Origin of the sequence: Pseudomonas sp. AKS31, assembly GCF_023634765.1 — a bacterium.
Classification (GTDB): domain Bacteria; phylum Pseudomonadota; class Gammaproteobacteria; order Pseudomonadales; family Pseudomonadaceae; genus Aquipseudomonas.
The window spans coordinates 1,125,447-1,169,303 of the sequence record NZ_JAMLFX010000001.1 but is presented as its reverse complement, the minus strand read 5'-3'; the positions used below and the strand labels follow the sequence as shown (position 1 = coordinate 1,169,303).

Annotated in this window: 33 protein-coding genes; 15 read left to right on the top strand and 18 right to left on the bottom strand. The window is 59.6% G+C overall.

What is annotated here, in order from left to right; genetic code table 11:
- The first annotated feature begins 395 nt into the window (after positions 1-395).
- From nirB to cobA, 4 genes are read left to right on the top strand one after another with little or no spacing between them, the layout of a single operon-like run.
- Positions 396-2,849: a nitrite reductase large subunit NirB gene (gene nirB / locus M9827_RS05280; RefSeq protein ID WP_250603978.1), complete on the top strand. Its 2,454-nt coding sequence runs from the start codon at positions 396-398 to the stop codon at positions 2,847-2,849.
- Positions 2,846-3,163, top strand: coding sequence for a nitrite reductase small subunit NirD (gene nirD, locus M9827_RS05275; protein WP_250603976.1), 318 nt, complete (start codon positions 2,846-2,848; stop codon positions 3,161-3,163). Before nirB ends, nirD begins: the two co-directional genes overlap by 4 nt.
- Entirely contained in the window at positions 3,163-5,877 is a 2,715-nt protein-coding gene (locus M9827_RS05270; RefSeq protein WP_250603974.1) for a nitrate reductase, read from the top strand. The genes nirD and M9827_RS05270 overlap by 1 nt, the downstream gene beginning before the upstream one ends.
- 13 nt (positions 5,878-5,890) lie before the next feature.
- Entirely contained in the window at positions 5,891-6,646 is a 756-nt protein-coding gene (cobA, locus tag M9827_RS05265; RefSeq protein ID WP_250603972.1) for a uroporphyrinogen-III C-methyltransferase, read from the top strand.
- A gap of 70 nt (positions 6,647-6,716) precedes the next feature.
- Here the strand turns inward: cobA and M9827_RS05260 are convergent, their stop codons facing one another.
- The 8 genes from M9827_RS05260 to ppsA form a co-directional block, all read right to left on the bottom strand.
- Entirely contained in the window at positions 6,717-7,751 is a 1,035-nt protein-coding gene (locus M9827_RS05260) for an OmpA family protein (RefSeq protein ID WP_034152869.1), read from the bottom strand.
- A 107-nt stretch (positions 7,752-7,858) separates the two neighbouring features.
- Positions 7,859-8,449 carry an RNA polymerase sigma factor SigX gene (sigX, locus tag M9827_RS05255; RefSeq protein WP_011333251.1) on the bottom strand — a complete coding sequence of 197 codons (591 nt, stop codon included), beginning with the start codon at positions 8,447-8,449 and terminating at the stop codon, positions 7,859-7,861.
- 90 nt (positions 8,450-8,539) lie between these two features.
- Positions 8,540-9,364, bottom strand: coding sequence for a mechanosensitive ion channel family protein (locus tag M9827_RS05250; RefSeq protein WP_007916401.1), 825 nt, complete (start codon positions 9,362-9,364; stop codon positions 8,540-8,542).
- Positions 9,365-9,366: 2 nt separating this feature from the next.
- A complete protein-coding gene (locus M9827_RS05245; protein WP_250603970.1) occupies positions 9,367-9,615 on the bottom strand; it encodes a CrfX protein in 249 nt (82 codons plus the stop codon).
- A gap of 63 nt (positions 9,616-9,678) precedes the next feature.
- On the bottom strand, positions 9,679-10,674 hold the full coding sequence (cmaX, locus tag M9827_RS05240; RefSeq protein ID WP_250603968.1) for a divalent cation transporter CmaX: 996 nt from the start codon (positions 10,672-10,674) through the stop codon (positions 9,679-9,681).
- A gap of 22 nt (positions 10,675-10,696) precedes the next feature.
- A complete protein-coding gene (gene rraA / locus M9827_RS05235; protein ID WP_250603966.1) occupies positions 10,697-11,188 on the bottom strand; it encodes a ribonuclease E activity regulator RraA in 492 nt (163 codons plus the stop codon).
- A 226-nt stretch (positions 11,189-11,414) separates the two neighbouring features.
- The gene (locus M9827_RS05230; RefSeq protein WP_250603964.1) at positions 11,415-12,404 is read right to left on the bottom strand and encodes an alpha/beta fold hydrolase; all 990 of its coding nucleotides are present in this window, start codon (positions 12,402-12,404) and stop codon (positions 11,415-11,417) included.
- 96 nt (positions 12,405-12,500) lie between these two features.
- Entirely contained in the window at positions 12,501-14,876 is a 2,376-nt protein-coding gene (gene ppsA, locus M9827_RS05225; protein ID WP_250603962.1) for a phosphoenolpyruvate synthase, read from the bottom strand.
- Positions 14,877-15,050: 174 nt separating this feature from the next.
- Here ppsA and ppsR point away from each other — a divergent pair, with 174 nt between their 5' ends.
- Positions 15,051-15,869, top strand: a complete 819-nt coding sequence (gene ppsR / locus M9827_RS05220) for a posphoenolpyruvate synthetase regulatory kinase/phosphorylase PpsR (protein ID WP_016773826.1) — start codon at positions 15,051-15,053, stop codon at positions 15,867-15,869.
- Between the two features lie 119 nt (positions 15,870-15,988).
- Here the strand turns inward: ppsR and M9827_RS05215 are convergent, their stop codons facing one another.
- On the bottom strand, positions 15,989-17,398 hold the full coding sequence (locus M9827_RS05215) for an aminotransferase-like domain-containing protein (protein WP_250603960.1): 1,410 nt from the start codon (positions 17,396-17,398) through the stop codon (positions 15,989-15,991).
- A gap of 114 nt (positions 17,399-17,512) precedes the next feature.
- Here M9827_RS05215 and M9827_RS05210 point away from each other — a divergent pair, with 114 nt between their 5' ends.
- Positions 17,513-18,427, top strand: coding sequence for a DMT family transporter (locus tag M9827_RS05210; RefSeq protein WP_250604219.1), 915 nt, complete (start codon positions 17,513-17,515; stop codon positions 18,425-18,427).
- Between the two features lie 88 nt (positions 18,428-18,515).
- Here the strand turns inward: M9827_RS05210 and prpD are convergent, their stop codons facing one another.
- The 6 genes from prpD to M9827_RS05180 all read right to left on the bottom strand — a co-directional run bounded on the left by prpD (position 18,516) and on the right by M9827_RS05180 (position 27,344).
- A complete protein-coding gene (gene prpD, locus M9827_RS05205) occupies positions 18,516-20,000 on the bottom strand; it encodes a 2-methylcitrate dehydratase (RefSeq protein WP_250603958.1) in 1,485 nt (494 codons plus the stop codon).
- 414 nt (positions 20,001-20,414) lie between these two features.
- Complete coding sequence (gene prpF, locus M9827_RS05200; RefSeq protein WP_250603957.1) at positions 20,415-21,605, bottom strand: 2-methylaconitate cis-trans isomerase PrpF; 1,191 nt, start codon at positions 21,603-21,605, stop codon at positions 20,415-20,417.
- Positions 21,606-21,659: 54 nt separating this feature from the next.
- Positions 21,660-24,254 (bottom strand): Fe/S-dependent 2-methylisocitrate dehydratase AcnD, encoded by a 2,595-nt coding sequence (acnD, locus tag M9827_RS05195; protein ID WP_250603956.1) that lies wholly within the window; start codon positions 24,252-24,254, stop codon positions 21,660-21,662.
- A 206-nt stretch (positions 24,255-24,460) separates the two neighbouring features.
- A complete protein-coding gene (gene prpC, locus M9827_RS05190) occupies positions 24,461-25,588 on the bottom strand; it encodes a bifunctional 2-methylcitrate synthase/citrate synthase (protein WP_134175031.1) in 1,128 nt (375 codons plus the stop codon).
- 146 nt (positions 25,589-25,734) lie between these two features.
- Positions 25,735-26,625 (bottom strand): methylisocitrate lyase, encoded by an 891-nt coding sequence (prpB, locus tag M9827_RS05185; protein ID WP_250603955.1) that lies wholly within the window; start codon positions 26,623-26,625, stop codon positions 25,735-25,737.
- Entirely contained in the window at positions 26,622-27,344 is a 723-nt protein-coding gene (locus M9827_RS05180) for a GntR family transcriptional regulator (RefSeq protein WP_250604217.1), read from the bottom strand. The genes prpB and M9827_RS05180 overlap by 4 nt, the downstream gene beginning before the upstream one ends.
- A gap of 357 nt (positions 27,345-27,701) precedes the next feature.
- On the opposite strand from M9827_RS05180, the gene rloA reads away from it, so the two are divergent.
- The 4 genes from rloA (at position 27,702) to pabB (ending at position 32,464) form a co-directional block, all read left to right on the top strand.
- Positions 27,702-28,238, top strand: a complete 537-nt coding sequence (gene rloA / locus M9827_RS05175) for a retropepsin-like aspartic peptidase RloA (RefSeq protein ID WP_053116866.1) — start codon at positions 27,702-27,704, stop codon at positions 28,236-28,238.
- A 5-nt stretch (positions 28,239-28,243) separates the two neighbouring features.
- The gene (gene rloB / locus M9827_RS05170; RefSeq protein WP_093431750.1) at positions 28,244-29,779 is read left to right on the top strand and encodes an osmotic stress tolerance membrane protein RloB; all 1,536 of its coding nucleotides are present in this window, start codon (positions 28,244-28,246) and stop codon (positions 29,777-29,779) included.
- Positions 29,779-30,765, top strand: a complete 987-nt coding sequence (locus M9827_RS05165; RefSeq protein ID WP_250603953.1) for an alpha-L-glutamate ligase-like protein — start codon at positions 29,779-29,781, stop codon at positions 30,763-30,765. The genes rloB and M9827_RS05165 overlap by 1 nt, the downstream gene beginning before the upstream one ends.
- A 355-nt stretch (positions 30,766-31,120) precedes the next feature.
- Positions 31,121-32,464, top strand: a complete 1,344-nt coding sequence (gene pabB, locus M9827_RS05160) for an aminodeoxychorismate synthase component I (protein ID WP_250603951.1) — start codon at positions 31,121-31,123, stop codon at positions 32,462-32,464.
- Between the two features lie 108 nt (positions 32,465-32,572).
- On the opposite strand, the gene thrH is transcribed toward pabB, so the two are convergent.
- Positions 32,573-33,190: a bifunctional phosphoserine phosphatase/homoserine phosphotransferase ThrH gene (gene thrH / locus M9827_RS05155; RefSeq protein ID WP_250603949.1), complete on the bottom strand. Its 618-nt coding sequence runs from the start codon at positions 33,188-33,190 to the stop codon at positions 32,573-32,575.
- Positions 33,191-33,354: 164 nt separating this feature from the next.
- Here thrH and M9827_RS05150 point away from each other — a divergent pair, with 164 nt between their 5' ends.
- The 3 genes from M9827_RS05150 to M9827_RS05140 all read left to right on the top strand — a co-directional run bounded on the left by M9827_RS05150 (position 33,355) and on the right by M9827_RS05140 (position 36,989).
- Positions 33,355-34,089, top strand: coding sequence for a phosphoadenylyl-sulfate reductase (locus M9827_RS05150; RefSeq protein ID WP_034152888.1), 735 nt, complete (start codon positions 33,355-33,357; stop codon positions 34,087-34,089).
- A gap of 578 nt (positions 34,090-34,667) precedes the next feature.
- Positions 34,668-36,206 (top strand): NCS1 family nucleobase:cation symporter-1, encoded by a 1,539-nt coding sequence (locus M9827_RS05145; RefSeq protein WP_250603947.1) that lies wholly within the window; start codon positions 34,668-34,670, stop codon positions 36,204-36,206.
- Positions 36,207-36,260: 54 nt separating this feature from the next.
- Positions 36,261-36,989, top strand: coding sequence for an aspartate/glutamate racemase family protein (locus M9827_RS05140; protein WP_250603945.1), 729 nt, complete (start codon positions 36,261-36,263; stop codon positions 36,987-36,989).
- Positions 36,990-37,109: 120 nt separating this feature from the next.
- On the opposite strand, the gene M9827_RS05135 is transcribed toward M9827_RS05140, so the two are convergent.
- The gene (locus M9827_RS05135; protein WP_250603943.1) at positions 37,110-38,036 is read right to left on the bottom strand and encodes a LysR family transcriptional regulator; all 927 of its coding nucleotides are present in this window, start codon (positions 38,034-38,036) and stop codon (positions 37,110-37,112) included.
- A 126-nt stretch (positions 38,037-38,162) separates the two neighbouring features.
- On the opposite strand from M9827_RS05135, the gene M9827_RS05130 reads away from it, so the two are divergent.
- Complete coding sequence (locus M9827_RS05130) at positions 38,163-38,909, top strand: 3-oxoacyl-ACP reductase family protein (RefSeq protein WP_250603940.1); 747 nt, start codon at positions 38,163-38,165, stop codon at positions 38,907-38,909.
- Positions 38,910-38,981: 72 nt separating this feature from the next.
- On the opposite strand, the gene M9827_RS05125 is transcribed toward M9827_RS05130, so the two are convergent.
- Positions 38,982-39,677, bottom strand: a complete 696-nt coding sequence (locus M9827_RS05125; protein ID WP_099758446.1) for an HAD-IA family hydrolase — start codon at positions 39,675-39,677, stop codon at positions 38,982-38,984.
- Between the two features lie 247 nt (positions 39,678-39,924).
- Between M9827_RS05125 and M9827_RS27805 the strand changes: the two genes are divergently transcribed.
- A partial coding sequence (locus M9827_RS27805) for a DUF6531 domain-containing protein (RefSeq protein ID WP_350310003.1) occupies positions 39,925-43,857 on the top strand: 3,933 nt, incomplete at its 3' end.

Here is a 43,857-nt window from a genome sequence, read left to right as displayed (position 1 = left end):
CTCGCTCCCACAGTGGATCGGAGTCGTTCACAAAACCCCTGTGGGAGCGAGCCTGCTCGCGAAGCGGCCAGCCCAATCACAACAATTCTGTCTGCCTGAATGCCCCACGAACGAGCGACCCGCGTCGATTCGGTGCAAAAAATCCCCGTCAATAACCGCTCCCGCCTAATAAACACGCCATTCCCCCACTTGGCACAACCACTGCATTACCCCAACCAACACACACATAAAGCCCAACCTTCAACGACGAAGGCTGCGCTTCCCGAGAGAACGGGACCAGGACAAAGGCGTCCTCGCTAGGCAACTAGCGGGACGCCTTTTTTTGTTTGCGCAAAATTTGTCGAGCAAGGCCTGACTGCCCCACAAGAGGCCAGCCGCAGCTCCCGGAGAACCTGATGAAAAAACTCAAACTGGTGATGATCGGCAATGGCATGGCCGGGGTCCGCACCCTCGAAGAACTGCTCAAGCTGAGTAACGAGCTGTACGACATCACGGTCTTCGGCGCCGAACCGCACACCAACTACAACCGCATCCTGCTCTCGCCGGTGCTGGCCGGTGAACAGACCTTCGAAGAAATCGTGCTTAACGACCTCGACTGGTACCTGGAAAACAACATCAAGCTGTTGCTCAACCGCAAGGTGGTGCAGATCGACCGGGTCAAACGCCGGGTGATCGCCGAGGATGGCACCGAAGCCGAATACGATCGCCTGCTGATCGCCACCGGTTCGACGCCGTTTATTCTGCCGATCCCCGGCAACACCCTGCACGGCGTGATCGGCTATCGCGACATCGCCGACACCCAGGCGATGATCGACACCGCGAAAACCCACAAGCACGCGGTGGTCATCGGCGGTGGCCTGCTCGGTCTCGAAGCGGCGAACGGCCTGATGCTGCGCGGCATGCACGTCACCGTGGTGCATCTCGGTGAGTGGTTACTGGAACGCCAACTCGACAAAACCAGCGGCCAACTGCTGCAAAGTGCCCTCGAATCCCGTGGCCTGCACTTCCGTCTGTGCGAACAGACCCAAGCCCTTCACGATGCGGGCAATGGCCGGGTCGGCTCGGTGCAATTCAAGAACGGCGACATCATCCCGGCTGATCTGGTGGTAATGGCGGCCGGTATCCGTCCCAACACCGAACTGGCGGAAAAGGCCGGCATCCCGTGCAATCGCGGGATTCTGGTCAACGACACCCTGCAAACCTACGACCCGCGCATCTATGCCATCGGCGAGTGCGCCAGCCACCGAGGCATTGCCTACGGTCTGGTCGCACCGTTGTTCGAACAGGCCAAGGTCTGCGCCAACCACCTCGCCCAACTGGGTTTTGCCCGTTATCAGGGTTCGGTGACCTCGACCAAATTGAAAGTCACCGGCATCGACCTGTTTTCCGCCGGCGACTTCATGGGCGGCGAAGGCACGGAAACCATCACCCTCTCCGACCCGATTGGCGGCGTGTACAAAAAACTGGTGATCAAGGATGACGTGTTGGTCGGCGCCTGTCTGTACGGCGATACGGCAGATGGCGGTTGGTATTTCCGGCAGATTCGTGAGAATCACGCCATCGGCGAGATCCGCGATCACCTGATGTTCGGAGAAAACGCACTCGGAGACGTAGGACATCAGGGCCAGGACAAAGCCATGGTCATGGCCGACAGCGCCGAAGTCTGCGGTTGCAACGGCGTGTGCAAAGGCACCATCGTCAAAGCCATTCAGGAACACGGCCTGTTCAGCGTCGACGAGGTGAAGAAACATACCAAAGCGGCCAGCTCCTGCGGTTCGTGCGCCGGGTTGGTCGAGCAGATCCTGATCAACACCGTCGGCGGCGCAGCCGACGTCAAACCGAAGAGCGAAAAAGCCATCTGCGGTTGCAGCGACCTCAACCACGGGCAGATCCGGCAGGCCATTCGCGAGCAGCACCTGCTGACCATCGCCGGGACCATGAACTACCTCAACTGGCGCACGCCGAACGGCTGCGCAACGTGCCGCCCGGCCCTCAACTATTACCTGATTTCCACCTGGCCCGGCGAAGCCAAGGACGATCCGCAATCACGCCTGATCAACGAACGCGCCCACGCCAACATCCAGAAGGACGGTACCTATTCGGTGGTGCCACGCATGTGGGGCGGTGTGACCAATCCTTCGGAACTGCGGCGGATTGCCGACGTGGCCGACAAGTACAACGTGCCGATGGTCAAGGTCACCGGCGGTCAGCGCATCGACTTGCTCGGCATCAAGAAGCAGGACTTGCCCGGCGTCTGGAAGGATCTCGACATGCCCTCCGGCCATGCCTACGGCAAATCCATCCGCACCGTGAAAACCTGCGTCGGCAGCGAGTTCTGCCGCTTCGGCACGCAGAACTCGACCCAGTTGGGCATCGAGCTTGAGCACGACCTCTTCAACATGTGGTCGCCGCACAAAGTCAAACTGGCCGTCTCCGGATGCCCACGCAACTGCTCGGAAGCGGGGATCAAAGACGTAGGAATCATCGGCGTTGACTCCGGCTGGGAGATGTACATCGGCGGCAACGGCGGGATCAAAACCGAGGTCGCCGAGTTCTTCGTCAAGCTGAAAACCGCCGAGGAAGTCCGCGAATACAACGGCGCGTTCCTGCAGCTCTACCGCGAAGAAGCGTTCTACCTCGAACGCACCGTGCACTACCTGCAACGGGTCGGCATGGAGCACATCAAGAAAGCCGTGCTGGAAGACCCCGAGCGCCGCAAAACCTTGAACGAACGCCTGCAATTCTCCCTGTCGTTCGAGCAAGACCCGTGGAAAGAGCGTCTGGCGCAGCCGCAACTAAAAAAAGAATTCGACGTGATCCCGGTTAAAAATCTGGAGGTGCCAGCATGAACTGGCTGGATATCTGTGCCCTCGACGAGATCAATGCCCTCGGTTCGCGAATCATTGCCGGGCCGAAAGGTGACATCGCGATTTTTCGTACAAGCGACGACGAAGTTTTCGCCCTCGACGACCGCTGCCCGCACAAGGGCGGGCCATTGTCGCAAGGTCTGATTTACGGCAAACGGGTCGCCTGTCCGTTGCACAACTGGCAGATCGACCTGCAAACCGGAGAAGCTCAGGCCCCGGACATTGGTTGCGCACACCATCACCTGGCGCGGGTCGAGAATGGTCGGGTGCAGTTGGCTCTGCGGGACGCCATCTGATGAACCGCCAGACGACCGCCTCGACCTGCTGCTATTGCGGGGTCGGCTGCGGCGTGCTGATCGAGCATGACGGCGAGCACATCCTCGGCGTTAGCGGTGATCCGGCGCATCCGGCCAACTACGGCAAACTGTGCAGCAAAGGCTCGACCCTGCACCTGACCGGCGACCTTGCGGCTCGCGCGCTGTATCCGGAATTGCGTCTGGGTAAAGGCCTGGCGCGCAGCCGCACCGACTGGGACACCGCGCTGGAACACGCCGCCAACGTGTTCGCCGAAACCATCGCCGAACACGGCCCGGACAGCGTGGCGTTCTATATCTCCGGACAGTTGTTGACCGAGGACTATTACGCCTTCAACAAGCTGGCACGGGCACTGGTCGGCACCAACAACATCGACAGCAACTCACGCTTGTGCATGTCGTCGGCGGTGGTCGGCTACAAGCGCAGCCTTGGCGCCGACGCTCCACCGTGCAGCTATGAGGATCTGGAACTCAGCGACTGCGTGATGATCGTCGGCAGTAACATGGCCTACGCCCATCCGGTACTTTTTCGTCGGCTGGAAGAGGCAAAATCCCGCCGCCCACAGATGAAAGTCATCGTCATTGATCCGCGGCGCACCGACACCTGCGACCTCGCCGACCTGCATCTGGCGATTCTGCCCGGCACCGATGTCGCTTTATTCCATGGGATTTTGCATCTGTTGTTGTGGGAAGACTGGATCGACCGCGACTTCATCAAGGCGCACACCGACGGTCTCCCCGACCTGAAAAACCTGGTACGCGATTACACCCCGCAAATGGTTTCGCAGCTGTGCGGAATCAGCGTCGAGCAATTGCAGCAGTGCGCCGAATGGGTGGGCACTTCGCCGAGTTTTCTGTCGCTGTGGTGCATGGGCCTGAACCAGTCCACGGCCGGCAGCGCGAAAAACAGCGCTTTGATCAATCTGCACCTGGCCACTGGGCAAATCGGTCGTCCGGGTGCAGGACCTTTCTCCCTCACCGGTCAGCCAAATGCCATGGGCGGACGGGAAACCGGCAGTTTGTCGAATCTGTTGCCAGGCCATCGAGACGCGGCCAACCCTGAACACCGCGCCGAAGTAGCGGCTTATTGGGGCGTTGATCGGTTGCCAGACAGTACCGGTCTCAGTGCCATCGAACTGTTCGAGCAAGTGCGCAGCGGCAAGATCAAGGCGTTGTGGATTGCCTGCACCAACCCAGCGCAATCGATGCCGGATCAACAGGCTGTGCGCGCAGCACTGGAGGGCTGCCCGTTTGTAGTTCTGCAAGAAGCCTTTCGCACCACAGAAACCGCAGCATTCGCCGATCTGCTGCTGCCCGCCGCCAGTTGGGGCGAGAAAGAAGGCTCGGTAACCAATTCCGAGCGACGCATTTCCCACGTGCGCAAAGCCATCCTCCCACCGGGTGAAGCGCGGCCAGACTGGGCGATCACGGTGGATTTCGCACAACGTCTGGAGAAACGTCTTCGCGCCGATGAACCGAGCCTGTTTAGGTTCAACCAACCTGCGCAGTTGTTCGATGAATTCAAGGGGCTGACGCGCGGCCGTGATCTGGATATGTCCGGGATCAGTCATGCGCTGATCGACGAGATCGGCCCGCAGCAATGGCCCTTCCCTGTCGGCGCTCGCGAAGGCACGCCGCGACTGTACGAGAACGGCATTTTCCCGACCGCCAACGGCCGCGCGCAATTCATTGCCGACCCGTATCGCGCCGCCAAGGAACAACGTGACGCTCGCTTTCCATTGACGTTGATCACCGGCCGCCTGCGCGATCAATGGCACGGTATGAGCCGCACCGGCACGGCGGCGCAGCTGTTCGGGCATGTCAGCGAAGCCGTGTTGAGCCTGCATCCAGACGAATTGCGTCGGCATCGTTTGCAGCCGGGCGACCTGGTTAATCTGAAAAGTCGGCGCGGCGCGGTGATCGTCGCAGTCGCCAGCGATGACAGCGTGCGTCCAGGGCAAGCATTTTTGCCGATGCACTGGGGTGATCGCTTTCTCAAGGGCGGCGTAAACAGCTTGACCCTGGCGGCCTTTGATCCACTGTCGAAACAACCGGAACTCAAACACAGCGGTGTGCGCCTCGAGTCGGTGAATCTGCCGTGGCAACTTTTCGCACTGATCGAAGGCGATGTTCAACGGCATTTCGAGACGCTACGACCGCTCTGTGAGGCGTTTTCCTACGTGAGTCTCAGCCTTGTCGGACGTGAACGATCGGCATTGCTGATACGAGCAGCCAGCAGCGAGGCCCCCAATGCGCAATTGCTCGGTGAAATCGACCGATGCCTGTCACTGATCGACGGCCCGGTATTGGCCTATGACGATCCGCGCCGCGCCATTGGCAAACGCGTGCGCATTGAAAATGGCCGGATCACTGCGATCCGGTTGGCCGGAGAAACCCTCGCTCAGCATTGGCTGCAAGGGTTGTGGCTGGAAGGCCGCGCGGATGAACAACTGCGGCGCTGGCTACTGGCGCCAATGAGTGCGCCGCCGGGCAGTGCCGGAGCGCAGATGGCTGTGGATAAAACCCTGTGCAACTGCAAGAACGTCAGCCTCAACGCGGTCTGCGCCGGCATTCGCCAAGGGCTGGATCTGCAAGGTTTGAAGAGCGAACTGGGCTGCGGCACGCAATGCGGCTCGTGCGTCCCGGAAATTAAACGCTTGCTGGCGGCCGACGCGCAGCCAGTCGCCGTCATCTGATGAGGAAAACACCATGAACGCAAAAGTCTGGCTGGTCGGTGCAGGACCGGGTGATCCGGAACTGCTGACCCTCAAAGCGGTGCGCGCCCTGCGCGAGGCCGATGTGGTGCTGATCGATGATCTGGTCAACGACGCGGTACTGGAGCATTGCTCTGGCGCACGCATCATTGCGGTGGGTAAACGCGGCGGTTGCCGTTCGACACCGCAAGCCTTTATCCATCGGCTGATGCTGCGCTACACCCGCCAAGGCAAGTGCGTGGTGCGGCTCAAGGGCGGCGATCCGTGCATTTTCGGCCGTGGTGGCGAAGAGGCGCAGTGGCTTCGTGAGCGTGGAGTCGAAGTGGAGTTGGTCAATGGCATCACCGCCGGACTGGCCGGGGCGACGCAGTGCGATATTCCGCTGACGTTACGCGGTGTGGCGCGCGGGGTGACACTGGTGACTGCACACACTCAGGACGACAGCCAGTTGAACTGGCAGGCACTGGCGCAGGGCGGCACGACGCTGGTGGTTTATATGGGCGTGGCCAAGCTGGGGGAGATTCGCGATCAGTTGTTGGCGGGCGGGATGGCTGCGGATACGCCAGTGGCGATGATCGAGAATGCGTCGTTGCCGGAGCAGCGGGAATGCCGGAGCGATCTGACGGCAATGAACGAAGCCGCCTACAGATTTCAATTGAAGAGCCCTGCGATACTGGTGATCGGCGCGGTGGCTGCTGTTGAAAATCAAAACATCGCAGCCTTCGGCAGGTCCTGCACAGGGACTGCGTAGTCCTGGGAAGACAAATCGCAGACAAAGAAAAGCCCGGCCTAAGCCGGGCTTTTCTCAGAGCGGCAGCTAATTACTTAGCTTGAGCTTCAACCTGCGCTTCTACGCGACGGTTTACAGCGCGGCCAGCTTCAGTTTTGTTGTCAGCAACTGGGCGGGATTCGCCGTAGCCAACAGACTGAACGCGGGACGATTCAACACCGTACTGGTTGGTCAGAACTTGCTTAACGGCGTTTGCACGACGCTCGGACAGTTTCTGGTTGTAAGCGTCAGGACCGACGGAGTCAGTGTGACCTTCAACAGTAGTGGTGGTGGATGGGTACTGCTTCATGAAGTCAGCCAGGTTCTTGATGTCGCCGTAGCTGTTAGGCTTGACTACCGACTTGTCGAAGTCGAACTTAACGTCCAGCTCAACACGAACAACTTCAGCAACTGCTGGGCAGCCGTCAGCGTCAACAGTTACGTTGGCTGGGGTGTCCGGGCACTTGTCAACGTTGTCGCAAACGCCATCGTTGTCGCTGTCGGAGCAGACTTCAGCTGGTGCTGGAACTGGAGCAGCAGCAGGCTTGGAGCCGCCACCGAAGTTCACACCGATACCAACGCTAGGAGCCCACTCGGTGTCGCCCTGGTCGATGTTGTACTGAGCTTCAACGCCGGCACGAGCGTAGAAGTTGTCGGTGAAGTACAGCTTGGCACCAGCGCCAACGTTGGCGAAGGTGGAGCGGTCACGACCACCGGAACCGTTCTGACCGATGCTCTGATCGGAGAAACCAGCCGATACGTATGGACGCAGCATGTCGCCTGGGTTGTTGAAGTGGTACAGAGCGTCCAGAGCGGTGTTAGCGCCCTTGATGTTACGACCGTCGTCGGAACGCACGTTGTGCACTTCGTCGTAGCCCAGACGCAGTTCAACGTCGTCGGTCAGGAAGTAACCGATCGAGCCGCCGAACAGGTTGCCGTTGTTCTTGAAGTTACGAGCGCTGTCGAATTGTTCTTTCTTTGCGAAGCCTTCGATTTCAACTGCGCCTTGGCCTTGTGCCAGAGCGCCGAACGAAGTGGCGGCAATCAGAGAACCAATGGCCAAGCCCAAGGTGTTTTTCAGTTTCATCCGTTAAATCCCCATCTGGTGATTGTGAAGCAGTCCCGCAAACCGGGGGACAACTCGGCGGCAAGTCTATCAGAACTTGCCTACACGTAAGAGATATTTGCGCTGAACTAAGTTTCAGCAATGCCTGCAAATTTCTCACGCAATTTATCTAGAGCACGTTTGTAACGCATTTTTGTCGCACTCAAACCCATGTGCATGATGTCTGCGATCTCCTGAAATTCCAGCTCTGCGACAAATCGAAGCACCAGAATTTCGCGGTCAATCGGGTTCACATACACCAGCCAGCGATCAAGCCCGCCCTTCTCCTCGGGTTTCGGCGCCTTTTCTTCGGACGCTTCCTCGAGGGGGTCAAGACTCAATGCGTCCATCAAGCGACGCTTTCGCCGTTCCTTCCGATACTGCGTAATACATTCGTTGTACGTGATGCTGTAGAGCCACGTTTTGAACTTCGATTTCCCCTCGAAGTTCTTCAGGCCATACAGCACCTTCAACATGACTTCCTGACAGACATCGTCTGCGTCGCGATCGTTCCCAAGATATCTCGCACAAACGTTAAATAATGTTCGCTGGTAACGCCGCATCAGTTCTTCATAGGCGCGCGTTACGTGAAAAAGCTCGGTATGCGAGCGCGCGACCAACTCCTCATCAGAGAGCTCGCGGGGGTCGTAGCGCGTGGATAGCGTTTGGGCTTTATTCAAAACAAGTCGTGCCGACAGTCAGGTCAATGTCCACCGCAACCAGCATCAGCTGGCGTTTTGCGGCGGCATACATTAGCAGGGTTTGCCGGATTAGCGGCTACTCACGTGCTGTTCCAGCAGGATCCGATTGGAAAGTGAGACTAGCTCACCTTCATCGGTCAGCAATGTGGTTTTAACCGTGCCGATCTCCTCGATCTGGCCTTCGACCTCGCCAACACGCACTTGTTGCCCAACCTGATACAACTCACGCACATAGATTCCCGCAAGAATCTGACCGGCAATTTCCCGGCTTCCCAAACCCATGGCCAGCGCAACGGCCAGACCAACGGTAATCAAAACGATGACGATCACATGGTTCAGCAGGTCAGTCTTGACCTCAAGCTGACTGATTGCGACCGAGATACTGATGATGATCACCAGCCCTTGCGCAATTCGCCCCAGCCCCGAAGCGTAGTCCAGGCCCACGCCTTCTGCCGCCCCGCGCACCAGCCCGTTGGCCAGCTGCGCGAGCAAAACACCTACCAGCAACACCAGCGCCGCGCCGAATACTTTCGGCAAATAGAGCGCCAACATATCCAGCGTAGCCGAAACTCGCTCAAGGCCAAGAGATTCTGCTGCAGAAACCAGAAAAATCAGCAGGACGAACCAGTAAACGATCTTGCCGATCAGGGTCGAGATCGGAACCTGCAACCCTGCGCGCGACATCAGTTTGGTCAACCCGGTACCGCCCATCAGGCGATCGAGGCCCAGTTTCGCGAGCAGCTTGGAGAGCAAGGTATCGAGCAGCTTGGCCACGACGAAACCCAACAGCAGCACGACCAGTGCGCCGAACAGGTTCGGGATGAAGTTGGCGACTTTGGTCCACAACGCAGTCATTGCAGTGACGAGGCTCTGAGTCCAGAGATCAAGTTCCATATTCAATCAGCCTTATCAGCAGTACGAGCGGTAGGTTTACGAAGACGGGAAACCGGCGAGACATGCGCCGATCCATTATTCAGGGCGATCATCACCGCAGGCAGCCAACGGCCCAGCAGGCTGAACAGATCACCGGCGCCAACCTGGCGGTTGGCGGTTTTGAGTACGCGGCCCAGGCACGCATCGTCGTCGCGGCTGGACGGCGAAGCGTTGAGCATGTCGCGCAAAGACTGTTCAAACGGATCGTGCATACGCACCTCTCGTGATGTCTGTGAAAGACGCGGGCAGATTTGGTCGGGTCACATGCGCCATCTTCACACCCAGCGCAAACGACGGAATAACCACCACTGACCGAAGGCCAGGGCGAGTACCGTCAGACAGGCAATCAGGAAACCATAAGGGCTGTTGGAGAACGGGATACCGCCGACGTTTATGCCCAGCAGACCGGTGATGAAACTCATCGGCAAAAAGATGCAGGTGATGATCCCGAAGCGGTACATCGTGCGATTCATGCGCTCGCTCAAACGCCGGTCTTCGGCCTCCAGCACAAGCCCCACGCGCTCTCGGGTCAATTCGAGTTCTTCGAGATAGCGGGTCAGGCTGTTGTTGAGTTCGTTCCAGTAATCGGCATCGTCATCGACAAACCACGGCAGTTTTATCCGCGTGAGTTGTCCGAAAATATCCCGCTGCGGTGCAAGAAAACGCTTTAGTCCGGCCGCCCGACGACGGATGTGCAAAATGGCGCCATGCTCGGGCGTATACCGTTCGTCGGCATCCATCTTTTCTTCTTCCTCATCGGCGATTTCCGAGAGGCAAGTGACCAGATCCTGCACCTTGTTGGTGAGGAACTGCGCCAGATAAAGGATGAGTTCTGAGGACGTTTTCGGGCCTTTGCCGTCCGCCAGTTGAGCCAGCAGCTCATCGGTGGCGCGCAATGGGCGCAAACGCAGGGAGATCACCCGCTGGGCCGAAGCAAAAATCCGCACCGAGACCATGTCTTCCGGCTCGGCGCCCGGGTTGAGATTGACCCCGCGCAGAAACAGCAGCAGCTGGGCATCCGGCAGCGGCAACAGGCGCGGTCGGGTGTTCTCTTCCAGCAGCAGATCGCAGGTGAATTCGTTGAGACCGCTGGATTTGCGCAGCCAGGTCTGGGTCTGCGGATGGCTGCGATCCCAATGCAGCCACAGGCTTTCATGGGCCTGCAGTTGTAGATCGTCGAGCTCAGTCCGGGCTATCGAACGCGCACCGCCTTTTCCGTCCAGCACCAGGGCATGCACCAGCCCCCACTGCGCGTTTTCTTCCTCGAACATCCGCATCCCTTTGTCGAAAAGCTTATTCAGGCATCTGCAGCGGGCTTGGCGAGACGATCACGCCGTTGTTGTCCGCATAAATGTAGTGGCCCGGGTAAAATGTCACGCCGGCAAACGTCACCGGGACGTTAAGGTCACCAATGCCGCGTTTTTCGGTTTTCATCGGGTGGCTGGCCAGCGCCTGCACGCCCAGATCGGTCTGGGCAATGACGTCGACGTCACGGATGCAGCCGTAGATCACCAGCCCTTCCCAACCGTTTTTAGCGGCTTTCTCGGCGATCAGGTCGCCCAGCAGCGCGCGACGCAGGGAACCGCCGCCATCGACGACCAGTACCTTGCCGTTGCCCTTGAGCTCAGCCTGTTCCTTGACCAGTGAGTTGTCTTCGAAGCATTTGATGGTCACGATTTCGCCGCCGAAGGAATCACGGCCACCGAAATTGCTGAACATCGGTTCCAGCACCTGCACCAGCTCCGGATAGGCGTCGCACAGGTCAGGCGTAAGGTAATGGTTCATCGAAAAACTCCTGTAACAAGGAAGACGATCAAGGATGACGCATTCTTTTGAGACGATCTCCGGCGGTCGCTGTTTACCTTAGTCCATCCCATGGTCGCTGAACGAACCTGAACAAACCCTGAAACGTAATAGCTAAACAGCCACCAAAAATGACCAGAACCGCACAACGCGTCATATCTTAGCCGCAAGCCAACCCGAACGAAATGCCCTTCTCAGGGCTTCCTTCTCAGACCGCAGCGGCCAGGTCCGGCTTCTCGCCCAGCAACGGCGTGTGCTGATCGTTCAACCAACGCGCCACCAATGGCCACACCTCAGTCTGCGCCGCTTTGCTCACCAGCATCTCGACATGGCCGAAATTATCGTTGAAGCCCTGCTCACGCCCCAGATTGATGAATTGCTTGTGCTCCGAACCGATCTGCTCGAACAACTTGCGACAGGCCCAGGCCGGATCCTGATGATCGCCTGCTGCACTGACCGCCAGCACTGGCACTCGCACATCGGCCAGCCCCGCCCACCAATCCTTGTCCTTGTCGCCAAAACGGCCGAACAAGCCGTACCAGCGCATGCTTTCCAGCGCCAGACCGATCGGCTCATCTTCCGGGCCACGTTTGAGACGCGAACCCGACAATTGCGCAAAGCGCTTGAGAATGAAGCGCCCGCTCCACTCCACCGGCGGGATTTTCAGCGGCCAGTAGGTGCGGCTGACCTGGGTGCCGAAAAACGCTGCCGACGCCACGGCAGGCTCGCCAAGGTATTCGCCACCGAGCGCCGCCGCCAGGGTGATGCCGCCCAGCGAATGGCCGATCCAGTGCGGCACCTGACCGCTCTGCTCACGCACGAACGCGGCAATCGCCGGGAGATCGTAGCGGGCATAGTCGGCGACACGGTTGCGTCGGTATTCTTCGTTGCGCGCCGACAAGCCGTGGCCGCGCATCTCCGGAATCCACACGTCGAACCCCAGGCGCGTCATATACGCGCCCAAGCCCAGGCCTTTGGGTGAAAACCAGAAGCGTCGATTGGAGAAACTGCCGTGCAGCAAGATCACCGGCACACCGCGAGGCGTCGAGTCATCGGCCATGCCCAAACGGGTCACAGCGATTTCCACGGACCAGTCGGGACTGTTGCCGGGTTTCAAGCGATACACGTCTTCGCTCAGATCACCACGCCGTTCGGCGCTGATCAGGGCGACAGGAAATAGGTTGCTGCTGCTTTGCATAATGCTCTTGCACAAAAAAGGGCGGCATCTACAGGAGCCCGCCCTACTTGAATCTCAAGGCCCGCCCCAAAGAGGGAACGGGCCGTTCACTATTGATCAGGCCTGCGCCTGGCCTTCTGCGAGGAAGAACCAGGTTTCCAGCACCGTGTCCGGGTTCAGCGACACGCTCTCGATGCCCTGCTCCATCAGCCACTTGGCCAGATCCGGGTGGTCCGAAGGACCCTGACCGCAGATACCGATGTACTTGCCGGCCTTGTTGCACGCGGCAATTGCGTTGGCCAACAACTTTTTGACCGCCGGATTACGCTCGTCGAACAGGTGCGCGATGATACCGGAATCGCGGTCCAGGCCCAGCGTCAGCTGAGTCAGGTCGTTGGAACCGATCGAGAAACCGTCGAAGAATTCGAGGAATTCTTCAGCAAGGATCGCGTTGGATGGCAGCTCGCACATCATGATCACGCGCAGACCGTTCTCGCCGCGCTTCAAGCCGTTTTCGGCGAGCAGATCGACCACCTGGCTGGCTTCGCCCAGGGTACGGACGAATGGCACCATGATTTCGACGTTGGTCAGGCCCATCTCGTTGCGCACACGCTTCAGCGCGCGGCACTCGAGTTCGAAGCAGTCACGGAACGATTCGCTGATGTAACGCGAAGCGCCACGGAAGCCCAGCATCGGGTTTTCTTCTTCCGGCTCGTAGAGCTTGCCGCCGATCAAGTTGGCGTATTCGTTGGACTTGAAGTCCGACAGACGCACGATGACTTTCTTCGGTGCGAACGCGGCAGCGAGGGTGCTGATGCCTTCGACCAGTTTCTCGACATAGAAACCGACCGGATCGTCGTAACCGGCGATACGCTTGTCGACGCTTTCCTTGATTTCCTGCGGCAGACCGTCGTAGTTCAACAGCGCTTTCGGGTGAACGCCGATCATGCGGTTGATGATGAATTCCAGACGGGCCAGGCCGACACCGGCGTTCGGCAGTTGCGCGAAGTCGAAAGCGCGGTCCGGGTTGCCGACGTTCATCATGATCTTGAACGGCAGCTCCGGCATGGCGTCGACGGAGTTCTTCTTGATATCGAAGCCCAGTTCGCCTTCAAAGATGTAACCGGTGTCGCCTTCGGCGCAGGACACGGTCACGCCCTGGCCATCCTTCAGCAGTTGGGTGGCGTTGCCGCAACCGACCACTGCCGGGATACCCAGCTCACGGGCGATGATTGCCGCGTGGCAGGTACGGCCACCACGGTTGGTGACGATGGCGCTGGCGCGCTTCATCACCGGTTCCCAATCCGGGTCGGTCATGTCGGAAACGAGCACGTCGCCCGGCTGGACTTTGTCCATTTCGGACACGTCTTTGATGATGCGCACTTTACCGGCGCCGATGCGCTGGCCAATCGCACGACCTTCAACCAGCACGGTGCCGGTTTCTTTCAGCAGGTAACGCTCCATGACGTTGGCCTGGGTGCGGCTTTTCACGGTTTCCGGACGCGCCTGCACGATGTACAGCTTGCCGTCGTCACCGTCCTTGGCCCATTCGATGTCCATCGGGCAGCCGTAGTGCTTCTCGATGATCATCGCTTGCTTGGCCAGTTCGCTGACTTCAGCGTCGGTCAGGCAGAAACGCGCGCGGTCAGCCTTGTCGACGTCGACAGTCTTGACCGAACGACCGGCCTTGGCTTCGTCGCCGTAGATCATCTTGATGGCTTTGCTGCCCAGATTGCGACGCAGGATCGCCGGACGACCGGCCTCCAGCGTGCCCTTGTGTACGTAGAACTCGTCCGGGTTGACCGCGCCTTGTACGACGGTTTCGCCCAGACCGTAGGCGCCGGTGATAAACACCACGTCACGGAAACCGGATTCGGTATCGAGGGTGAACATCACGCCGGCGGTGCCGGTTTCCGAACGCACCATGCGCTGCACGCCAGCCGACAGGGCGACCAGTTTGTGGTCAAAGCCCTGGTGCACGCGGTAGGAAATCGCACGGTCGTTGAACAGCGAAGCGAACACCTCTTTGGCGGCGCGGATAACGTTTTCCACGCCACGGATGTTCAGGAAGGTTTCCTGCTGACCGGCGAAGGACGCGTCCGGCAAGTCTTCGGCGGTGGCGGAAGAACGCACGGCCACGGCCACATCAGGATTACCGACCGACAGCGCGGCGAACGCGGTGCGGATCTCGGCATTCAGTTTTTCCGGGAATTCGGCTTCCATGATCCATTGGCGGATCTGGGCGCCGGTCTTGGCCAGGGCGTTGACGTCGTCAACGTCGAGTGCGTCGAGGGCCTTGTGGATCTGGTCGTTGAGGCCGCTCAGTTCGAGGAAATCACGATAGGCCTGAGCCGTCGTGGCGAAGCCGCCGGGGACCGAAACACCGGCGCCTGCCAGGTTACTGATCATCTCGCCCAGGGATGCGTTCTTGCCCCCCACATGCTCAACATCGTGTTTGCCGAGCTTATCGAGGGAAACTACGTACTCTACCAAGGTGATCTCTCCACTAACTGTGTTGGAAAAGCTCAGAAACCGGCGGCCCGGGGGAGCCTTGGCCGGTTGTATGGCCTGGACCTGGAAAATAAGTGAGAATGCGGGCCAATGGCGGCCGACAAATCGCGCCTATCATATCCAGAAATGCTCATTAGCTTAAGGCCCAAGGTGCAAATGAAACGATCTGCTTTCTTCATCTCCGATGGCACCGGCATCACTGCCGAAACCCTGGGGCAAAGCCTTCTGGCGCAGTTCGAAAACATTACCTTCAGCAAATTCACGCGACCGTACATCGACAGCGTTGAAAAAGCGCGGGCCATGGTACAACAAATCAACAAAGCCGCTGAAACCGACGGCTTTCGCCCGATCATCTTCGACACCATCGTCAATCAGGACATCCGTGAGATTCTCGCAACCTCCAATGGTTTCATGATCGACATTTTCTCTACCTTCCTCGCCCCGCTCGAGCAGGAACTGACCGAGCATTCTTCCTACACCGTCGGCAAGTCGCACTCGATCGGGCACAACTCAAATTACATGGAGCGGATCGAGGCGGTGAACTTCGCGCTCGATAACGATGACGGCGCGCGCACCCACTATTACGACAAAGCCGACCTGATACTAGTGGGCGTGTCGCGATGCGGCAAAACGCCGACGTGTCTGTACATGGCCATGCAGTTCGGCATCCGCGCGGCCAACTACCCGCTGACCGAAGACGACATGGAACGCCTGACCCTGCCGACGGCACTGCGCGCCCATCAGCACAAGCTGTTCGGCCTGACCATCGACCCCGACCGTCTCACCGCGATCCGCAACGAGCGCAAGCCCAACAGCCGTTATTCGAGCTACGCCCAGTGCGAATTCGAAGTGCGCGAAGTGGAAAACCTGTTCCGCCGCGAGAACATCCCGCACATCAATTCCACGCATTTTTCGGTGGAAGAGATTTCGGCGAAGATTCTGGTGGAGAAAGGTGTGGAGCGGCGGTTCAAGTAGTTGCGGTGTCCTGGCTGACGGCATCGCTGGCAAGCCAGCTCCCACAGGGATTTGTTGTGAATGTGAGTTTCGCAAACACCTGATAAACCTGTGGGAGCGGGCTTGCCCGCGATGAACGATCACACGGTGTCTGTTAATGCCTTGGCCAAAGCTTCAAAGCCGCCAAGCAACAACCCGTCATCCCCCACCGAATTACACACACTCACCCGAATAAATTGCGGCACCGCAGCATGCCCCACCGCAAACGCCTCAGCGGTGGCCACCAGATAGTTATTCTCTTTCAACTCCGCCGCAATCTGCGACGCCCGCCACAGCTCGGGCACTTCCACCCAGAAATGCGGACTGTAAGGGTGAGTCTTGTAGTTCAAACCCTGCAGCAAGGGTGCCACCAAGGCCTTGCGCCGAGCGATCTCGCTGATCTGCTCATCCAGCAAACGCTCGGCCATGCCGCTTTCGATCCACAGACTGGCCACTTCCATCGATAACGGATTGGCCATCCAGCACGTTGCACGAATGGCGGCACTCAAACGCCCGATCAACGCTTGCGGTGCATGCAGATAACCGACGCGCAACCCCGCCGAAACAGCCTTGCTGAGGCTGCCGATCAATACCGCGCGCTCCGGTGCGAAATAACTCAGCGGTAATGGGCGCTGGCGATCCAGCACCGCATGGGCTTCGTCTTCGATGATCAGCAGATTGTGCTGGCGGCAGATTTCGGCAATCGCCTCGCGCCGTGGGATCGACATCACGGCGGCCGTAGGATTCTGGATCGTCGGCGTGCAATACAGCGCAGAAACACGATGCTGACGGCAGATATCCTCCAGCGCCGACGGTAAAAGCCCTTCGTCATCCATCGCCGCGCCAATGAGTTTTATCCCGAGCTGGCGTGCGACGCCGATCAATCCCGGGTAGGACAGATGCTCGGTCACAACGGTGTCGCCGGCCTTGAGCAAGCCCATCAATGTGCACAACAGACCATGCTGGCCGCCGTTGACGCATAACACCTGGTCAGCGTGCGGGACATACGTCGCATGCTGCAACCAGACTGCCCCGGCCAATCGGTGCCGGGCCAGACCGCCCTCTGCGGTGTACCCGGTCAATTGCTGCAACACCCGAGGATCACTGGCCAATTCCTGCAGGCTCTGACTCATGAATGCCGCTTCCTGCGCCGGGATCGGTTGATTGCGGCTCATGTCGAAACAGGCCGACGGCTCATCGCTGACATTACGAAAGCCTTTGTCCTGCGGCCGTTCCATCCCGCGCTGACACACATAAGTGCCATCTCCGACGCGGGCGACAACCAATCCCACCCGCTCCAATTCACCGTAGGCACGGCTGATCGTACCGATGGTCACCCCGAGGCTGTCGGCCAGCAGCCGGTGCGGCGGCAACTTGCATCCCGCCTCAATCACACCCTCCTCAATGGCCTGCGAGACCGCGTCCGCCAGGCGTTTGTACTTCACGCCAACGCCATTGGCGAGGCCGTCGCGGAGAATTGACACCATGGCAATACTTACTTTGACAGTCATTCTCGCCCCGAATAGCGTGCTTAAAACAGGTTCAATCAGAAATAGACCGTTTCCGCGATCAGGTCAATTCCACCGTTCGGAGTACGCCACATGTCGACCGCCGTCAGCACACCGATGCACATCAGCAAACCCTGGCTCGCCGGATTGATCACCAGCACGCTGTTTCTGATCGTCTGTCTGAGTTGGGGCACGACGTGGCTGGGGATCAAGATTGCAGTGGAAAGCGTGCCGCCGTTGACGGCCGCCGGGTTGCGCTTTCTGATCGCTTTTCCGCTGTTTCTGAGCTTTGCGCTGTTGCGCAAGGAACCGCTATTGTTTCCGCGGCAAAGTCGCGGGTTCTTCGTGTTCGTCACGCTGTCATATTTCAGCCTGCCCTACTACCTGCTCAACTACGGTGAAGTGCACGTTTCGTCGGGCCTGACAGCGCTGCTGTTCAGTTGCATGCCGGTGTTTATCCTGTTGTTTTGCGCGCTGTTTCTGCGCGAGAAAATCTACCCGTCGCAAATACTCGGCATCGCCATCGGCTTTGGCAGTCTGTTCATGATTATTCGCAGCCAGGGTCTGCACCTGGATCAGGCCGAATGGCTTGGGGTGCTGGCGATTCTATGTGCGGCGGTAATGCACGCGCTGTGTTACGTGGTGACAAAGAAACACGGCAGCGCCATCAGCGTGATCACCTACAACACCCTGCCGATCGGTATCGCCGGGCTGATGTTATTTATTGTCGGTTTGAGCGTTGAGGCGCCGGTGTTCAGGGACGTCAGCGTACGCTCCTGGGCTGCGCTGTTTTACCTTGGGCTGGTGGCGTCGGTCGGTGGATTCATCGTTTACTTTTTGCTGCTTAAACGCTTGAGCCCGATCATTCTGTCGTTCGTGTTTATCATTTTCCCGGTGTTCGCCGTGATCATCGGCGCCTGGTACGAGGGGCAAACCCTGTCCCGGGAGCTGATGATCTATTCGGCGGTTTTGCTCAGCGGGTTTGCGCTCACCAAATTGCCTATCGAAAAGTGGCGCAAATCGTCCATTTAGGAGCTGCCGAAGGCTGCGATCTTTTGATCCTGTTTTTTACAATCAGAGTCAAAAGATCGCAGCCTGCGGCAGCTCCTACAGGTTTTCGTCAGATCACAAACAGGTCGACGAAACGGTTTACCGGGGTGGCTTCAAGCAGCGCTGGATCCTTGCACAATGCGAAGATTTCGCCGCTGCGCTGGCCGGTGAAACGTGTGGCCAGATTGGCTTTGAACTTGTCTTCGAGTAATGGGATGCCCTCGGCACGGCGGCGGCGATGGCCGATCGGGTATTCCACGACGATGTTGTCGGTGCTGCTGCCGTCCTTGAAAAACACCTGCACGGCGTTGGCGATCGAGCGCTTGTCGGCTTCAAGGTATTCGCGGGTGAAGCGCGGCTCTTCGACGATGACCATTTTCTCGCGCAGTACGTCGATGATCGGATGCGCCCGGTGAAAATCGTCTTCGTACTGCTCCGCAACCAGATTGCCGAAGGCCAGCGGCACGGCGGTCATGTACTGGATGCAGTGGTCACGGTCGGCGGCGTTGGCCAACGGCCCGACCTTGGAAATGATGCGGATCGCCGATTCGTGGGTGGTGATGACGATCTTGTCGATTTCGTGCAGGCGATTGCGCACTTGCGGATGCAACGTCACCGCCGCTTCACAAGCCGTTTGCGCGTGGAATTCGGCGGGAAAGCTGATCTTGAACAGGACATTTTCCATTACGTAACTGCCAAACGGCCGCGAAAAACTGAAAGCACGTTTATCGTCCGGTTTCAGCGCCAGATCGCTGTTGGTGTGGCTGAACAGCACGTCATAAAAGCCCCACTGCCTGGCGCTGAGAACTCCGGGGATGCCCATTTCACCGCGCAGGGCGATATCGGCCAGACGCACACCACGACTCGTCGCATCCCCCGCCGCCCAGGATTTTCGCGAACCGGCGTTCGGAGCATGACGATAGGTGCGCAACGCCTGACCATCGGCAAACGCGTGGGACAAGGCCGACAGCAGTTGCTCACGATTGGCGCCCATCAGTTTGGCGGTAACGGCGGTTGAGGCGACTTTCACCAGAATGACGTGATCAAGTCCTACGCGATTGAAGGAGTTTTCCAGAGCCATCACGCCTTGAATCTCGTGGGCCATGATCATCGCTTCGAGCACATCGCGAATCGTCAGCGGCGACTCACCGTTGGCCAGACGCTTTTGCGAGAGGTGATCGGCCACCGCAAGAATGCCGCCGAGGTTATCCGACGGGTGCCCCCACTCGGCGGCGAGCCAGGTGTCGTTGTAGTCGAGCCAGCGGACGATGCAGCCGATGTCCCATGCGGCTTTGACCGGGTCGAGGCGATAGGACGTGCCCGGGACTCGCGCGCCAAACGGCACGACGGTGCCTTCGACCATCGGGCCAAGATGCTTGGTGCATTCGGGGAAGCGCAGGGCCAGCAGGCCGCAGCCCAGCGTGTCCATCAGGCAGTTGCGGGCGGTGTCGAAAGCTTCGGCAGAGGTGACTTTGAAGGTGAGGACGTAATCGGCGATGTCCTGCAGGACACGGTCGTAGTCGGGGCGGTTGTTCAGGTCGACGTTGGCTCTCATTGCGGTTCTCCTGTGCGGGAATGATGAGTGGGTGCGGTCTTCCTCAGGGCTTGGCGGGTTTGGTCTGGTTGATTGCAGGTCTGGGGTGCCTGCTTGTTTTGGGTTTCTTCAGTGGGTGGCCCCTCACCCTAGCCCTCTCCCGAGGGAGAGGGAACCGATTGGGGGATGCAGTAGAGGTTCACCGACGTGAGCGATCTGCGCTGAATCCATAATGGATCTGGTCAATGCACAACTTCAAACACCTCGATGCCCCTGAATCGATCTTTCAGGTCGGTGCACTCCTTCAGACGCCTCGGTCGCCCCCCCTGAATCCATAATCGACTGGATCTTTCAGGTCGATGTACAGCGTCAGACACCTCGGTCGGCCCCCTCTCCCTCCGGGAGAGGGCTGGGGTGAGGGAAAAGGTTCGCGAGTCAGAAAGAATCCCCGGGAATGCGTACGTAGCCTTCCATCAGCACGCGCGCACTGCGGCTCATGATTGCTTTTTTGACGATCCACTCACCGTTTTCCAGACTGGCTTCAGCGCCAACGCGCAACGTCCCGGACGGATGCCCGAAGCGCACGGCATTGCGTTCAACGCCACCGGCCGCAAGGTTTACCAAGGTGCCGGAAATGGCCGCCGCAGTACCAATCGCAACGGCCGCCGTGCCCATCATCGCGTGGTGCAACTTGCCCATCGACAACGCCCGCACCAGCAAATCCACATCACCCGCGCCGATCGCTTTGCCACTGGACGCCACATACGCCGCAGGCTTGGCGACAAACGCAACTTTCGGCGTGTGCTGACGCTTGGCCGCTTCATCCAGATTCGATATCAGGCCCATGCGCAGCGCGCCATAGGCACGAATGGTCTCGAACATCTGCAACGCTTTCGGATCGCTGTTGATCGCGCTTTGCAGCTCGGTGCCGGTGTAACCAATGTCTTCGGCGTTGACGAAAATCGTCGGGATACCGGCGTTGATCATGGTCGCCTTGAACGTGCCGACACCCGGTACCTCCAGCTCATCGATCAGGTTGCCGGTGGGGAACATCGAACCGCCGCCACCCTCTTCTTCAGCCGCCGGATCCATGAATTCAACCTGCACTTCGGCGGCCGGAAAGGTCACGCCGTCAAGTTCGAAATCACCGGTTTCCTGTACTTCGCCGTTGGTGATCGGCACGTGGGCAATAATCGTTTTGCCGATGTTGGCCTGCCACACGCGCACCACCGCGACACCGTTGTACGGAATGCGGCTGGCGTCGACCAGACCGTTGCTGATGGCGAACGAACCGACGGCTGCCGAGAGGTTGCCGCAGTTGCCACTCCAGTCGACGAACGGCTTGTCGATGGAGACCTGACCGAACAGGTAATCGACGTCGTGATCGGCCTTGATGCTTTTCGACAGAATCACGGTTTTGCTGGTGCTGGAGGTGGCGCCGCCCATGCCGTCGATTTGCTTGTCGTACGGGTCAGGGCTGCCGATCACGCGCAGTAATAAAGCGTCGCGAGCAGGGCCAGGAATCTGCGCGGCTTCGGGCAGGTCCTTGAGGCTGAAGAACACGCCTTTGCTGGTGCCGCCGCGCATGTAGGTGGCGGGGATTTTGATTTGTGGTGCGTGAGCCATGGTTGCTCCTCAAAGGACCAAGGGATTCGTCATCCCTTGGTCACTTAACTTGTTTTAAACGGCAACCGCCGACTCTTCGAGGAAGTCCTGAGCGAAGCGCTGCAACACGCCGCCAGCCTCGTAGATCGACACTTCTTCAGCGGTATCCAGACGGCAAGTCACCGGCACGTCAACGCGCTCGCCGTTCTTGCGATGGATCACCAGCGTCAGGTCCGCACGCGGTTTGCGCTCGCCGATCACGTCGTAGGTTTCGCTGCCGTCGATGGCCAGCGTGTGACGGTCGGTGCCCGGCTTGAACTCCAGCGGCAACACGCCCATGCCCACCAGGTTGGTGCGGTGAATGCGCTCGAAACCTTCAGCGGCAATCGCCTCGACACCGGCCAGACGCACGCCTTTCGCCGCCCAGTCACGGGACGAACCCTGACCGTAATCGGCGCCGGCAATGATGATCAGCGGCTGCTTGCGTTCCATGTAGGTTTCGATGGCTTCCCACATGCGCATGACCTTGCCTTCCGGCTCGACACGCGCGAGCGAACCCTGTTTGACCTTGCCGTTTTCCACGACCATCTCATTGAACAGTTTCGGGTTGGCGAAGGTCGCGCGCTGCGCGGTCAAGTGGTCGCCACGGTGGGTGGCGTACGAGTTGAAGTCCTCTTCCGGCAGGCCCATTTTCGCCAGGTATTCGCCGGCGGCGCTGTTGAGCATGATCGCGTTGGACGGCGACAGGTGATCGGTGGTGATGTTGTCCGGCAGCACCGCCAGCGGGCGCATACCCTTAAGCGGACGTGCGCCGGCCAGCGCGCCTTCCCAATACGGCGGACGGCGAATGTAGGTGCTCATCTCACGCCAGTCGTACAGCGGCGTGACTTTCGGGCCGGTGTCTTCATGGACGGCGAACATCGGAATGTAGACCTGACGGAACTGCTCAGGCTTGACCGAAGATTTCACCACCGCGTCGATTTCTTCGTCGCTCGGCCAGATGTCCTTGAGGCGGATTTCCTTGCCGTCGACCACGCCCAAGACATCCTTCTCGATATCGAAACGGATGGTCCCGGCGATGGCGTAAGCGACCACCAGCGGCGGCGAGGCGAGGAACGCCTGCTTGGCGTACGGGTGAATGCGGCCGTCGAAGTTGCGGTTGCCCGAGAGCACGGCAGTCGCATACAGATCGCGGTCGATAATCTCTTGCTGGATCACCGGATCGAGTGCGCCGGACATGCCGTTGCAGGTGGTGCAGGCGAACGCGACGACGCCGAAACCGAGCTGTTCCAGCTCCGTGGTCAACCCTGCTTCGTCGAGGTACAGCGCCACGGTTTTCGAGCCCGGCGCCAGCGAGGATTTGACCCACGGTTTGCGGGTCAGGCCAAGCTTGTTGGCATTACGCGCCAGCAGTCCGGCAGCAATCACGTTGCGCGGGTTGCTGGTGTTGGTGCAACTGGTGATGGCAGCGATGATCACCGCGCCGTCGGGCATTTGCCCCGGCACGTCATCCCACTGCCCGGAGATGCCTTTGGCGGCCAGGTCCGACACCGCCACGCGGGCGTGCGGGTTGCTTGGGCCGGCCATGTTGCGCACTACCGACGACAGGTCGAAGGTCAGGCCGCGCTCGTATTGCGCGCCTTTCAGGCTGTCGGCCCACAGGCCGGTGAGCTTGGCGTATTGCTCGACGAGCTGCACTTGCTGGTCTTCACGACCGGTGAGTTTCAGGTAATCGATGGTTTGCTGGTCGATGTAGAACATCGCCGCCGTGGCGCCGTATTCCGGGGCCATGTTGGAGATGGTCGCGCGGTCGCCGAGGGTCAGCGCCGCCGCCCCTTCGCCGAAGAACTCCAGCCACGCGCCAACCACTTTCTGTTTGCGCAGGTATTCGGTCAGCGCCAGCACCATGTCGGTGGCGGTGATGCCCGGTTGCAGCTTGCCGGTCAGCTCGACGCCGACGCTTTCCGGCAGACGCATCCACGACGCGCGGCCAAGCATCACACTCTCGGCTTCGAGACCGCCGACGCCGATGGCAATCACGCCCAGCGCATCGACATGCGGAGTGTGGCTGTCGGTGCCGACGCAGGTGTCGGGGAACGCCACGCCGTCGCGCACCTGGATCACCGGGGACATTTTCTCCAGGTTGATCTGGTGCATGATGCCGTTGCCCGGCGGGATTACATCAACGTTCTTGAAGGCTTTTTTGGTCCAGTTGATGAAGTGGAATCGGTCTTCGTTGCGACGGTCCTCAATGGCGCGGTTCTTCTCGAACGCCTGCTTGTCGAAACCGCCCGCCTCCACCGCCAGCGAGTGGTCGACGATCAATTGCGTCGGCACCACCGGGTTGACCTGCGCCGGATCGCCGCCCTGTTGCGCAATCGCGTCACGCAGGCCGGCGAGGTCGACCAGCGCGGTCTGGCCGAGAATGTCGTGGCAGACCACACGGGCCGGAAACCACGGGAAGTCGAGGTCGCGTTTGCGTTCGATCAGTTGCTTGAGGGAATCGGTGAGCGTGGCCGGGTCGCAGCGACGCACGAGGTTTTCCGCCAGCACGCGGGAGGTGTACGGCAGGGTGTCGTAACTGCCGGGCTGGATCGCCTCGACAGCCGCGCGGGCATCGAAATAATCCAGAGGACTGCCGGGCAGGGTTTTGCGGAATTCTGTGTTCATCGGGTCAGGACTCGGGTCACGGTAGTTTCAAAGGGTGGGGCCAGACACCGACCTCAAAATTCACACTGAACCCTGTGGGAGCTGGCTTGCCAGCGATGCGGTGGGTCAGTCAGCATCATTGTTGGATGTGACGCCGTCATCGCTGGCAAGCCAGCTCCCACAGGGATTTAGGTGAGCTTCGAGATCAGTATTCGGCACTCACCATTTCAGCGACGTTCGATTGGCACGAACTTGCGCTGTTCAACGCCGATGTACTCGGCGCTTGGACGGATGATGCGGTTGTTGGCGCGCTGTTCGAACACGTGCGCGGCCCAGCCGGTCAGGCGCGAGCAGACGAAGATCGGCGTGAACAGCTTGGTCGGGATACCCATGAAGTGGTACGCCGAGGCATGGTAGAAATCGGCGTTGGGGAAGAGTTTTTTCTGCTCCCACATGGTCTTGTCGATGGCTTCCGAAACCGGGAACAGCACCTTGTCACCGACTTCATCCGCGAGTTTTTTCGACCAGCCCTTGATCACCTCGTTGCGCGGGTCGCTGTCCTTATAGATCGCGTGGCCGAAGCCCATGATCTTGTCCTTGCGCTCGAGCATGCCGAGGGTGCCTTTGATCGCGTCTTCCGGCGACGAGAAGCGCTCGATCATTTCCATCGCCGCTTCGTTGGCGCCGCCGTGCAACGGGCCGCGCAGCGAACCAATAGCGGCTGTTACGCAGGAATACAGATCGGACAGCGTCGATGCGCAAACCCGTGCGGTGAAGGTCGAGGCGTTGAATTCGTGCTCGGCGTAAAGGATCAGCGAAACGTTCATCACTTTGACGTGCAGTTCGCTTGGCTTCTTGTCGTGCAGCAGGTGCAGGAAGTGACCGCCGATGGTCGGCTCGTCGCTGACGCAATTGATGCGTTTGCCGTCGTGGCTGAAGCGATACCAGTAGCACATGATCGCCGGGAACGCGGCCAGCAAGCGATCAGTCTTGTCGCGCTGCTCGGAGAAGTCTTTCTCCGGTTCGAGGTTGCCGAGGAACGAGCAACCGGTGCGCATCACGTCCATCGGGTGGGCGTCGGCGGGGATGCGTTCGAGCACTTCTTTCAGCGCTTGCGGCAGGTCGCGCAGTTTGCTCAGTTTGCCTTGGTATTCGTCGAGTTGCGCCTGGGTCGGCAGTTCGCCGTAGAGCAGCAGGTAAGCGACTTCTTCAAATTGTGCATCGGCTGCCAGTTCGCGCACGTCGTAGCCGCGATAGGTCAGCCCGGCACCGGCCTGGCCCACGGTGGACAGTGCGGTTTGCCCGGCGACCTGGCCACGGAGCCCGGCGCCACTGAGTACTTTTGCTTCGGCCATTGCTGTCTCCAATTTTTGAATTTGTTAGGGAATCTGCAATTACGGTGTTGTTCGCAAAAGATCGCAGCCTTCGGCAGCTCCTACATCGAACGCGCTCCTGTAGGAGCTGTCGAGTGAAACGAGGCTGCGATCTTTTGATCTTTCAATCATTTTTTCGCGGCAAACAACGCATCGAGCTTCTGCTCGAAGGTGTGGTAGTCGATGCGATCGTAAAGCTCCATGCGAGTCTGCATGGTGTCGATGACATTCTGTTGCGTGCCGTCGCGGCGGATCGCGGTGTAGACGTTTTCCGCCGCTTTGTTCATCGCGCGGAACGCCGACAGCGGGTACAGCACCAGCGACACGTCGGCGCCGGCCAGTTGCTCGGTGGTGTACAGCGGCGTCGAACCGAACTCGGTGATGTTGGCCAGAATCGGCGCTTTCACGCGGTTGGCGAACAGCTTGTACATCTCCAGTTCCGTGATGGCTTCCGGGAAGATCATGTCGGCGCCGGCCTCGATGCATGCCGCTGCGCGATCAAGTGCCGATTCCAGACCTTCCACCGCCAGCGCATCGGTGCGCGCCATGATCACGAAGCTGTCATCGGTACGCGCATCGACCGCAGCTTTGATGCGGTCGACCATTTCCTGCTGGCTGACGATCTCTTTGTTCGGACGGTGGCCGCAGCGCTTGGCACCCACCTGATCCTCGATGTGAATCGCCGCCGCGCCAAACTTGATCATCGACTTGACCGTACGCGCGACGTTGAACGCCGACGAGCCGAAACCGGTATCCACGTCGACCAGCAGCGGCAGATCGCATACGTCGGTGATGCGCCGAACGTCAGTCAGCACGTCGTCCAGACCGGTGATGCCAAGATCCGGCACGCCGAGCGAACCTGCGGCCACCCCGCCACCGGACAGGTAGATCGCCTTGAAACCGGCACGCTTGGCCAGCAGCGCATGGTTGGCATTGATCGCGCCGACCACTTGCAAGGGGTGCTCGCTGGCGACCGCATCGCGGAAACGCTGGCCTGGAGTGTTCAGGTTGGAACTCATGACTCACCTCGTTCAGTGGCTGTCTTGTTGTGGGCGCCGTCCTGGTAATGACGGGCGATGTTGCGTTTCGAGGCGCCGATGTGACGGCGCATCAATAATTCCGCGAGCTCGCCGTCACGGTCGGCGATGGCATCGAGAATCCGGTGGTGTTCGGCAAAGGCCTGGCGCGGGCGGTTCGGCGTGGTGGAGAACTGGATGCGGTACATGCGCACCAGTTGATACAGCTCGCCGCAGAGCATCTGCGTCAGCGTGCGGTTGCCGCTGCCCTGGATGATCCGGTAGTGGAAGTCGAAATCGCCTTCCTGCTGGTAATAGCCAACACCGGCCTGAAACGCTGCGTCGCGTTCGTGGGTTTCCAGCACCCGGCGCAGTTCGTCGATTTCTTCTAAGCTCATGCGTTCGGCCGCCAGACGGCAGGCCATGCCTTCGAGGGATTCGCGGATTTCGTAGAGTTCGAGCAGCTCGGCGTGGCTGAGTGAGACCACCCGCGCGCCGACATGCGGTACGCGCACCAGCAGGCGCTGGCCTTCCAGACGATGAATCGCCTCACGCAGCGGCCCGCGACTGATGCCGTAAGTGCGCGCCAGCTCCGGCTCGGAGATCTTGCTGCCCGGGGCGATCTCGCCTTTGACGATGGCCGCCTGAATGCGCCGGAAGACGTTTTCCGAAAGCGTCTCGGAATCGTCGCCGTTGATGACCGGGGGATCGAGTTGATCCAGCATGATTGTCGACACCTTTAAATCCAATGTGGCAAAAACTAGCCAATTCGCCGGCATCAGTCAAAGGATAAATAGACATTGTCGACAATCGTCTAATAACCTTAAAAGATCGCCGCCTTCGGCAGCTCCTGCAGGGCGCACGCAAACCCAATGCAGGAGCTGCCGAAGGCGGCGATCTTTTGATCTTTTATAGACCGGCCCCAGCGCTGGCGCCATAAAACCACCGTGCTAGAATGCCGCCCGCATTTGCTGGCCATTTGTACGGCTTGTCATAAAAAGCTGATAGGCACACGAAGGGCCTTGCGCAACTTTTGCCAAGGACCTGAACCGAAAACGGAACGCTGCGCACCAGGATTTATGAGACTCAAGCCTTTTCCCACATTCTTCGCCCTGTTTTGCCTGCCCGGCCTCGCCGCCGCGGGGGAAAAAACCGTGTACGGCCTCAACGAATATGCTTCGCTTGACGGCATCAATCTGGAAGTGGCGGCCAAACTCGACACCGGGGCGAAAACCGCCTCACTGAGTGCCCGCGACATCAAACGCTTTAAACGCAACGGTGAGTCCTGGGTACGTTTCTACCTGGCCATCGACGCCGCGCATTCGCACCCGATCGAACGGCCGCTGGCGCGGGTCAGCAAGATCAAGCGCCGCGCCGGCGACTACGACCCGGAAGAAGGCAAGAAGTACACCGCCCGTCCGGTGATCGAGCTGGATATCTGCATGGGCACAGCAATGCGCAGCATCGAAGTGAACCTGACCGACCGAAGTGCGTTCCAATACCCGCTTTTGATCGGCTCCGAAGCGCTGAAACGCTTCGACGCGCTGGTCGACCCCAGTCTTAAATACGCTGCCGGCAAACCCGCCTGCACCATCGCCGCTCATACCGCCGAGTAATTTCCATGCGTTCTCTAACCTTCCACCTGAAAATCCTGATTACCATTCTGGTGCTCCTGGGCGTTTCGGTTACGGCCTATCAGATTTTCGTGCTCGGCATCCCGGTGACCGAAGACGCCACCGACGACTTGTGGAACATCGACGCCAAAGTCGAGTTCGTCGCCAGCACCAAGGATCCGGTAAAGATCCAGATGTTCGTGCCACCGTTGAGCCGCGATTACGTCAGCCTTAACGAGAGTTTTATCTCCAATAACTACGGCGTCGCCGTCAACCGCGTCGACGGCAACCGCAAGGTCACCTGGTCGGCGCGCCGGGCCAAGGGCAACCAGACCCTTTATTACCGTCTGGTGCTGACCAAGCGTTACACCGCGGAAAAATCCAAGATCAAAGGCCCGACCTTCCGCGACAGCATCGCCATTGAAGGCCCTGAGAAAATCGCCGCCGAAGCCCTGCTCGCGCCGATCCGCCAGCACTCTGCCGACGTCGAAACCTTTATTGGCGAGGCGATCAAACGCGTCAACAACGTCAACGATGACAACGTGAAACTGCTGCTGGCCGGCGATCCGTCGACGCCGCACAAAGCCAAAATCGTCGAACTGCTGCTGTCCATCGCCCACGTGCCGGTGGAAAAAGTCCATACCATCCGCCTCGTCGCCGACCAGCCGCAAACGCCTGAACTGTGGCTGCGCAGCTTCAACGGCAACGACTGGCTGTACTTCAACCCGGAAACCGGCGAACAAGGCCTGCCGACCGACCGCCTGTTGTGGTGGACCGGCGATGAAAACCTGATCACCGTCGACGGCGGCAAGAAAGCCAACGTGACCTTCAGCCTCAACAACAGCGAGATGAACGCGATTCGTCTGGCCAAGCTGACGGACGAAAACACCGACGCCAACTTCCTCGAATACTCGCTGTACGGCTTGCCGCTGCAGACTCAGCAGACCTTCATGATCATGGTGATGATCCCGATCGGCGTGCTGGTGATCCTGATTCTGCGCAACCTGATCGGCCTGCAGACCCTCGGCACGTTCACCCCGGTACTGATCGCCCTCGCCTTCCGCGAAACCCAACTGGGCTTCGGCATTCTGCTGTTTACCGTGATCACCGCGCTGGGCCTGTCGTTACGGTCGTATCTGGAACACCTGAAGCTGCAAATGCTGCCGCGCCTCTCGGTGGTGCTGACCTTTGTTGTGGTGTTGATCGCGGCGATCAGCCTGTTCAGCCACAAGCTTGGCCTGGAGCGCGGGCTTTCGGTGGCGCTGTTCCCGATGGTGATTCTGACCATGACCATCGAACGCCTGTCGATCACCTGGGAAGAGCGCGGCGCCAGCCATGCGATGAAAGTCGCGATCGGCACGCTGTTCGCGGCGTCCCTGGCGCACCTGATCATGACCGTGCCTGAGCTGGTCTACTTCGTGTTCACCTTCCCGGCGATCCTGCTGATTCTGGTCGGTTTCATGCTGGCGATGGGGCGTTATCGCGGCTACCGCCTGACCGAGCTGGTGCGTTTCAAGGCTTTCCTGAAGAAGGCTGACGCCTGATGTTCGGTTTCTGGAAGACCTGGAAGGCCCTGGAAGCGCGGGGCATCATGGGCATCAATCGGCGTAACGCCGACTACGTGCTCAAGTACAACAAGCGCAGCCTGTACCCGATCGTCGATGACAAGATCATCACCAAGGAGCGCGCCATCGAGGCCGGCATTCACGTGCCGGAACTGTATGGCGTTATTTCCACAGAGAAGGAAATCGACAAGCTCGACGAGATCATCGGCGGCCGCAACGACTTCGTGATCAAACCGGCCCAGGGCGCTGGCGGCGACGGCATCATCGTGATTGCCGACCGCTTCGAGGGCCGCTATCGCACGGTGTCGGGCAAGATCCTTGCTCATGAAGAGCTGGAACATCACATCTCAAGCATCCTCACCGGTTTGTATTCACTGGGCGGGCACCGCGACCGCGCGTTGATCGAATACCGCGTGACTCCGGATCAAATCTTCAAAAGCATCAGCTACGAAGGTGTGCCGGACATCCGCATCATCGTGTTGATGGGCTACCCGGTGATGGCCATGTTGCGCCTGCCGACCCGGCAGTCCGGCGGCAAGGCCAACCTGCACCAGGGCGCCATCGGTGTCGGTGTCGACTTGGCCACGGGTCTGACGCTGCGCGGCACCTGGCTGAACAACATCATTACCAAACACCCCGACACCACCAACGCGGTGGACGGCGTGCAACTGCCCTACTGGGACGGTTTCATGAAACTCGCGGCCGGCTGCTATGAGCTGTGCGGGTTGGGGTATATCGGTGTGGACATGGTGCTGGATCAGGAGAAAGGCCCGCTGATTCTGGAATTGAATGCGCGGCCGGGTTTGAATATCCAGATCGCCAACGACTGTGGGCTGACGTTGCGTACGCACGCGGTGGAAGCGCGCCTGGAAGAGCTGAAGACGCGTGGTGTGACGGAGACGGTTGAGGAGCGCGTGGCGTTTACTCAGGAAATGTTTGGGCATATTCCTGCGGTCGAAGGCTAAAAGCTGAAAAGCCCCTCACCCTAGCCCTCTCCCAGAGGGAGAGGGGACTGACCGAGGTGGATATTGGAGCTACGCCGACTTGAAAGTCTTGAGTCGAACTCAGGCTTTGAAAAACATGAAGGTCGGCGCCCTTCCCGAAATTTCGAGTCAAACTCGGCTTTGAAAAGCATGAAGATCGGCTCCCTTTCCGAAATTTCGAGTCAAACTCGGCTTTGAAAAGCATGAAGATCGGCTCCCTTTCCCCCTCGCCCCCTTGGGGGAGAGGGTTGGGGTGAGGGGGAGGCTTTTGACTTTGATCTGGCATCGGAGAGGACTACAATCCCCTCCCCGCCTCAATGGCCGATCTGCCCCGACCATGTTGACCTGTTCCGTACACCCGCTGCCCTACCGCACCAATCCCGCCGACTACTTCGCGGCCATCCGCAACGCCCCCGGCGCCGTGCTGCTCGACAGCGGCCGACCAAGTGCCGACCGTGGCCGCTATGACCTGCTCAGCGCCTGGCCGCTGGAACAACTGGCGGTGTTGCCCGACGAAAGCGGCGGCGTATTCCTACAACGCCTGCGGGATAATCTGACCCGCCTGGGCGAGGCTGATTTGCCAACGGGTTTCGACCTGCCCTTCGCCGGCGGTTTGATCGGCTACCTGAGCTACGACTTCGGTCGGCATCTGGAAAACCTGCCGAGCCAGGCGCTGGATGATCTGCAATTGCCGGATGCCCGTTTTGGCCTGTACGACTGGGCGCTGATCAGCGATCACCAGACCGCCACCAGCCAACTGGTGTTTCATCCGTCCGTGATCGACAGCGAAAAACAGCGGCTCATCGCGCTGTTCAGCCAGCCGGCTATTGAATCGATGGCGCCGTTCAAACTGAACGCGCCGATGACCGCCGATCTTTCGGCCGACGATTACCGTCAAGCCTTTGAACGCATCCAGCATTACATCCAGGCCGGCGACTGCTATCAGGTCAACTTTGCCCAGCGCTTCCGCGCTTCATGTCAGGGCGATCCGTGGCTGGCGTACTGCAAATTACGTGAAGCCTGCCCGACGCCGTTCTCCGGTTTCCAGAGCCTGCCCGACGGCGGCGCGGTGTTGAGCCTGTCGCCAGAGCGCTTCGTCAAAGTCAGCGAACGTCAGGTGGAAACCCGGCCGATCAAGGGCACCCGCCCCCGCGGCCTGACGCCGACCGAAGATGCCGCGAACGCCGCCGAACTGCTGGCCAGTCCCAAGGATCGCGCGGAAAACCTGATGATCGTCGACCTGCTGCGCAACGACCTCGGCCGTACCTGCCGGATCGGTTCGGTGCGGGTGCCGGAGCTGTTCAGTCTGGAAAGCTATCCGAACGTGCATCACTTGGTCAGCAGCGTCACCGGTGAGCTGGCGAATGATCGTGACGCACTGGATTTGATTGCCGGCAGTTTCCCCGGCGGCTCGATCACCGGCGCGCCGAAGATTCGCGCAATGCAGATCATCGATGAGCTGGAGCCGACCCGGCGCGGGTTGTATTGCGGGTCGCTGCTGTACCTGGACGTGCGCGGCGAGATGGACAGCTCCATCGCGATTCGCAGTCTGTTGGTCAAGGACGGGCAGGTGTGCTGCTGGGGCGGTGGCGGAATTGTGGCCGATTCGGACTGGCAGGCTGAGTATCAGGAGTCGATTACCAAAGTCAGAATCCTCCTCGACACCCTGCAGAACCTCTGAATGACACAACCCGTGTAGGAGCTGCCGAAGGCTGCGATCTTTTGATCTTGATCCTGAAAAACCAGATCAAAAGATCGCAGCCTTCGGCAGCTCCTACAGGGGTATTCATTACAAACTCAATTCTCTGTTAGAAGCTTTGAGGAACTCCTGCTTCAACTCGGCAAACGTATGCACCGCTGGAAACTGCGGGAACTCGCGAATCACATTCTCCGGCGCATGGAACAAAATCCCCGCATCCGCCTCGCCCAGCATCGTCGTGTCGTTATACGAATCCCCCGCCGCAATCACCCGGTAATACAGGCTCTTGAACGCCAGCACCGATTGGCGCTTGGGATCTTTCTGACGCAACTGATAGCTGGTCACCCGCCCGCTTTCATCGGTAATCAGGCGATGGCAAAGCAAGGTTGGGAAGCCCAGTTGACGCATCAGCGGCTGCGAGAACTCATAAAACGTGTCCGACAGAATCACCACCTGAAAGCGCTCGCGCAGCCAGTTTACGAACTCCACCGCGCCGTCCAGCGGCTTCAACGTGGCGATCACTTCCTGAATGTCCGCCAGCTTCAAGCCATGCTCATCAAGAATGCGCAGACGCTGCTTCATCAGCACGTCGTAATCGGGAATGTCCCGGGTGGTGGCCTTGAGGGATTCGATTCCGGTTTTTTCGGCGAAGGCGATCCAGATTTCCGGCACCAACACCCCTTCAAGATCCAGGCAAGCAATTTCCACAAGACACTCCCGTTTGTATTGATTATTTGAGTCGAGCGATGCCGAACTCTAGCGACTCGAATCCCGACACGCAACGCACAGCACGCCCCGACTCGCGCAGCTTTTTGTTACCATCAGCCCCATATAGAGCGCCCAGCGCCACCGACCTGTAGGAAGCCGCCCTGATGAGTGCAACGTTCGACGTCGTGGAACTCGCCACGACCTATGCCAATAAATCCGCCCAGGACATCCTCAAACTCGCATTTGCCGAGTTCGGCGATGACTTGTGGATATCTTTCAGCGGTGCCGAGGATGTGGTGCTGGTGGACATGGCCTGGAAGCTCAACAAGAACGTCAAGGTGTTCAGCCTCGACACCGGCCGTCTGCACCCGGAGACCTACCGCTTCATCGATCAGGTGCGCGAGCACTACAAGATCGACATCGAACTGGTGTCGCCGGACTACACGAAACTCGAACCGTTCGTGAAGGAAAAAGGCCTGTTCAGTTTCTACAAGGACGGCCACGGCGAGTGCTGCGGCATCCGCAAGATCGAGCCGCTGCGCCGCAAGCTGTCTGACGTCAAAGCCTGGGCCACGGGCCAGCGCCGTGACCAGAGCCCGGGCACCCGCAGTGCTGTGGCAGTGATGGAAATCGATACGGCGTTTTCTACCCCTGAGCGCACATTGTACAAGTTCAACCCGTTGGCGCAGATGACCAGCGAGGAGATCTGGGGCTACATCCGTATGCTCGAACTGCCGTACAACAGCCTGCACGAGCGCGGTTTTATCAGCATCGGCTGCGAACCATGCACCCGTCCGGTGCTACCGAACCAGCACGAGCGTGAAGGCCGCTGGTGGTGGGAAGAAGCGACGCAGAAAGAATGCGGGTTGCATGCGGGGAATATCATTAGCAAGGCCTGATCTCCAATTCCAGCGACATCCCCTGTGGGAGCGAGCCTGCTCGCGAATGCGTATTCTCAGTCGACATCTTCATTGACTGATCCAACGCATTCGCGAGCAGGCTCGCTCCCACATTTTGCACCTGCACGACCTTAAAAATGTGTACGCACGAATGTCACTATCGGTGCCATTTATGTGTGCACTTTTTTGTTTGCACGCCCTGAAAAGTTACATCCCGCCAGAAAAAACCTCGTCCTCGCCTGCCGCCAAATTCCTCCGCCAAAAATAAATTGCTGTTCGAACGGTCAATTTTTAACCACCAATTTTCAAAGAGTTAGTGTTCATCGATAACTTTTCGAAATGAGTAACACCGCCTATAGATTCGCGATTGGCACAAATCTGGCTTTAGTGCATACATGTTTTGTATACAAAACTGCAAAACATAAAACCACTTTCGATCCGCAAGCCTGAAGCGCCCTATCCCGTACAGGCTGCAGATGCCCCGTAACCAGTGATGTTTGCTGGCCGCGACGAAGATTTGTCGAGCCTGACGGCTCATGCACAGTCATCGCGGCCCTGAACATCAGGAGCCTGCCGGAATGCGTACAAGTCTCTCCAATAACATCGCGCTGAATCTGCCCGCCTCTGCCCTCGATCAACCGTTACCCCATGACGGACTGGCCGAGCCTTTACAACTGAGCCCGCGCCTGCACAACAGCGACCTGGCGCCAACCAAGGCCGAAGGTCGACGCTGGGGCAAATACAGCATCTTTGCCCTGTGGACCAACGATGTGCACAACATCGCCAACTACTCGTTCGCCATTGGCTTGTACGCGCTGGGCCTGGGTGGCTGGCAGATTCTGCTGTCGTTGGGGATCGGCGCGGCGCTGGTGTATTTCTTCATGAACCTGTCCGGTTACATGGGGCAGAAGACCGGGGTGCCGTTTCCGGTGATCAGCCGGATCAGTTTCGGCATTCACGGCGCGCAAATTCCTGCACTGATCCGGGCGGTTATCGCCATCGCCTGGTTCGGCATTCAGACGTACCTGGCGTCAGTGGTGTTCCGCGTGTTGCTCACCGCCGTGCATCCGGGCTTCGCCGAATACGACCACAACTCGATTCTTGGTCTGTCGACGCTGGGCTGGGTGTGCTTTGTGGCGATCTGGTTCGTGCAACTGGTGATCCTCGCTTACGGCATGGAAATGGTTCGCCGTTATGAGGCGTTTGCCGGGCCAGTGATTCTGTTGACCGTTGCCGCCCTCGCCGCGTGGATGTACTTCCAGGCCAACGCGACCATCGCTTGGTCGATCCGCGAGCCGCTGACCGGTGGCGAGATGTGGCGCAACATCTTTGCCGGCGGCGCACTGTGGCTGGCGATCTACGGCACGCTGATCCTCAACTTCTGCGACTTCGCCCGCTCTTCGCCGTGCCGCAAAACCATCAAGGTCGGAAATTTCTGGGGTTTGCCGGTGAATATTCTGCTGTTCGCCGCGATTACCGTCCTGCTCTGTGGTGCGCAATTTCAGATCAACGGCCGCATCATCGAGAGCCCGACCGAGATCATCGCCTCGATCCCCAACACCTTCTTTCTGGTGCTCGGTTGCCTGGCGTTCCTGATCGTTACTGTCGCAGTAAACATCATGGCCAACTTCGTCGCCCCGGCGTTCGTGCTGAGCAACCTGGCGCCGAAGTACCTGACCTTCCGTCGTGCCGGGCTGATCAGCGCGACCATCGCCGTGCTTATCCTGCCGTGGAATCTCTACAACAGCCCGCTGGTGATCGTGTACTTCCTGTCCGGTCTGGGCGCCCTGCTCGGCCCGTTGTACGGGGTGATCATGGTCGACTACTGGCTGATCCGCAAAGGCCGGATCAACGTCCCGCAGCTTTACAGCGAAGATCCCGACGGCGCCTATTACTACAGCCGTGGAGTGAATTTCCGTGCGGTGGCGGCGTTTATTCCTGCGGCGCTGATCGCCATCGTCCTGGCGCTGGTGCCGGGTTTCCACAGCGTCTCGCCGTTCTCCTGGCTGATCGGCGCGGGGATTGCCGGGATGCTCTACCTGATCATCGCCAAACGCCAACCGCACTACGCCGACATCAGCGGCGAATCGATCGCTGTCGACAACGTCTGCCACTAACTCCCTGCGGCCCGGATTTCGGGCCGCCGAACTGCCCGCTATAAGGATTTACCCATGCGTATTCTCGTGGTCAACGTCAACACCACCGAATCCATCACCGAGGCCATTGCCCGCTCGGCGCAGGCTGTCGCCTCGCCCGGCACTGAAATCGTCGGTTTGACGCCGTACTTCGGCGCCGATTCGATTGAAGGCAACTTCGAAAGCTATCTGGCCGCCATCGCGGTCATGGATCGGGTGATGGCCTACGATCAACCGTTCGATGCAGTCATTCAGGCCGGTTACGGTGAGCATGGTCGCGAAGGCCTGCAGGAATTGCTCAACGTGCCGGTGGTGGATATCACTGATGCGGCGGCGAGCACGGCGATGTTTCTCGGCCACGCCTATTCGGTGGTGACCACGCTGGATCGCACCGTGCCGCTGATCGAGGATCGGCTGAAATTGTCCGGTCTGTGGGATCGGTGTGCATCGGTGCGGGCCAGTGGTCTGGCCGTTCTGGAACTGGAACATGAGCCGCAGCGCGCCTTGGAAGCTATCGTGCATCAGGCTGAACTGGCGGTGACTCAGGATAAGGCCGAGGTGATCTGCCTGGGTTGCGGCGGCATGGCCGGGCTGGACGAGCAGATTCGTCGGCGTACCGGCGTGCCGGTGGTGGATGGGGTGACGGCGGCAGTAACGATTGCGGAATCGCTGGTGCGCTTGCGCTTGTCGACATCGAAGGTGCGGACTTATGCGACGCCACGGCCGAAGAACATCATTGGCTGGCCGGCGCGGTTTGCGCGCTGAGACCCTCTTCGGAAACCGATTCGACCCATTCGCAGGCAGGCTCGCTCCCACAGCGGAAAAGTATTCCAAATATGGGAGCGAGCCTGCTCGCGAAGGATGCAACTCGGTATCAAGCCCTGATCAAATCGCACTGAACCGCCGCGCCAACCCCTGCTCCGCAAACTGCTCAATCACATAATCAACAAACGCCCGGGTCTTGCCCGGCAGCAGTTTATGTTCGGCGTAATAGATCGAAATGTTGCCGTCATCGACAAACCAGTCCGGTAGCACCCGCTGCAACGTCCCCGCCTGCAGATACCCCACAGCAAACGGCATGCTCACCAGCGCGATGCCCAAACCTTGTGCTGCCGTCCTGCAAGCGGCCTCGGAATCACTCATGGTCATCCGTGCCTTTAGCATCAACGGCCGACAGTTTTGCGGATTGCGTCCGACCAATTGCCAGGAACGCACGCGCCCGGTTTGCGGTGAGCGAATCAAAATGCCGTCGTGATGGCTGAGGTCGTCCGGATCGAGGATCAGGGGATGGGCCTGTAAATAGTCGGTGGAGGCCACCAATACCCGGTGCGCCGGGCTCAACTTGCGCGCGATCACGCCTTGCGGAAGCTCGAAACCGCCACCGATGGCCGCATCAAAGCCCTGGGCGATCAGATCGACCTGTCGGTTATCGAAATGCCAGTCCGGACTGATCGCGGGATATCGCCGCAGAAACTCACCGAGCATCGGCACGATGTGCAAACAGCCAAACGCGGCACCCATGCTGACTTTCAGCGTCCCGGCCGGAAGCCCTTCGACACTGGACAGATTGGCCACGGCATTCTGAATCGTCGTCAGACTGCCACTGACCTGATCCAGGAAAAGCTGCCCCGCCTCGGTCAGCGTCAGGCTACGTGTACTACGCTGGAACAGCCGTACGCCTAGCCGCCCCTCGAGTTTGGCGACACTTTTGCCAACGGCCGCCGGGGTCAGACTCAAGCGTCGTGCCGCTTCGGCGAAGCTGCCGACTTCGGCACTGCGCACGAAGCATTCGATACTGCTGAAGGTTTCCATGATCGTCACTATAAACTTTTGGTTTACACAGACTATAGCAATCATGGTCTACACAGTTGTCGATACCACGCCGATAATCGGCGCCAACACCAAGGCATTCCGCCTTGAACAGTCTGGAGATCGAACATGACCACTCAACACCTCGGCGGCAAAGTCGCTCTGATTCAAGGCGGTTCCCGTGGTATCGGCGCAGCCATCGTCAAACGCCTCGCTGCTGAAGGCGCTGCAGTAGCCTTCACTTACGTCAGCTCCGCGGCGAAAGCCGAAGAATTGCAGAACAGCATCACTGCCAGCGGTGGCAAAGCCCTGGCGATCAAGGCCGACAGCGCCGACGCCGACGCCATTCGTCACGCGGTCAGCTCCGCGGTCAAAGCCTTTGGCCGCCTCGACATTCTGGTCAACAACGCGGGTGTGCTGGCCGTCGCACCGCTGGAAGATTTCACCCTGGAAGATTTCGACCAGACCCTGGCCATCAACGTGCGCAGCGTGTTCATCGCTTCGCAAGAAGCCGCCAAGCACATGGGCGAAGGTTCGCGCATCATCAACATCGGCAGCACCAACGCTGACCGTATGCCCTTCGCCGGTGGCGGTGTATATGCCATGAGCAAATCGGCGCTGGTCGGTTTGACCAAAGGTCTGGCCCGCGACCTCGGCCCACGCGGCATCACCATCAACAACGTCCAGCCTGGCCCGGTCGATACCGACATGAACCCGGCGCACGGTGACTTCGCCGAAAGCCTGATCCCGCTGATGGCAGTCGGTCGTTACGGCAAAGCCGAAGAAATCGCCAGTTTCGTCGCCTACCTGGCAGGCCCGGAAGCCGGTTACATCACCGGTGCCAGCCTGACCATCGACGGTGGTTTCGGCGCCTGATATTCCGCGTCGCTTGAACGAAAAACGCCGCCCCTCTTTTCACAGAGGGGCGGCGTTTTTCTTCTCAGGTACTCAGGCCCATTCCAGCGCCGGCAAACCACAGGCACTCGGGGTGAACGCTTTTAGCGAGCGAAGAATCCCGTCAGCGTGTGCGTACTTTTCATCGGCCATGGCGGCATCGGGGATGGCGATGGCCGTCATGCCCGCCGCTTTTGCTGCAGTCACGCCAAACGGCGAATCCTCGAACACCAGGCAATCCTCTGGTGCCACACCCAGACGGCGGGCAGCGGTCAGGAAGATATCCGGTGCCGGTTTCGCCGCGCCGACTTCCGGATCGTCTGCCGTGACGATGAAGTCGAACAGCGCGAACCAGTCGCGGTGCAGGGTGGTTTTCTGCCCGAACGATTGCCGCGACGAACTGGTGCCCACGGCAATGGGAATATTGTGCGCCTTGAGGTGGCGAATCAGTTCCTCGGCACCGGGCATCGCTTGTGCGGTGGGAAAACGCTCACGCATCAGCGGCTCGCGGATCACCAGAAACTCTTCGGCGGTGATCGGCAGATCCAACGCCTGCACCACATAATTCGCCAGATCGTTGGCCCCGCGACCAATGATGTTCTGCTTGACGCTCCAGTCGAAGGTGCGCCCGTAGCGCTGGGCAATCAGCGAAGTGACTTCGGTGTAAATGCCTTCGGTGTCCAGCAACAAACCGTCCATATCGAAAATCACGGCCTTGATCGGGCCGAACGCCTTCAGCGGTGCATTCATCATCGGATCCGTTAACAAAGACATCCCAGGCGGCAGGTGAACCGCTGCTCGGATCTGATTAAAGGGTTCAGCAGCATAACGAGCGCGGCGGACATTGAGCAACGGGCAATGTCCGTTGCTGCGATGAACGACTCGCAACAAATTAGCGAAACATCCTACAGGCATCACCTACTCGCCCGACTTCTTTCCTGATTGATCCCCCGCAAAGTCCGCGCACCTTTTTCTTCATGTGCGCGAGTGCTTGCCCATGCTTCAACCCGATCGGCTTCTGGCCCTGAACAACAGCATCGGCCTGCTCATTGTTGCCGCCCTGAATCCCGACGAGCCGGATTTTGACAACCTGATCAGCGAGTTTCGCCTGTGCCTGAACAACTACGACGCCTGGGCCGAGCAGTTCTGGACCGGAACCGCGCTGGATGTCGAGCAGGTCTTCACCGTCGGCAACGACGTGCGCCTCAGCGCGCCGATCAAGTCGCGCCAACCGCTCAGTTCATCGGTGGTCATGTGCTCGGCCAGCGGGGCGTTGACGCTGGTGCACATGTTCGAGGCCGCGCGGTTCGTGCCGATTGGCAACACCCCGGTAACCCTTGAACCGGTGCTTGCCGATGTCGGCGGTGTGCTGACCTTCGGCGAACCGTTGCACCACACCATCGGCCCAAGCGGCATTCTGCAAGTGACCGATTGCGATCGGGGCCAGCGTTATCGCATCACCTTTTTTCCCGATGTATCCACCGACCATGTGCGTGCTCTGTATGCCTCTTATGAAGGTGTCATTGCGGGCCTGGAGGGCTGGTTGCGCGCTGAATGGGCCGGATTTCAGCCGCAGTGGACGGAGTTTTCCAACTCCGGGTTTCTTGACCGTTACGGTCAGTTGCAACAAGCCGATTGGCGCGGGTTCGAGAAAGCCCTGAATGGCGTCTGGGACGACATCAAACAGGTATTCGCCCTGCTCGCCGACTTGCAGGCCAACAGCGAAAAACTGCTGGCGTACCTGAGCGACGTCGAACTCGAAGCGCTGCTGCAAGCCTCCAGCGAGGCCATTGCCAATGGCCTGCTGATCCTCAGTGACGAACCGCTGCTGTTTATTCATCTGGCCGCGTTCACCAGTTGGCTGAAGATGCTGCCGCCGCAATACCTGGCTGAAGTGGTGGCCGAGGTTCGTGTCGAACTGCTGATCAGTTTTCTGCTGATGCGCGTGTCGGGTGGCGTCGGCGTGCCGCTGCGCTTGAGCAGCAAGGTGCTGGCGAAGATCAAGTCGCCGCGGGCGCGGGAATGGCTGGCGGCGTCAGCGTTGCGCCTGGCGGAACTGACGTCGGCACCGCAACTGAACAAACACGCGAGCGCTTTGCGGCCGCTGATGCTTCACGCCCGTGAAGTTGAGTTGAAACCCACGCCGTCGATTCCGCTGAACATTCGTCAGGCCGATTCGCTGGTGTTGACGGTGCCGAATCCGGCGCCTCTTGCGCGAGACAAGCCTGGCGGTTCGAGCCGGATGGAACGGCATGAGCCCCACGACGACTCGCCGGATCAGGCGAAAAACCCCAACGGCGACAGCGCCGATTGCGTACCCCGCACCTGCACCAACGGCTGCCCGGTGTCGATGGTCACTGGCGAAGAACTGCTGACCCTGACCGATGCGGTGCTCGATGGGGTGTTGCCGTTCGAGTTCGCGCGGTTGTATCGCAGCAGCGCGGCGGAGATTGATGTCGGCCTGGGCTTCGGCTGGAGCCATTCGCTGGCGCATCGGCTGGCGTTTGAGGGCGACGTTGTTGTCTGGGTCGACCACGAAAACCGCCGCACCCGCTTTCCATTACCGAGTAGCGAGCGGCCGGCGATTCACAACAGCCTGTCGCGAGCGGCGATCTTTCTTGGCGATGAACCGGAAGAGCTGATCCTCGCGCTGGCCGGGGACACAGCGCGCTTTTATCACTTTCGCGCAGGACGACTGACGGCGATCAGCGATGCCTATGGCAATCGTCTGACAGTGCAACGCGATCGCTCTGACCGGGTGCAGCGACTGGACAACGGCGCCGGGCGTTCACTGCTGTTGCGCTATGAGCGGGCGCAGTTGGTCGGGGTCGATTACCAAGTGTTTCGCGACGGTGCCTGGGACAGCGAACAGACGCTGGTCAGTTACCGCTACGACGCCTACCCGCACCTGATCGAAGCAACCAACGCCGTCGGCGACAGCGAGCGTTACGACTACGACGACGCCCATGTGATTTTGCAGCGGCAACTCGCTGGGGGCGCGAGCTTCTTCTGGGAGTGGGAACGCTCGGGGAAAGCCGCCCGTTGCGTGCGCCATTGGGCGTCGTTTTCGCAGATGGACACCCGTTACGTCTGGAACGACGACGGTAGTGTCGCGGTGCATTACGTCGATGGCACCGAAGAGACTTACGTCCACGACGAGCGTGCGCGGATGGTGCGCAAGGTCGAGGCGGATGGTGGTGAACAGCTCAAGGCGTATGACTCTTCGGGGCGGTTAATCGCCGAGCAGGATGCCTTGGGTGCGGTCACCGAATACCGCTACGACGAAGTCGGACGGCTGATCGCGCTGATTCCGCCGGCTGAGGCGCCAACGTCCTACGAGTATCGCAACGGTTTCCTGCACCGGCGTTCGCGCGGCGACGCGGTGTGGATCTATCGGCGCAATGCCGAGGGCGATGTCACCGAAGCGGTCGACCCCGACGGCCAGGTCACCCATTACTACTACGACACCCGCGGGCAATTGCTGTCGATCCGCTATCCGGACAGCAGTCGGCATCGCTTGGTCTGGAACAACCTTGGCCAGTTGACCGAGGAAACGCTGCCCGACGGTGGCGTGCGGCGTTTTTCCTACGATGCGCTGGGGCGACGGACCACAACCGCCGACGAACACGGTGCCGTCACTCGGCAACATTGGGACGCCGTTGGCCGACTGCTCCAGACGACGTTTCCTACCGGCAGCACCCGTGCCTACAGCTACGGCGCCTACGGTCAGGTCACCGCCGAGCGCGATGAACTGGGGCGCATCACCCGCTACGAATACGACGACGATCTGCACCTGGTCTCGCGGCGAATCAACCCCGACGGCACGCGGGTGCAGTACCGCTACGACCATGCGCAGTTATTGCTCACCGAGATCGAAAACGAGTCCGGGGAAAAGTATCGGCTGGACTACACGCCGACCGGGCTGATTCGTCAGGAAGTCGGTTTTGACGGCCGCCGTACTGCGTATGCCTATGACCTCAATGGCCATCTGCTGGAGAAGACCGAGTTTGGTGATGACGGCTCTTGTTTGGTCACCGCTTATGAGCGCGATGCTGCCGGGCGTCTTCTGACCAAAACCCTGCCCGACGGGATCAAGGTTTCCTACCAATACGACCGCCTCGGCCGACTGATCGGTGTCGACGACGGCCAGCAACATCCTTTGGCCTTCGAGTACGACCGTCAGGACCGGCTGATCACCGAGCATCAGGGCTGGGGCACCCTGCGTTACCGCTACGACGCCTGCGGCCAGCTCAAGCGCATGCGTCTGCCGGACAGCAGCGTGCTCGACTACCACCACGCCAAGGGTGGCGCGCTGAGCGGCATCGACCTCAACGGCGCGCCGCTGACCCGTCACGTCTACCAGTCCGGTCGCGAACTGCAACGTCAGCAAGGCCTGCTGCTCAGCGAATACTCCTACGACGATCAGGGACGATTACTCGCCCACGCCGTAGGCCATCAGCGCGATGCGTTGTACCGCCGCGATTATGCCTACAACGCCAACGGCAATCTCGCGCACATCGCCGATAGCCGCCACGGCCAACGCACCTACGGCTACGACGCCCTCGACCGGCTGATCCGCGTACGCCACTCACGCGACGAACTGCCGGAATCCTTCGCCCACGACCCGGCCGGCAACCTGCTGATGCAGGATCGTCCCGGCCCGAGCCAGATCAAGGGCAACCGCCTGCTGATGCAGGGCGACCGCCATTACGACTACGACGCCTTCGGCAACCTGATCCGCGAACGTCGCGGCCGCGCGCAGACACTCGTCACCGAATACCGCTACGACTGCCAGCACCGCCTGATCGGCCTGACCCGCCCGGACGGCCAGACCGCGTCCTACCAATACGACGCCTTCGGCCGGCGCATCCGCAAAACCGTCAATGGCCAAACCACCGAGTTCTTCTGGCAAGGCGATCACCTCGTCGCT

Excerpts from the sequence above, each read along its gene's own strand:
- nirB (WP_250603978.1), top strand. The coding sequence starts at position 396 with ATGAAAAAACTCAAACTGGTGATGATCGGCAATGGCATGGCCGGGGTC.
- nirD (WP_250603976.1), top strand. The coding sequence starts at position 2,846 with ATGAACTGGCTGGATATCTGTGCCCTCGACGAGATCAATGCCCTCGGT.
- M9827_RS05270 (WP_250603974.1), top strand. The coding sequence starts at position 3,163 with ATGAACCGCCAGACGACCGCCTCGACCTGCTGCTATTGCGGGGTCGGC.
- cobA (WP_250603972.1), top strand. The coding sequence starts at position 5,891 with ATGAACGCAAAAGTCTGGCTGGTCGGTGCAGGACCGGGTGATCCGGAA.
- M9827_RS05260 (WP_034152869.1), bottom strand. The coding sequence starts at position 7,751 with ATGAAACTGAAAAACACCTTGGGCTTGGCCATTGGTTCTCTGATTGCC.
- M9827_RS05250 (WP_007916401.1), bottom strand. The coding sequence starts at position 9,364 with ATGGAACTTGATCTCTGGACTCAGAGCCTCGTCACTGCAATGACTGCG.
- M9827_RS05245 (WP_250603970.1), bottom strand. The coding sequence starts at position 9,615 with ATGCACGATCCGTTTGAACAGTCTTTGCGCGACATGCTCAACGCTTCG.
- cmaX (WP_250603968.1), bottom strand. The coding sequence starts at position 10,674 with ATGTTCGAGGAAGAAAACGCGCAGTGGGGGCTGGTGCATGCCCTGGTG.
- rraA (WP_250603966.1), bottom strand. The coding sequence starts at position 11,188 with ATGAACCATTACCTTACGCCTGACCTGTGCGACGCCTATCCGGAGCTG.
- M9827_RS05230 (WP_250603964.1), bottom strand. The coding sequence starts at position 12,404 with ATGCAAAGCAGCAGCAACCTATTTCCTGTCGCCCTGATCAGCGCCGAA.
- ppsR (WP_016773826.1), top strand. The coding sequence starts at position 15,051 with ATGAAACGATCTGCTTTCTTCATCTCCGATGGCACCGGCATCACTGCC.
- M9827_RS05215 (WP_250603960.1), bottom strand. The coding sequence starts at position 17,398 with ATGACTGTCAAAGTAAGTATTGCCATGGTGTCAATTCTCCGCGACGGC.
- M9827_RS05210 (WP_250604219.1), top strand. The coding sequence starts at position 17,513 with ATGCACATCAGCAAACCCTGGCTCGCCGGATTGATCACCAGCACGCTG.
- prpD (WP_250603958.1), bottom strand. The coding sequence starts at position 20,000 with ATGAGAGCCAACGTCGACCTGAACAACCGCCCCGACTACGACCGTGTC.
- prpF (WP_250603957.1), bottom strand. The coding sequence starts at position 21,605 with ATGGCTCACGCACCACAAATCAAAATCCCCGCCACCTACATGCGCGGC.
- acnD (WP_250603956.1), bottom strand. The coding sequence starts at position 24,254 with ATGAACACAGAATTCCGCAAAACCCTGCCCGGCAGTCCTCTGGATTAT.
- prpC (WP_134175031.1), bottom strand. The coding sequence starts at position 25,588 with ATGGCCGAAGCAAAAGTACTCAGTGGCGCCGGGCTCCGTGGCCAGGTC.
- prpB (WP_250603955.1), bottom strand. The coding sequence starts at position 26,625 with ATGAGTTCCAACCTGAACACTCCAGGCCAGCGTTTCCGCGATGCGGTC.
- rloA (WP_053116866.1), top strand. The coding sequence starts at position 27,702 with ATGAGACTCAAGCCTTTTCCCACATTCTTCGCCCTGTTTTGCCTGCCC.
- rloB (WP_093431750.1), top strand. The coding sequence starts at position 28,244 with ATGCGTTCTCTAACCTTCCACCTGAAAATCCTGATTACCATTCTGGTG.
- M9827_RS05165 (WP_250603953.1), top strand. The coding sequence starts at position 29,779 with ATGTTCGGTTTCTGGAAGACCTGGAAGGCCCTGGAAGCGCGGGGCATC.
- pabB (WP_250603951.1), top strand. The coding sequence starts at position 31,121 with ATGTTGACCTGTTCCGTACACCCGCTGCCCTACCGCACCAATCCCGCC.
- M9827_RS05150 (WP_034152888.1), top strand. The coding sequence starts at position 33,355 with ATGAGTGCAACGTTCGACGTCGTGGAACTCGCCACGACCTATGCCAAT.
- M9827_RS05145 (WP_250603947.1), top strand. The coding sequence starts at position 34,668 with ATGCGTACAAGTCTCTCCAATAACATCGCGCTGAATCTGCCCGCCTCT.
- M9827_RS05140 (WP_250603945.1), top strand. The coding sequence starts at position 36,261 with ATGCGTATTCTCGTGGTCAACGTCAACACCACCGAATCCATCACCGAG.
- M9827_RS05135 (WP_250603943.1), bottom strand. The coding sequence starts at position 38,036 with ATGGAAACCTTCAGCAGTATCGAATGCTTCGTGCGCAGTGCCGAAGTC.
- M9827_RS05130 (WP_250603940.1), top strand. The coding sequence starts at position 38,163 with ATGACCACTCAACACCTCGGCGGCAAAGTCGCTCTGATTCAAGGCGGT.
- M9827_RS05125 (WP_099758446.1), bottom strand. The coding sequence starts at position 39,677 with ATGAATGCACCGCTGAAGGCGTTCGGCCCGATCAAGGCCGTGATTTTC.